The 54,253-nt window shown below is 60.5% G+C and carries 58 protein-coding genes (2 of these 58 only partly in view); 35 read left to right on the top strand and 23 right to left on the bottom strand.

Going from position 1 to position 54,253, the window contains the following annotated elements:
• On the bottom strand, nt 1–256 hold the start of the coding sequence (locus ACTRWK_RS02685) for an AzlC family ABC transporter permease (protein ID WP_005849629.1). Its footprint begins 479 nt before the window's first position; the window shows 256 of its 735 coding nt (coding positions 1–256); it begins with the start codon at nt 254–256; its stop codon lies beyond the left edge, outside the window.
• A gap of 48 nt (nt 257–304) precedes the next feature.
• Here ACTRWK_RS02685 and ACTRWK_RS02680 point away from each other — a divergent pair, with 48 nt between their 5' ends.
• From ACTRWK_RS02680 to ACTRWK_RS02665, 4 genes are read left to right on the top strand one after another with little or no spacing between them, the layout of a single operon-like run.
• The gene (locus tag ACTRWK_RS02680; protein ID WP_289081730.1) at nt 305–1,192 is read left to right on the top strand and encodes a formate dehydrogenase accessory sulfurtransferase FdhD; all 888 of its coding nucleotides are present in this window, start codon (nt 305–307) and stop codon (nt 1,190–1,192) included.
• Nucleotides 1,189–1,791, top strand: a complete 603-nt coding sequence (mobA, locus tag ACTRWK_RS02675) for a molybdenum cofactor guanylyltransferase MobA (protein WP_005849625.1) — start codon at nt 1,189–1,191, stop codon at nt 1,789–1,791. Before ACTRWK_RS02680 ends, mobA begins: the two co-directional genes overlap by 4 nt.
• Nucleotides 1,788–2,279 (top strand): molybdopterin-guanine dinucleotide biosynthesis protein B, encoded by a 492-nt coding sequence (gene mobB, locus ACTRWK_RS02670; RefSeq protein WP_037944792.1) that lies wholly within the window; start codon nt 1,788–1,790, stop codon nt 2,277–2,279. Before mobA ends, mobB begins: the two co-directional genes overlap by 4 nt.
• Entirely contained in the window at nt 2,276–4,351 is a 2,076-nt protein-coding gene (locus tag ACTRWK_RS02665) for a molybdopterin-binding protein (RefSeq protein WP_037944791.1), read from the top strand. The genes mobB and ACTRWK_RS02665 overlap by 4 nt, the downstream gene beginning before the upstream one ends.
• A 3-nt stretch (nt 4,352–4,354) precedes the next feature.
• Here the strand turns inward: ACTRWK_RS02665 and ACTRWK_RS02660 are convergent, their stop codons facing one another.
• The 3 genes from ACTRWK_RS02660 to ACTRWK_RS02650 form a co-directional block, all read right to left on the bottom strand.
• Complete coding sequence (locus ACTRWK_RS02660) at nt 4,355–5,389, bottom strand: hypothetical protein (protein WP_037944790.1); 1,035 nt, start codon at nt 5,387–5,389, stop codon at nt 4,355–4,357.
• 15 nt (nt 5,390–5,404) lie between these two features.
• The gene (gene greA, locus ACTRWK_RS02655; RefSeq protein WP_005849618.1) at nt 5,405–5,875 is read right to left on the bottom strand and encodes a transcription elongation factor GreA; all 471 of its coding nucleotides are present in this window, start codon (nt 5,873–5,875) and stop codon (nt 5,405–5,407) included.
• A gap of 138 nt (nt 5,876–6,013) precedes the next feature.
• Nucleotides 6,014–6,397, bottom strand: a complete 384-nt coding sequence (locus ACTRWK_RS02650; protein WP_340244263.1) for a VOC family protein — start codon at nt 6,395–6,397, stop codon at nt 6,014–6,016.
• Between the two features lie 93 nt (nt 6,398–6,490).
• Here ACTRWK_RS02650 and soxR point away from each other — a divergent pair, with 93 nt between their 5' ends.
• The 4 genes from soxR (at nt 6,491) to ACTRWK_RS02630 (ending at nt 11,535) form a co-directional block, all read left to right on the top strand.
• Nucleotides 6,491–6,943 (top strand): redox-sensitive transcriptional activator SoxR, encoded by a 453-nt coding sequence (gene soxR, locus ACTRWK_RS02645; protein WP_237279978.1) that lies wholly within the window; start codon nt 6,491–6,493, stop codon nt 6,941–6,943.
• Between the two features lie 152 nt (nt 6,944–7,095).
• Nucleotides 7,096–8,745: an electron transfer flavoprotein-ubiquinone oxidoreductase gene (locus ACTRWK_RS02640; RefSeq protein ID WP_005849615.1), complete on the top strand. Its 1,650-nt coding sequence runs from the start codon at nt 7,096–7,098 to the stop codon at nt 8,743–8,745.
• A gap of 217 nt (nt 8,746–8,962) precedes the next feature.
• Nucleotides 8,963–10,681, top strand: coding sequence for a tetratricopeptide repeat protein (locus ACTRWK_RS02635; RefSeq protein ID WP_037944784.1), 1,719 nt, complete (start codon nt 8,963–8,965; stop codon nt 10,679–10,681).
• Nucleotides 10,678–11,535 carry a 4-(cytidine 5'-diphospho)-2-C-methyl-D-erythritol kinase gene (locus tag ACTRWK_RS02630; protein ID WP_289081732.1) on the top strand — a complete coding sequence of 286 codons (858 nt, stop codon included), beginning with the start codon at nt 10,678–10,680 and terminating at the stop codon, nt 11,533–11,535. The genes ACTRWK_RS02635 and ACTRWK_RS02630 overlap by 4 nt, the downstream gene beginning before the upstream one ends.
• Before the next feature lie 26 nt (nt 11,536–11,561).
• Here ACTRWK_RS02630 and ACTRWK_RS02625 read toward each other — a convergent pair whose 3' ends face one another.
• On the bottom strand, nt 11,562–12,560 hold the full coding sequence (locus ACTRWK_RS02625; RefSeq protein ID WP_286698376.1) for a polyprenyl synthetase family protein: 999 nt from the start codon (nt 12,558–12,560) through the stop codon (nt 11,562–11,564).
• 59 nt (nt 12,561–12,619) lie between these two features.
• Between ACTRWK_RS02625 and ACTRWK_RS02620 the strand changes: the two genes are divergently transcribed.
• From ACTRWK_RS02620 to ACTRWK_RS02610, 3 genes are all read left to right on the top strand, one after another.
• Nucleotides 12,620–12,841 (top strand): putative signal transducing protein, encoded by a 222-nt coding sequence (locus tag ACTRWK_RS02620; protein WP_037944781.1) that lies wholly within the window; start codon nt 12,620–12,622, stop codon nt 12,839–12,841.
• Between the two features lie 5 nt (nt 12,842–12,846).
• Nucleotides 12,847–13,596, top strand: a complete 750-nt coding sequence (locus tag ACTRWK_RS02615; protein ID WP_037944780.1) for a tRNA1(Val) (adenine(37)-N6)-methyltransferase — start codon at nt 12,847–12,849, stop codon at nt 13,594–13,596.
• A gap of 112 nt (nt 13,597–13,708) precedes the next feature.
• Nucleotides 13,709–13,873, top strand: a complete 165-nt coding sequence (locus ACTRWK_RS02610; RefSeq protein ID WP_005849604.1) for a YdcH family protein — start codon at nt 13,709–13,711, stop codon at nt 13,871–13,873.
• An 89-nt stretch (nt 13,874–13,962) separates the two neighbouring features.
• Here the strand turns inward: ACTRWK_RS02610 and phbB are convergent, their stop codons facing one another.
• The 3 genes from phbB to ACTRWK_RS02595 all read right to left on the bottom strand — a co-directional run bounded on the left by phbB (nt 13,963) and on the right by ACTRWK_RS02595 (nt 17,008).
• Nucleotides 13,963–14,685, bottom strand: coding sequence for an acetoacetyl-CoA reductase (gene phbB, locus ACTRWK_RS02605; RefSeq protein ID WP_037944779.1), 723 nt, complete (start codon nt 14,683–14,685; stop codon nt 13,963–13,965).
• 183 nt (nt 14,686–14,868) lie between these two features.
• Nucleotides 14,869–16,044 (bottom strand): acetyl-CoA C-acetyltransferase, encoded by a 1,176-nt coding sequence (locus ACTRWK_RS02600; protein WP_037944778.1) that lies wholly within the window; start codon nt 16,042–16,044, stop codon nt 14,869–14,871.
• Between the two features lie 121 nt (nt 16,045–16,165).
• The gene (locus tag ACTRWK_RS02595) at nt 16,166–17,008 is read right to left on the bottom strand and encodes an EAL domain-containing protein (RefSeq protein ID WP_037944777.1); all 843 of its coding nucleotides are present in this window, start codon (nt 17,006–17,008) and stop codon (nt 16,166–16,168) included.
• Nucleotides 17,009–17,134: 126 nt separating this feature from the next.
• Here ACTRWK_RS02595 and ACTRWK_RS02590 point away from each other — a divergent pair, with 126 nt between their 5' ends.
• The gene (locus ACTRWK_RS02590) at nt 17,135–17,722 is read left to right on the top strand and encodes a DNA-3-methyladenine glycosylase I (protein ID WP_289081733.1); all 588 of its coding nucleotides are present in this window, start codon (nt 17,135–17,137) and stop codon (nt 17,720–17,722) included.
• A gap of 15 nt (nt 17,723–17,737) precedes the next feature.
• On the opposite strand, the gene ACTRWK_RS02585 is transcribed toward ACTRWK_RS02590, so the two are convergent.
• On the bottom strand, nt 17,738–18,661 hold the full coding sequence (locus tag ACTRWK_RS02585; RefSeq protein WP_180828035.1) for a response regulator: 924 nt from the start codon (nt 18,659–18,661) through the stop codon (nt 17,738–17,740).
• A gap of 486 nt (nt 18,662–19,147) precedes the next feature.
• Between ACTRWK_RS02585 and rpsD the strand changes: the two genes are divergently transcribed.
• The 4 genes from rpsD to ACTRWK_RS02565 all read left to right on the top strand — a co-directional run bounded on the left by rpsD (nt 19,148) and on the right by ACTRWK_RS02565 (nt 22,710).
• The gene (rpsD, locus tag ACTRWK_RS02580) at nt 19,148–19,768 is read left to right on the top strand and encodes a 30S ribosomal protein S4 (RefSeq protein WP_005849596.1); all 621 of its coding nucleotides are present in this window, start codon (nt 19,148–19,150) and stop codon (nt 19,766–19,768) included.
• A 167-nt stretch (nt 19,769–19,935) separates the two neighbouring features.
• Nucleotides 19,936–21,018, top strand: a complete 1,083-nt coding sequence (hisC, locus tag ACTRWK_RS02575) for a histidinol-phosphate transaminase (RefSeq protein ID WP_005849595.1) — start codon at nt 19,936–19,938, stop codon at nt 21,016–21,018.
• A gap of 1 nt (nt 21,019) precedes the next feature.
• The gene (locus tag ACTRWK_RS02570) at nt 21,020–21,940 is read left to right on the top strand and encodes a prephenate/arogenate dehydrogenase family protein (protein ID WP_005849593.1); all 921 of its coding nucleotides are present in this window, start codon (nt 21,020–21,022) and stop codon (nt 21,938–21,940) included.
• A complete protein-coding gene (locus tag ACTRWK_RS02565) occupies nt 21,937–22,710 on the top strand; it encodes an extensin-like domain-containing protein (protein ID WP_289081734.1) in 774 nt (257 codons plus the stop codon). The genes ACTRWK_RS02570 and ACTRWK_RS02565 overlap by 4 nt, the downstream gene beginning before the upstream one ends.
• Nucleotides 22,711–22,721: 11 nt before the next feature.
• Here the strand turns inward: ACTRWK_RS02565 and ACTRWK_RS02560 are convergent, their stop codons facing one another.
• Nucleotides 22,722–23,744: a DUF2125 domain-containing protein gene (locus tag ACTRWK_RS02560; RefSeq protein WP_289081735.1), complete on the bottom strand. Its 1,023-nt coding sequence runs from the start codon at nt 23,742–23,744 to the stop codon at nt 22,722–22,724.
• A 70-nt stretch (nt 23,745–23,814) separates the two neighbouring features.
• Between ACTRWK_RS02560 and ACTRWK_RS02555 the strand changes: the two genes are divergently transcribed.
• From ACTRWK_RS02555 to ACTRWK_RS02545, 3 genes are all read left to right on the top strand, one after another.
• On the top strand, nt 23,815–24,345 hold the full coding sequence (locus ACTRWK_RS02555) for a gamma-glutamylcyclotransferase (protein ID WP_462843782.1): 531 nt from the start codon (nt 23,815–23,817) through the stop codon (nt 24,343–24,345).
• A 74-nt stretch (nt 24,346–24,419) separates the two neighbouring features.
• Complete coding sequence (locus tag ACTRWK_RS02550) at nt 24,420–25,622, top strand: hypothetical protein (RefSeq protein ID WP_037966088.1); 1,203 nt, start codon at nt 24,420–24,422, stop codon at nt 25,620–25,622.
• A 2-nt stretch (nt 25,623–25,624) separates the two neighbouring features.
• Entirely contained in the window at nt 25,625–27,373 is a 1,749-nt protein-coding gene (locus ACTRWK_RS02545; RefSeq protein WP_289081737.1) for a peptidoglycan -binding protein, read from the top strand.
• A 2-nt stretch (nt 27,374–27,375) separates the two neighbouring features.
• On the opposite strand, the gene ACTRWK_RS02540 is transcribed toward ACTRWK_RS02545, so the two are convergent.
• The 3 genes from ACTRWK_RS02540 to gloB all read right to left on the bottom strand — a co-directional run bounded on the left by ACTRWK_RS02540 (nt 27,376) and on the right by gloB (nt 31,603).
• Nucleotides 27,376–28,344, bottom strand: coding sequence for a M23 family metallopeptidase (locus ACTRWK_RS02540; RefSeq protein WP_289081738.1), 969 nt, complete (start codon nt 28,342–28,344; stop codon nt 27,376–27,378).
• Nucleotides 28,341–30,662, bottom strand: a complete 2,322-nt coding sequence (clpA, locus tag ACTRWK_RS02535; protein ID WP_289081739.1) for an ATP-dependent Clp protease ATP-binding subunit ClpA — start codon at nt 30,660–30,662, stop codon at nt 28,341–28,343. Before clpA ends, ACTRWK_RS02540 begins: the two co-directional genes overlap by 4 nt.
• 173 nt (nt 30,663–30,835) lie before the next feature.
• Nucleotides 30,836–31,603 carry a hydroxyacylglutathione hydrolase gene (gloB, locus tag ACTRWK_RS02530; protein WP_037944769.1) on the bottom strand — a complete coding sequence of 256 codons (768 nt, stop codon included), beginning with the start codon at nt 31,601–31,603 and terminating at the stop codon, nt 30,836–30,838.
• Nucleotides 31,604–31,754: 151 nt separating this feature from the next.
• On the opposite strand from gloB, the gene ACTRWK_RS02525 reads away from it, so the two are divergent.
• The 7 genes from ACTRWK_RS02525 to ACTRWK_RS02495 all read left to right on the top strand — a co-directional run bounded on the left by ACTRWK_RS02525 (nt 31,755) and on the right by ACTRWK_RS02495 (nt 38,156).
• On the top strand, nt 31,755–32,525 hold the full coding sequence (locus ACTRWK_RS02525; RefSeq protein ID WP_005849577.1) for a methyltransferase domain-containing protein: 771 nt from the start codon (nt 31,755–31,757) through the stop codon (nt 32,523–32,525).
• A 278-nt stretch (nt 32,526–32,803) separates the two neighbouring features.
• Nucleotides 32,804–33,364, top strand: coding sequence for a F0F1 ATP synthase subunit delta (locus ACTRWK_RS02520; RefSeq protein ID WP_174226613.1), 561 nt, complete (start codon nt 32,804–32,806; stop codon nt 33,362–33,364).
• Entirely contained in the window at nt 33,365–34,903 is a 1,539-nt protein-coding gene (atpA, locus tag ACTRWK_RS02515; RefSeq protein ID WP_005849573.1) for a F0F1 ATP synthase subunit alpha, read from the top strand.
• A 14-nt stretch (nt 34,904–34,917) separates the two neighbouring features.
• Nucleotides 34,918–35,796: a F0F1 ATP synthase subunit gamma gene (locus ACTRWK_RS02510; protein WP_009825207.1), complete on the top strand. Its 879-nt coding sequence runs from the start codon at nt 34,918–34,920 to the stop codon at nt 35,794–35,796.
• A 19-nt stretch (nt 35,797–35,815) separates the two neighbouring features.
• Nucleotides 35,816–37,240, top strand: a complete 1,425-nt coding sequence (gene atpD / locus ACTRWK_RS02505; protein ID WP_005849570.1) for a F0F1 ATP synthase subunit beta — start codon at nt 35,816–35,818, stop codon at nt 37,238–37,240.
• A 12-nt stretch (nt 37,241–37,252) separates the two neighbouring features.
• Nucleotides 37,253–37,690, top strand: a complete 438-nt coding sequence (locus ACTRWK_RS02500; protein WP_005849569.1) for a F0F1 ATP synthase subunit epsilon — start codon at nt 37,253–37,255, stop codon at nt 37,688–37,690.
• A 127-nt stretch (nt 37,691–37,817) separates the two neighbouring features.
• Nucleotides 37,818–38,156 carry an H-type lectin domain-containing protein gene (locus ACTRWK_RS02495; RefSeq protein WP_081858800.1) on the top strand — a complete coding sequence of 113 codons (339 nt, stop codon included), beginning with the start codon at nt 37,818–37,820 and terminating at the stop codon, nt 38,154–38,156.
• 31 nt (nt 38,157–38,187) lie between these two features.
• Here ACTRWK_RS02495 and ACTRWK_RS02490 read toward each other — a convergent pair whose 3' ends face one another.
• Entirely contained in the window at nt 38,188–39,207 is a 1,020-nt protein-coding gene (locus ACTRWK_RS02490; RefSeq protein WP_005849565.1) for a ribose-phosphate pyrophosphokinase, read from the bottom strand.
• Nucleotides 39,208–39,315: 108 nt separating this feature from the next.
• On the opposite strand from ACTRWK_RS02490, the gene ACTRWK_RS02485 reads away from it, so the two are divergent.
• Both ACTRWK_RS02485 and ACTRWK_RS02480 read left to right on the top strand, forming a co-directional pair.
• Nucleotides 39,316–39,912, top strand: a complete 597-nt coding sequence (locus tag ACTRWK_RS02485; protein ID WP_289081740.1) for a 2-hydroxychromene-2-carboxylate isomerase — start codon at nt 39,316–39,318, stop codon at nt 39,910–39,912.
• Nucleotides 39,909–40,697 carry an alpha/beta fold hydrolase gene (locus ACTRWK_RS02480; protein ID WP_462843781.1) on the top strand — a complete coding sequence of 263 codons (789 nt, stop codon included), beginning with the start codon at nt 39,909–39,911 and terminating at the stop codon, nt 40,695–40,697. The genes ACTRWK_RS02485 and ACTRWK_RS02480 overlap by 4 nt, the downstream gene beginning before the upstream one ends.
• 3 nt (nt 40,698–40,700) lie before the next feature.
• Here the strand turns inward: ACTRWK_RS02480 and ACTRWK_RS02475 are convergent, their stop codons facing one another.
• From ACTRWK_RS02475 to ACTRWK_RS02450, 6 genes are all read right to left on the bottom strand, one after another.
• Nucleotides 40,701–41,738, bottom strand: coding sequence for a threonine aldolase family protein (locus tag ACTRWK_RS02475; protein ID WP_289081742.1), 1,038 nt, complete (start codon nt 41,736–41,738; stop codon nt 40,701–40,703).
• The gene (locus ACTRWK_RS02470) at nt 41,738–42,208 is read right to left on the bottom strand and encodes a YcgN family cysteine cluster protein (RefSeq protein ID WP_037944761.1); all 471 of its coding nucleotides are present in this window, start codon (nt 42,206–42,208) and stop codon (nt 41,738–41,740) included. The genes ACTRWK_RS02475 and ACTRWK_RS02470 overlap by 1 nt, the downstream gene beginning before the upstream one ends.
• Nucleotides 42,205–43,137, bottom strand: a complete 933-nt coding sequence (locus ACTRWK_RS02465) for a bifunctional riboflavin kinase/FAD synthetase (protein ID WP_289081743.1) — start codon at nt 43,135–43,137, stop codon at nt 42,205–42,207. The genes ACTRWK_RS02470 and ACTRWK_RS02465 overlap by 4 nt, the downstream gene beginning before the upstream one ends.
• 105 nt (nt 43,138–43,242) lie before the next feature.
• A complete protein-coding gene (locus tag ACTRWK_RS02460; RefSeq protein WP_005849555.1) occupies nt 43,243–43,686 on the bottom strand; it encodes a MaoC family dehydratase in 444 nt (147 codons plus the stop codon).
• A gap of 90 nt (nt 43,687–43,776) precedes the next feature.
• A complete protein-coding gene (locus ACTRWK_RS02455; RefSeq protein WP_009825198.1) occupies nt 43,777–44,649 on the bottom strand; it encodes a TIGR01459 family HAD-type hydrolase in 873 nt (290 codons plus the stop codon).
• Nucleotides 44,650–44,747: 98 nt separating this feature from the next.
• Nucleotides 44,748–45,320, bottom strand: a complete 573-nt coding sequence (locus tag ACTRWK_RS02450; protein WP_289080221.1) for a TetR/AcrR family transcriptional regulator — start codon at nt 45,318–45,320, stop codon at nt 44,748–44,750.
• Between the two features lie 99 nt (nt 45,321–45,419).
• Here ACTRWK_RS02450 and ACTRWK_RS02445 point away from each other — a divergent pair, with 99 nt between their 5' ends.
• Nucleotides 45,420–45,986 carry a carboxymuconolactone decarboxylase family protein gene (locus ACTRWK_RS02445; RefSeq protein ID WP_005849548.1) on the top strand — a complete coding sequence of 189 codons (567 nt, stop codon included), beginning with the start codon at nt 45,420–45,422 and terminating at the stop codon, nt 45,984–45,986.
• A gap of 104 nt (nt 45,987–46,090) precedes the next feature.
• Here the strand turns inward: ACTRWK_RS02445 and ACTRWK_RS02440 are convergent, their stop codons facing one another.
• Complete coding sequence (locus ACTRWK_RS02440) at nt 46,091–47,011, bottom strand: manganese-dependent inorganic pyrophosphatase (protein ID WP_289081744.1); 921 nt, start codon at nt 47,009–47,011, stop codon at nt 46,091–46,093.
• 132 nt (nt 47,012–47,143) lie between these two features.
• Here ACTRWK_RS02440 and ACTRWK_RS02435 point away from each other — a divergent pair, with 132 nt between their 5' ends.
• The 4 genes from ACTRWK_RS02435 to ACTRWK_RS02420 all read left to right on the top strand — a co-directional run bounded on the left by ACTRWK_RS02435 (nt 47,144) and on the right by ACTRWK_RS02420 (nt 50,972).
• Nucleotides 47,144–47,824: a DUF2161 domain-containing phosphodiesterase gene (locus ACTRWK_RS02435; RefSeq protein ID WP_074634703.1), complete on the top strand. Its 681-nt coding sequence runs from the start codon at nt 47,144–47,146 to the stop codon at nt 47,822–47,824.
• A gap of 178 nt (nt 47,825–48,002) precedes the next feature.
• The gene (locus ACTRWK_RS02430) at nt 48,003–48,290 is read left to right on the top strand and encodes a co-chaperone GroES (RefSeq protein WP_005849542.1); all 288 of its coding nucleotides are present in this window, start codon (nt 48,003–48,005) and stop codon (nt 48,288–48,290) included.
• 73 nt (nt 48,291–48,363) lie between these two features.
• Nucleotides 48,364–50,013: a chaperonin GroEL gene (groL, locus tag ACTRWK_RS02425; RefSeq protein WP_005849541.1), complete on the top strand. Its 1,650-nt coding sequence runs from the start codon at nt 48,364–48,366 to the stop codon at nt 50,011–50,013.
• A gap of 110 nt (nt 50,014–50,123) precedes the next feature.
• Nucleotides 50,124–50,972, top strand: a complete 849-nt coding sequence (locus ACTRWK_RS02420; protein ID WP_168592965.1) for a DMT family transporter — start codon at nt 50,124–50,126, stop codon at nt 50,970–50,972.
• Here ACTRWK_RS02420 and ACTRWK_RS02415 read toward each other — a convergent pair.
• Entirely contained in the window at nt 50,938–51,414 is a 477-nt protein-coding gene (locus ACTRWK_RS02415; protein WP_289081745.1) for an NUDIX domain-containing protein, read from the bottom strand. The genes ACTRWK_RS02420 and ACTRWK_RS02415 overlap by 35 nt on opposite strands.
• A 49-nt stretch (nt 51,415–51,463) precedes the next feature.
• On the opposite strand from ACTRWK_RS02415, the gene ACTRWK_RS02410 reads away from it, so the two are divergent.
• Entirely contained in the window at nt 51,464–52,273 is an 810-nt protein-coding gene (locus ACTRWK_RS02410) for an esterase/lipase family protein (protein WP_289081746.1), read from the top strand.
• Complete coding sequence (locus ACTRWK_RS02405; RefSeq protein WP_289081747.1) at nt 52,260–53,402, top strand: alpha-D-ribose 1-methylphosphonate 5-triphosphate diphosphatase; 1,143 nt, start codon at nt 52,260–52,262, stop codon at nt 53,400–53,402. Before ACTRWK_RS02410 ends, ACTRWK_RS02405 begins: the two co-directional genes overlap by 14 nt.
• An 18-nt stretch (nt 53,403–53,420) precedes the next feature.
• Here ACTRWK_RS02405 and ACTRWK_RS02400 read toward each other — a convergent pair whose 3' ends face one another.
• Nucleotides 53,421–54,253, bottom strand: the 3' portion of a protein-coding gene (locus ACTRWK_RS02400) for a 5-(carboxyamino)imidazole ribonucleotide synthase (RefSeq protein WP_009825189.1). 241 nt of this gene lie beyond the right edge of the window; the window shows 833 of its 1,074 coding nt (coding positions 242–1,074); its start codon lies beyond the right edge, outside the window; its stop codon occupies nt 53,421–53,423.

Here is a 54,253-nt window from a genome sequence, read left to right as displayed (position 1 = left end):
CCATCCGCAGGTTCACCGCCAGCGCAGAGGCCAGCACGATCGCCGTCGGGGCATGTTCCTGCATCAGTTGCAGCGCGGTGAACTGCGCTGCCCCCGCAATGACCACAACCGAAAAGGCGAGCGTTTCGAATACGTTCAATCCTGCCTCGGTGGCGAGGATGCCAAACAGGGACGCAAAGGGGATGATCACCAGAACAAAGGGTGCGGCGTCGGCAAGACCTTTTCGAAAGGCCGATTTCGTGGTGGTGATGGCCATGCGTTCCCCCTAGATTGCCGGGACATGCTTAACTGCCGCTTTGGGGGGATGCAATTGTCCGTCAAGACAGACACCGATGCTTATTTGATCGCACCGCAACCGGGGTTGGCGCGGCTGACCCGTGCTGTGACCGGGCGCGACCAAACAGGGGCGGAAACAACGATCAATGTGGTCGAGGAACGCCCGCTGACGATATATCTGAACGCGCAGGAAATCGTCACCGCGATGACGATCGGCGATTACCCTGAATACCTCGCGCTTGGGTTCTTGCGCAATCAGGGCATGCTGCGCGACGGTGAGGATATCACCGGCGTCGACTACGACGAAGAGCTGGAGGTCGTCGTGGTCCGCACCGCCCGCAAAACCGATTACGAAGACAAGATGCGCAAAAAGACCCGGACCTCCGGCTGTGCGGTCGGTACGGTTTTCGGCGATATGATGGAGGGGCTGGAGGGCGTGATCCTGCCCACGACCCCGCTGCGGACCTCGTGGCTGTATGACCTTAGCGCGCAGATCAACCGCACGCCGAGCCTGTACCTGGAAGCCGGAGCGATTCACGGCACGGTGCTATGTCAGGGCAATCGCCCGCTGGTCTATATGGAAGACGTGGGTCGTCACAACGCGGTCGACAAGATCGCGGGCTGGATGCTTTCTGAGAAAGTCTCGGCCGAGGATAAGATCCTCTATACCACGGGGCGGTTAACCTCCGAGATGGTGATCAAGACCGCGATGATGGGCATCCCCGCGCTGGTCTCGCGCTCCGGCTTTACCGCCTGGGGGGTAGAGATCGCGCAGCAGCTCGGGCTGACGCTGATCGGCCGGATGAAGGGCAAACGCTTTATGTGTCTGGCGGGCGAGGACCGGTTGATCCGTGACGCGGACCCCGACGGAATCGCGGATGAACCGAAACGATCTGGGCGAAAGGGCAGCGCATGAAACAGCCACTTGGGGTGATCCTTGCCGGTGGGCAGGCGACGCGGATGGGCGGCGGCGACAAGGGACTGTTGCAGCTTGGCGGTCAAAGCGTGCTGGGTCATGTGATTGAACGGCTGACCCCGCAGGTGGATCGCGTCGCGTTGAATGCCAATGGTGATGCCGCGCGGTTTGCGGGGCTGAAGCTGCCGGTGTTGCCCGATAGTATCGACGGATTCGCCGGTCCCCTTGCGGGCGTGCTGGCCGGGCTGGATTGGGCCGCTGAACAGGGCGCGGATACCATCGTCACGGCGGCGGCAGACACGCCGTTCTTCCCCGGTGATCTGGTGCCGCAGCTGTTGCTGGCAAGCGAGGGGATGACCCATCCGCTGGTGCTTGCCGCGACGCCGGATGCCAAACGCGGCACCGCGCGGCATCCGACCTTTGGCCTCTGGCCCGTGGCGCTGCGTGACGATCTGCGCGCCGCCTTGCAAGGGGGGCTGCGCAAGGTCGTAATGTGGACCCAAACGCATGAGGGGCGCGAAGCACTGTTCCCCCATGAGGACGCGTTCTTTAATATCAACACCCCCCAAGATCTGGCCCGCGCACAGGAGATGCTATGAGAGTTTACGGCGTTGTCGGCTGGAAAAACGCAGGCAAAACGGGGCTGATGGAACGCCTCGTGACCGAAATCACGGGCCGCGGGTTTTCAGTGTCTACCGTGAAACATGCGCACCACAGTTTTGACGTGGATCACCCGGGCAAGGACAGCCACCGCCACCGTGTCGCTGGCGCGCGCGAGGTGCTGTTGGCCTCGCGCAACCGCTTTGCCTTGATGCATGAGCTGCATGGCGAGGATGAACCGACGCTCGACGCGCTGCTGGCCAAGCTTGCGCCCGTCGATCTGGTGCTGGTCGAAGGCTACAAACGCGACGGTCACGCCAAGGTCGAAGCGCATCGGGCCGAAACCGGCAACGCGCTGATCGCGCCGGAGGATACGACGATCAAAGCGATTGCCAGCGACACCCCCATGACGTTGGATCGCCCCGTATTCGATCTGAATGACACCAGCACCATCGCCGATTTCATTCTGGCCGAGGTGGGCTTGTGAGCCATTTCGACACGTTTGTTGTGGTCGATTGGTCCGGCGGTAATGACACCGGACCAACCCCGCGCAAAGATGCGATTTGGGCGGGGGTGTCGCGCGGGGGCATCTCGGACCCGCCTGTCTATCTGCGCAACCGGTCCGAGGCAGAGGCGTGGATCGCCGCGTTGATCGAAGCAGAGCTGGCGCAGGATCGCCGCCTGTTCATCGGCTTCGATTTCCCCTTTGCCTACCCCAGCGGTTTTGCCGAGGCCCTGACGGGTAGCGACGATCCCTTCGCCCTGTGGGAGTGGTTCGAGGCGCGGGTCGAAGACGCGCCAGGCCGTAACAACCGTTTCGATCTGGTGGCAGAGATCAATCTGGGTCTGGGCGATGGCAGCGGCCCTTTCTGGGCCAACGGGCTGCCCAACCGCGATATCGCAGGGCTGCCGCGCACCAAGGCGGGCTACGCCAACCCGTTTCCCGACAAGCGCGCGGCGGAACAGCGTGCCAAGGGCAGTTTCACCTGCTGGCAAATGGCGGGGGCAGGGGCTGTCGGGTCGCAGGTGGTCATGGGGCTGCCTGTGCTGTCACGCCTGCGTGCTCGCTTTGCCGATCATGTCGCGGTCTGGCCGTTTGAAAAGCCGGATGCGCAGGTGGTCTTTGCCGAGATATGGCCGTCGCTTACCGTGGGGCCCGCCCCTGACAACAGGGTCAAGGATGCGTGGCAGGTGCAGGAGCTTGCACGGCAGCTGGCCGCCGTCACCGCCGCCGATCTGGCGCAGATGCTGGATGTCGAGGCAGCGGAAGAGGGTTGGATCTTCGGTCTGGGGTTCGAACATCTGCTCAAGGCCCCGCCCCCCCTGCGCAACGACTGTTTTGCCCTGCCGCCGGGCGTGCATTGGACGCCGGTGGACGAAGCGCTGGCGCAGCTGCGGGCACGGCTGCATCCGGTGACCCCTGTCGAAGACGTGGCTTTGGCTGCCACCTTGGGGCGCATCGCCGCGGCGGATGTGCTGGCACGCCGCGCCAATCCGCCGCTGCCAAATACGGCTGTTGATGGCTATGGCTTTGCGGGCGGGCGCGAGGCCGGGGCCCATGCGATGCCGCTGGCCGAGGGACGCGCTGCGGCAGGCGACGCGCCGGGGGCGCTTGCCGAAGGGCAGGCGCTCCGTGTGCTGACAGGGGCCGCGCTGCCCGAAGGCGTCGATACCGTGGTGCTGCAAGAAGACGTGACCATCGACGGGCGCACCCTGCGGTTTAACGGTCCGGTGAAACAGGGTGCCAATACCCGCAAAGCGGGGGAGGATGTGACGGCGGGTGCCGTAACCCTGCGTGCGGGACGACGGATCACAGCGGCGGATATCGCCTTGCTCGCGGCCACGGGCACGGCGTCTGTGTCGACCCATCGGCCGTTGCGCGTTGGCGTGCTATCGACAGGGGACGAGATCGTCGAGGCCGGTCAAACCGCGGCCGACGGGCAGATATTCGATGCGAACCGCCCGATGTTGCTGGGGTTGGTATCGCAGTTCGGCCATCAGGGCGTGGATCTGGGGCATGTGGGTGACGATCGCGCTGCTTTGCGCAGGCGGCTGGATGAGACGCAGGGCCGTGTCGATGCGATCCTGACCAGCGGTGGCGCGTCGGCGGGGGATGAAGACCACGTGTCGGCCCTTTTGTCCGAGGCGGGGGCGCTTGACCTGTGGCGCATTGCGGTCAAACCGGGGCGGCCCTTAGCGCTTGGCATGTGGCAAGGCGCGCCGGTTTTTGGTCTGCCGGGCAACCCCGTGGCGGCTATGGTCTGCACCCTGATTTTCGCGCGCCCCGCGTTGGCGCGGCTGGCGGGGCAGGACTGGCCTGAACCGCAGGGGTTCGACGTGCCCGCAGATTTCAGCAAGCGCAAGAAACCTGGGCGGCGCGAGTATCTGCGCGCGCGGATGCGCGACGGGCGGGTGCAGGTCTTTGCCTCTGAAGGGTCGGGGCGGATCAGCGGGCTGGCTTGGGCCGAAGGATTGGTGGAACTCCCGGACGCCGCGGCCGACATCCAGCCGGGCGATCTGGTGCGCTATATTCCCTATGGGTCTTTCGGGATCACCTGACCGCTAGTCGAACGTCCCCGCAACGCGGCCCAGCAACATGAAGGCCCGCACGGTGCGCGTGTCGGTCAGTGCCGAGATGTCGGCGTCAGAGGCCTCGGCTTCAAAGGCGGCAAAGGCGCGGTCGAAACGGCGCAGGAAGTGATGCGCGGCATCGCGGAAGATCGGGTCTTGCTTCATGCGGGCACTGGTCAGCGCCAGCGAGGACCGGTCACGGATGCCGCCCAAAGCTGCGATCGGACGGCCTCGGGCCCCTTGGGCGAATTGACGCCAGATTTCGGGGCGTGCACGGTCGGGGCGCAGGTCATCCATATAGATGCCGTCCTGACTGAGCAGTGTCAGCACGTCCTGCGACGCCTGCACCAGCTGCGATGCATTGCGGTCTTTCAACGCCTTGCGCAGCGCCGAAAAGCCTTCGGTATCCTCTGCCGTTTCGGGGAAATTCAGCGCGCGAATGAAATCTTCATGTGACAGCGGCGGGGTCATATCCGCGGCCGAGGTGCCAAGCGCCAGCGCGGGCTGGTCATCGACCACCGCAGGCTTGAGAGGCGCAAGGCGGGTGCTGGCGTCGCGGCGGCTTTGGAAGGTGGCCAGCGTGCTTTCGGTCTTGCGGGCGGCGGCGGCGATTTCATCCAGCTTGCGCGCGACGGTCGCGTCTGCGCCAAGGCTCTGCCCTTGCTGTTGCGCGATATACGCCTGCCGGATCGCGTCGATCGCGGCCTGCAAGCGTTTGCTTTCCTCGCGCATGACACGGCTGGCGCGGGCCGCTGTGGCGGCGACCCAGATCATGCCTACGGGCATGAAGATCGCCAGCATCGTCATCAGGAACCGCAAGCCGGCGCCGCCCGTATCAGGTTGCTGATCCGACGGCAGCATCAAGAAAAAGATCGCGGACCCCAGCAACCAAACAGCGCTTAGCGCTGCGGCGATGAGTTCAATGTTCGAGATCCCGCCGTCGTTCGGGCGCGAATAGACGCCAAAGGGGGTCGACCGCGCGGATTGGCGCGGCGCGTTCGGTGTCAGCTGCGGTTTGTCGGTCATCTCTTTGTCCCCGGCTTATGCGTAGACGATTTTGAGAACCTCATAGGATTTGTCCCCCCCGGGTGTCCGCACCTCGACGCTGTCGCCTTCTTCCTTGCCGATCAGGGCGCGGGCGATAGGGGATTTGATGTTCAGCAGACCTTTTTCGATGTTGGCCTCGTATTCACCAACAATCTGGTAGGTCTTCTCTTCGTCGGTGTCCTCGTCCACGAGGGTCACGGTCGCGCCGAACTTGATCGCGCCGGACATCTTGGCCGGATCGATCACATCCGCAAGGGAGATCACGCCTTCGAGCTCTTTGATGCGGCCTTCGATGAAAGACTGCTTTTCCTTGGCGGAATGGTATTCGGCGTTCTCGGACAGGTCACCGTGTTCGCGGGCTTCGGCGATGGCTTTGATGATGGCAGGGCGTTCAACCGACTTCAGATGCTTGAGTTCGGTTTCCAAAGCCGTGTGACCGGCGCGGGTCATGGGGATTTTTTCCATCAGGGGGCGTCCACGCAATGAGGGTCACAGCCCCCGAACTGTCGTCCGAGGGTGCAACCGATTTGAATTGATCCTTACCTGACCCAAACTGCCCCGCGATTGCAAGAGCAGAGTCAGCCCGTCCGCGGCAATCCGCGCTTAGCCATCGTATTGGACCAGCTCGTATTCAACACCGTCGTGATCGCGAAAATAGAAGCGCCGCCCGGGTTCGTAATCGGCGTGGTTCACCGGCGTGAACCCCTGCGCTTTGACCAAGGTTTCGGCGGCGTCCAGATCATCGACGGTCACCCCGATATGGTTCAGCGCGCCGGTGGTGTCATAGCTGCTGGTGCCCGTGGCCGGCGTCTTTTCCGGTGTGTAAAGTGCCACGTATGAGCTGTCGGTTCCGATGTGGATAGTATTTCCGCCCGCTATGGCATCGCCTTGCCAGCGGATACGCCAGCCAAAGATCTGCGCCATCCAGGCGGCGGTGGCTTGCGGGTCGGTTACGGTGATGTTGGCATGTTCCAATTGTGCTGGCATTGTCGGGTCTTCCTTCCGTGTTTGTGACGTTGACCCTATGGTGTGTAATTTCTAAACCTAACTTTAGGTCAAGGATTATTTCGGGGAATGTCTATGGCGGTGAATGATGGGTTGTCGATTGGCGCTTTGGCGCGGCGCACAGGCTTGGCGGTGTCCGCCATCCGCTATTACGAGGCGCAAGGGTTGATCAAACCGTGGCGCAACAGCGGCGGGCAGCGGCGGTTCGAGCGTGCCGATCTGAGGCGGCTGAGCTTTGTGATGATCGCGCAGCAATTCGGCTTTACCTTGCCGCAGATCAAGCAAGAGCTGGATCGCCTGCCGGATGGGCGCACACCCACCAAACAGGACTGGGCGCGTATCAGCCAGGCGTTTCGTACAACGCTGGACGACCGGATCGCGACGTTGACCCGCCTGCGTGACGACCTAGATGGATGTATCGGATGCGGCTGCCTGAGCCTGCAGGCCTGTGCGCTTTATAACCCCCAAGACCGCGCGGGGGAGAAAGGGCAGGGGCCGCGCTATCTAATGGGAGATCCGCGCAGCTAGCATTTTGCGATGCGAAACAATATTGCTGCACCTGCAACATTTAAGATGCAAACTGTCGTGGGTGCGCTAATTTACGCTGTGTTGCGATTGCAATAGCGACCGTGCTGGTTTAGCGAAATCCAAACCGTTTTCTGCCCGAAGAGGAGCCCCAAATGGCCGAAGTTGAACGCGAAGCAATGGAATATGACGTCGTTATCGTCGGTGCGGGCCCTGCCGGTCTGTCCGCCGCGATCCGTCTGAAACAACTCGACGCTGACTGCAATGTGGTCGTGCTGGAAAAGGGCTCTGAGGTGGGGGCGCATATCCTGTCGGGTGCGGTTCTGGACCCGATCGGTCTGGACGCCCTGATGCCCGACTGGAAGGAAAAAGGCGCGCCGATCAAGACCAAGGTCGAGGAAGACAACTTTTACATGCTGGGCGAGGCGGGTAAAATCCGGGTGCCGAACTTCCCCATGCCACCGCTGATGAACAACCACGGGAACTACATCGTTTCCATGGCCAATGTCTGCCGCTGGATGGCAGAACAGGCCGAAGAGCTGGGGGTCGAGATTTTCCCGGGTATGGCGTGCTCAGAGCTTGTCTATGGCGACAATGGCGAGATCAAAGGCGTTGTGGCCGGTGAATTCGGCATCAGCGCCGATGGCACCAAGGGCGACGGCTATGAGCCCGGTATGGAACTGCACGGTAAATACGTCTTCCTGTCCGAAGGCGTGCGCGGCAGCCTGTCCAAGCAGGTGATTGCGAAATACGATCTGGACGCCGGAAAAGAGCCGCAGAAATACGGCCTTGGCATGAAAGAAATCTGGGAGATCGACCCCGCCAAGCACAAAGAGGGCACCGTGACCCACACGATGGGCTGGCCTTTGAACAGCAACGCGGGTGGCGGGTCGTTCATCTATCACATCGAAAACAACCAGGTGTACGTCGGTTTCGTTGTCCACCTTGGCTACAAGAACCCGCATGTCTTCCCCTACATGGAATTCCAGCGCTTCAAGCACCACCCGATGGTTGCCGAGCTGCTGAAAGGCGGCAAGCGCGTGGCCTACGGCGCGCGCGCCATCACCGAAGGCGGCTACCAGTCGATGCCCAAGATGGTCGCACCCGGTGTGGCGTTGCTGGGCTGTTCGGTGGGCATGGTCAACGTGCCGCGCATCAAGGGCAACCACAACGCGATGCTGTCGGGTAAAGCTGCCGCCGAAGCGGCCTATGACGCGATCCAGGCGGGCCGCGCCGGTGACGAGCTGACCGCCTATGAGGAAGATGTCCGCAGCGGCGAGATCGGCAAAGACCTGAAAAAAGTGCGCAACGTCAAACCGTTGTGGAGCAAATACGGCCTTGTGACCTCGCTCGCCGTGGGTGGGTTCGACATGTGGACCAATACTTTCGGCTTCTCGCTGCTGGGGACGCTGGGGCATGGTAAATCCGATGCTGAAGCGACCGAAAAGGCCGACAAGCACAAGAAGATCGACTACCCCAAGCCCGATGGCAAGCTCAGCTTTGACCGTCTGACCAACGTGGCGTTTTCATTCACTAACCACGACGAAAGCCAGCCCGCGCATTTGACGCTGAAGGATCCGTCGGTGCCGGTGAACATCAATCTGCCGGAATACGCTGGCCCCTCGGCGCGGTATTGCCCTGCCGGCGTGTATGAATTCGTCGAGGAAGACGGCAAGGACCCGCGCTTTGTCATCAACTTCCAGAACTGCGTGCACTGCAAGACCTGCGACATCAAGGACCCGACGCAGAATATCGTCTGGACCACGCCGCAGGGTGGGGATGGCCCGAACTATCCTAATATGTAAGCGTCGCTTACGGGCCTAATATGTAAGCGTCGCTTGCGGGCCTGACGTGTAAGCATCACTTACTGGATGAAATCGATCAAAGGCGTGCTGCGGCGCGCCTTTTTTCATGCAAGGTTCCGCCGATAGAGGATAAGCGGGATGTCCCTTTGGATAGGCGGCATTGCGCTTGGTCGTGAACCTGTTAGCCTTGCGCCAAATACAAATGAGGCGTGCCAGTATGATCCGTAACCTTCTGTTGACCGCAAGCGTTTTGGCGCTGACCGGAGCCGTTGCAATGCCCGTACAGGCGCAATCGGCGGCGGGGGCCTATCTTGCCGGTCGGCATGCTGCGGTGCGCAGTGATTTTGCGGAATCCGCCAAGTATTATGGCGAGGCGCTGGCGCTTGATCCCAAGAACCCCGAATTCCTTGAAAGCACGGTTCTGGCGCTGCTCTCTCTGGGGGATATCGACCGCGCCCTGCCTTTGGCGCGCATCATGGCCGCGTCGGACCAGCCCGGGCAGATCGCCTATCTGGTGACAACCGCTGGCATGGCGCAGGAAGAAAACTATGCGGGTCTGATCGAACAATCCGCAGACGAGGGCGGGATCGGCCCTTGGGTGGACGGTTTGGTCAAGGCCTGGGCGCATGTGGGCGTGGGCGACATGACCGCCGCCATCACTCAGTTCGACGATCTGAGCAAAGAAGCCGGCATGCAGGGGTTCGTGCTGTATCACAAGGCTTTGGCATTGGCGTCCGTCGGAGACTACGAAGGGGCGGAGGCAATCTTTGCTTCGAACCAAGCGGGATCGGCAGGGCAAACACGGCGCGGTGTGATCGCGCGGGCGGAAATCCTTGGCCAGCTCGGGCGAAATGAACAGGCGCTTGCGCTGCTGACCGATAGTTTCGGGGCCAGCAGCGACCCCGAACTTGACGGCTTGGTCGCCGCCTTGCAGGGGGAGGGGCAGGTCGCCTTTACCCAGATCCCCGATGCCAAGGCAGGCATTGCCGAAGTCTTCTTTACCTTCGCCGCCGTGCTGCGCAATGAAAGTGCCGGTGACTACTATGTGCTGCTTTATTCGCGCATCGCGCGTTACCTGCGCCCCGATCATATCGACGACCTGTTGCTGACCGCGGATCTGCTGGAAAACATCGGCCAGTACGAGCTTGCGATCGAGGAACTGCAGGACGTACCCGCCGACAACCCCGCCTATCACGCAGCCGAACTCGGGCGTGCGGCGGCGCTGCGACGGTCGAACAAACCGGAACAGGCGATCGAGGTTCTGCAACAGCTGACCCGCAGCCACGGCACATTGCCGTCGGTCCATTCCGCCTTGGGCGATGCGTTGCGGGCGCAGGACAACTTCAAGGCCGCAATCAAATCCTATGACCGCGCGATAGAGCTGACACCCGACAGCAATCCGCAACGCTGGGTGCTGTATTACGCCCGCGGCATTGCCGAAGAACGCTCTGGCAATGGCGAGGCATCCGAACGCGATTTTCGCGCCGCTCTCAAGATCAACCCCGATCAGCCTCAGGTGCTGAACTACCTCGGCTATTCGCTGGTGGAACAGGGGCGCAATCTGGACGAAGCGTTGAACATGATCGAACGCGCCGTCGCGGCGAGCCCTGAATCAGGCTATATCGTCGATTCACTGGGCTGGGTCTTGTACCGTTTGGGTCGCTACGAAGAGGCCGTCGACCAGATGGAAAGGGCCGTTGAACTGGTCGCCGTTGATCCGGTGGTCAACGACCACTTGGGCGACGTTTACTGGTCCGTTGGCCGTCAACGCGAGGCTGAATTCCAATGGCGTCGGGCGCTATCGTTTGTGGATCCCGAAGATAAAGACAGCGAGGCCGATCCCGACCGCATGCGCCGCAAGCTCGAGGTGGGGCTGGACGCGGTATTGGCCGAAGAAGGGGCCGAACCGCTCAGCAAAGCCTCTGCCGAGAAATGACGACCCAAGCCGCTGCCCTCGGGGTTGCCAACGCGGGTTTCGCCTGGGCCAAGGTGAACCTGACCCTGCATGTCACTGGGCAGCGCAGCGATGGCTACCATCTGCTGGATAGTCTTGTGGTGCGCGCGGGCGTGGGCGACCGGATCGCGGTATCTCCCTCTGACCAGCTTGAGCTGTTTCTCGATGGTCCCTATGGCGGTGCCGCCCCCCATGATGACCGCAACCTCGTGGTGCGTGCGGCAAGGCTGCTGGACGCGGGCGCGGGCAGGGGGGCGCGGTTGCATCTGACGAAAAACCTCCCCGCCGCGGCAGGGATCGGCGGAGGGTCGGCAGATGCAGCCACGGCGCTGCGCTTGCTCTCGGCGCATTGGGGGCTGCCGGTGCCCGAGGATGTGGCGCGACTGGGTGCCGATGTGCCGGTTTGCCTGCGTGACACCCCCCAGCGGATGGAGGGGATCGGCGAGCGATTGACGCCCGCGCCCAAGCTGCCGCCCTGCTGGCTGGTGCTGATCAACCCGAATAAATCCGCCGCCACGCCCGAGGTCTTCTCAAGGCTCGAGTCCCGCGCCAACGCGCCCATGCCCAAAGAGCTGCCCGCATTCACCAGCGCGCCTGCGTTCGCCGCCTGGCTGGCCACACAGCGCAACGATCTGGAGACACCGGCGATCGAGGTGGTGCCAGAGGTGGCAGATTGTCTGGGCAGTCTACAGGACGCGCTGCTGGCGCGTATGTCGGGCTCTGGTGCGACCTGCTTTGGCCTTTACGAGACCGAGGCACTGGCGCAGCGTGCCGTCATGCGTATTGCCGCGGCACAGCCCGGTTGGTGGGTCACCGCCGCACCGATGCTGGGGTAGCTTCGACGCGCCCCAATGGGGGGCGATTAGCTAATACGCGCAACGACGTAATCGGCCAGATCGCGCAGCATCTGCGTCAGTTCGTGATCAGGCAGGGTGTTCAGCGCAGTCTTGGCCTGTTCCGCCCATGCCAGCGCCTCTGCCTTGGTTTCATCCAGAGTGCCATGTGCATTCAGCAGCGACAGAGCGTGTTCAAGATCGCCGTCTTCCTGCTTGCCCTTCTCGATGGTGCGGGTCCAGAAGGCACGTTCGGTCGCGTCGCCTTTGGCGATCGCCTTGATCACGGGCAGGGTCAGCTTACGCTCACGGAAGTCATCGCCGATGTTTTTGCCGGTGGCATTCGGGTCGCCTTGGTAGTCAAGCAGATCGTCGACAATCTGGAACGCGATCCCCAAGGCATCACCATAGTCAAACAGGGCCTGAACCTGTGCGTCAGGGGCCGTGGCAATCACCCCGCCCACCTGCGTCGCCGCCGAAAACAGCGCCGCTGTCTTCCCGCGCACGACCTGTAGGTAGATGCCTTCATCCGTGGCCAGATTCTGCGCGGCGGTCAGTTGCAGTACCTCGCCCTCGGCAATCGTGGCGGAGGCATTGGCAAGGATCGCCAGCACGCGCATGTTATTCGTCTCGGTCATCAGCTGGAAGCTGCGCGCGAAAAGGTAGTCGCCCACCAGCACCGAGGATTTGTTATCCCACAGCAAGTTGGCCGTCGGTCGCCCGCGACGCTGCGCGCTTTCATCGACCACATCGTCGTGCAGCAGGGTCGCGGTGTGAATGAACTCTACCGTGGCGGCAAGGTGCACGTGGTAGGGGCCGTCATAGCCACACAGACGCGCCGCAGCGAGGGTCAGCATCGGGCGCAGCCGCTTGCCGCCTGCCTCTACCAGATGGGCCGTGACCTCGGGGATGCGCGGCGCATGTTCTGACGCCATGCGGTCGCGGATCAGATCGTTCACCGCGGTCATATCCGCGTTGAGATAGGCCGCCATCCGGTCATGTGGTTTCTGGGTGTTTTCGCTCGTCATTTACACGACCTTAATTGGAAGGCTCGACAATCAACGTCGATTGCCCTTACATCTCTGTTATGAAGGAACTTTTGCGCACAACCGATCCGACAATAATCGCCTTTGCCAGCGCCCTTCTTCAGGGCGAGGATATAGACTGCTTTCCGCTGGACGTAAACATGAGCGTGCTTGAAGGCGGGATCGGCATTTTCCCCCGCCGCTTGATGGTGCACGACGACGATCACACCGCCGCAACGCGGGTGTTGCGCGACAATGACATCCCCACCGGGTTGCCCAAGTAACCGCTGTGGACGTCTATGACCCCGACGCGCTCACGCGGGATGCGTTTCTGGGCGGCAAGCTGCATTTGTGGCAGCCGCGTAAAGGCTACCGTGCGGGCGTCGACCCTGTTTTATTGGCTGCAACGGTGCCGGCGCAGGCCGGTCAGCGCGTACTAGAGCTGGGCTGCGGGGTAGGGGCGGCGTCGCTTTGTCTGGGCGCGCGGGTGCCGGGCTTGCAGCTGACGGGGGTCGAGATCCAGTCTGCCTATGCCGCGCTTGCACGGCGCAATAATCCAGCATTTGAAGTGGTCGAGGCCGACATTGATGCTATGCCGCTGGCCCTGCGGCAGCGACAATTTGACCACGTTCTTGCCAACCCGCCGTATTTCGATCGCCACGCCTCTGTCGCTGCGACGAACAGCGGTCGTGAAACCGCCTTGGGTGAAGCGACCCCCTTGGAAACCTGGGTCAAGATCGCGGCCAAACGCCTTGCCCCGAAAGGGCAGGCGCATTTTATCCATCGGGCGGAACGCCTGCCCGATCTGATCCGCGCGCTACCCCATGATATGGGCAGCATAGAGGTGCTGCCGATCGCACCGCGCATTGGTCGCATGGCTGAACTGGTCATCCTGCGTGCGCGCAAAAGCGGGCGGGGGGCGTTTCGCTTGAACGCGCCCCTTATCATGCACGAAGGCGCACAACATTTAAGCGACGGCGACAGCTATGTGCCCGAAATACGAGCGGTCCTGCGCGAGGGCGCAGCGCTGCCATTCTAAGCAGCCTCTCGCCGATATCTCAACTTGTCGATAGTTTTGCTGCGCTGCCGCGTGACAGGTGGAATATTTCGTGCTTCAATCATTCTACGCAACATAACCTAAGGAGAGTTACATGGCTTTTGACGCACATCTGGATGCTCTGAAACGGAAGCATTTGGCAATGAGTGACGCTGTAGAACAGGCCCAACGATCGCCGAGTATGGACGGGCTAAAGGTTGCGAATATGAAAAAGGAAAAGCTGCGTTTGAAAGAGGAAATTACCCGGCTTTCCGCCTGATAGATTTCAATTCCGTTGGCGTGCCCATTGGGCCGCCGACAAAAAGGCCAGCGCGAAATGCGCTGGCCTTTTGCGTTCAGGTAGGCCGTTTAGACCAGATGCTGTGCACCATTCGCGGTGATCGTGGACCCGTTGATAAAGCCCGCGTCATCACTGACTAGGAATACAACCGCGCGGGCGATTTCTTCGGGTTCACCTAGGCGGCCGGACGGGATTTGCGCCACGATAGAGTCGCGCACCTTCTCGGGCACCGCCATCACCATATCCGTCGCGATATAGCCGGGGCAGATCGCATTCGCGGTAATATTGGCGCGCGCGCCTTCCTGCGCGAGTGACTTCACAATGCCCAGATCGCCTGCTTTGGTCGCGGCATAATTCACCTGGGCGAACTGACCTTTCTGCCCGTTGATCGAGCTGATGACGACGATGCGACCGAATTTTCGTTCGCGCATGCCAGGCCAAACCGGGTGGATCGTATTGAAAACACCCGTCAAATTGGTGCCAACCACTTCGTTCCACTGGTCGGGCGTCATCTTGTGGAAAGGCGCGTCGCGGGTGATGCCTGCGTTTGCTACGACCACGTCGATCGGGCCTAAATCTTCTTCGACTTTGGCAATCCCGGCTTTGGAGTCGTCATAGTCGGCGACGTTCCACTTGTAGGTTTTGATGCCCGTGGTTTCTGTAAACTGCGCGGCTGCCTCGTCGTTCCCGGCATATGTTGCCGCGACGGTGTATCCGGCGTCTTTCAAAGCTGTGGAAATAGCCGCCCCGATCCCGCGGCTTCCCCCTGTTACAAGTGCAACACGTGACATAAATCTCTCCCCTTAAGGCAATGTTGTTTCGTTTGCCTTGTTAATTTCGTAATTTAATTACGTGGGGAATTTGTAGTCAGGCTTGAAATTCATTGCAACAGTTTACGCAGGGAAAAAGCAGATGTTTTTCGCGTGGCGCGCGTTCTTGCCGAACACGCGCCACGCTTGATCGATTATCCAGCGTTATGGGCGCTCAAGACACATGGCCACGCCCATACCACCGCCGATGCACAGGGTCGCGAGGCCTTTTTTCGCGCCGCGTCGCTGCATCTCGAACAAAAGCGTGTTCAGGATGCGGGCGCCGGAGGCACCGATGGGGTGGCCGATTGCGATGGCACCGCCGTTTACGTTCACGATCGATGGATCCCACCCCATGTCCTTGTTGACCGCGCAGGCCTGCGCCGCGAACGCTTCGTTGGCTTCGACAAGGTCTAGATCCTCGGCCTGCCAACCCGCTTTCTCAAGCGCTTTGCGCGATGCATAGATCGGGCCAGCACCCATGATCGTCGGGTCCAGGCCAACGGTCGCATAGGACGCGATGCGCGCCAAAGGTGTGATGCCGCGCTTTTCGGCGTTGTCCGCGGACATCAGCAATGCGCCAGCGGCGCCGTCGTTCAGGCCGGACGCATTGGCTGCGGTGACGGAGCCGTCTTTGGTGAAGGCGGGGCGCAGTTTCTGCATCGCTTCCATCGTGGCACCGTGGCGGATGTATTCATCTTGATCGACAACCACCTCGCCCTTGCGGGTTTTGACGGTGAAAGGCACGATTTCGTCCTGGAATTTACCGGCCTTCTGGGCGGCTTCGGCTTTGTTCTGCGAGGCCACCGCGAATGCGTCTTGGGCGTCGCGGCTGATGTCCCATTTCGCGGCAACGTTTTCAGCTGTTTGGCCCATATGGTAACCGTGAAACGCATCCCACAGACCGTCGCGGATCATCGTATCGATAAGTTGCATGTCGCCCATTTTCTGGCCCGGACGCAGATTTTGTGCGTGGGGGCTCATCGACATGTTTTCCTGACCACCGGCTGCCACAATATCGGCGTCGCCCAATTGGATGTGCTGTGCTGCCAAAGCGACCGCGCGCAGACCAGAGCCGCAGACCTGGTTGATCGACCATGCCGCACTTTCGATGGGCAGACCCGCATTCACATGTGCCTGACGGGCAGGGTTTTGCCCCTGAGCGGCGGTCAGAACCTGACCCAGAATTGTTTCATTGACCTCGGAAGGGTCGATGCCTGCGCGGGCGACGATCTCTTTCAGTACCGCGGCGCCCAGATCGTGCGCGGGTGTATTTGCAAAGGATCCGCTGAAGCTGCCGACAGGCGTGCGCGCTGCGGATGCGATGACAACGTTGGTCATATGTGTTCTTCCCCTGAACTACTGACGTGGGGTAATATAATACGGCGTTTCCCCGTTCCCCCGTCTTCTATGGTTTGGACATATCCCATTGCTGCACATGCGGCAATCGCGCCATGTTCGCTTACGCATTTTTGCGCTCTTCCGGCGTGCTCTCCCAGTAGGGTTGGGTGGTTGGTGCGCCATACAGAAAGCCCTGTTGGCAATCGACCCCAAGCGCGAGAAGCAGGGATGCATCGTCTTGATTTTCCACCTGTTCAGCGACGGTTATCATGTCGAAGTTGCGCGCGATCGACACCATGATCGACACGATTGCACGATTGTCGGGGTGGTCGCTTACGCCGCGGGCGAACTGCCCGTCGATCTTCAGAATGTCAAAGAACATCTCTTTCAAATAGCGGATGGCGATGTAGTCAGAGCCAAAGTTATCCAATGCAAAGCAAACGCCCCGTGTCTGGAGCTGGTCCATAAAGCTGGCGACGAGTTCGGGCATTTGCATCGCCGATTTTTCGCTAATTTCCAGGATGAGACGTTCGCCAATGGTGCCGTCGCGCGACAGCCACCGGTTCAAAAGGGTCGTCCATCCCGCATACCCGATAGAGCGCGCGGACATGTTGATTGAAAGGCGTAACCCTTTGTTGTCGCTCAGCGCGGCAAGCCCCGCATTGAGCGACAGCACATCAATCTCGCGGCCAAGCTGGGTCTTCTCGACCACGGGCATGAATTCGCGGGCGGGGATGACGCGACCGGTGGGATCCAGAATGCGAATGAAACCTTCGTAAAAGGCGATTTTGGGGTCGTCCGCGTCCCGCATGACGGGCTGGTATGCCATCAATGTCTGATTATGCGCGACAGCAGCCCTGACCATGGCCAATGTGCTGCCGTCGCGTTGGGTCAGCGCGTAGTCGAGCGGGTTTTTCGTTCCCTCGGGCAGATCGGCGAGCGGGTGTGGTGATATATCTTCCAAAGTGGCGCTTCCATTTATCGCTGTACTCATGTCACCTTGGCGCGGAAACTTGTAACGCCGGGTTAACGCGGCAATGCAGTACAAATTTTAGCCATCCGGCCAGATCCGTCGGAGAAGGGGATGCGGATGCAGCGGTGTGACTGGGCTGGGCCAGAGCAAATTTATCTGGATTATCATGATACTGACTGGGGTGTGCCGGAGTATGACAGCCGCGCGCTTTGGGAAAAACTGATCCTTGATGGCTTTCAGGCAGGGCTGAGTTGGATCACGATACTTAAAAAGCGAGAGAAATTCCGCGAGGCTTTTGCCGGTTTTGACCCTAATGTCATCGCCACATGGGGGGAAGCCGAGGTTGAACGCTTGCTCGCCAATCCCGGCATTATCCGCCACCGCGGAAAGATAGAGGCGGCGATCACAAATGCACGCATTTGGCAAGAGATTGAAAAGAAGGAGGGATTTGATCGGTACTTATGGAAATACGTGGGATTCGAGCCACTGCAAAACCGGTTTGAGCGTCAGTCGGATGTTCCCGCATGGACGCCGCTTTCAAAGCAGATATCGGCTGACTTGAAAAAACGGGGGTTTAAGTTCTGCGGCCCGACAATCGTCTATGCGTTTATGGAGGCTGTGGGCATGGTGAATGACCATTTGACGTGCTGTCCCCGTCATCAGGCTGTGGCGCAAAGGCCCAAACATGACTGGGACGCCGGCTAGGTCACTTTGACCGTGTTAGGCGGTAACGGTACTTAGGCGCTTTGCGAGTTGGTCAAGCATCACAATCGTGTCGCCGCTGGTCGAGAATGCCTTGGTGCGGCAGTAGTCGACGTTGACCACGATATCGCGATGACATCCTGCCTCTGGCGAGGTCTGGACCGCGTTCTTTACCACGTCAGCGATGTTGAGCGTGGATTGCGTTTTTAGCGCGGGCGAGAGCGCGGCGAAGGTGCCGTTTGATCGATATGTCACGATCAGGTTCAGGCTGCTGAGCGCATCGGTCAATCTGCGTGCCAATCCGACGGAAAACTCGACGCGCTGGTCTTGCGGAACCTGCGAAAGCACATCCGCAAAGTTCTGCAGCACGATCACAGCGATCTGCATGCCGCCACCAAACTCGGATTGCATGCGCATAATGCAGTTTTCAAAGGCGTCCTGCGGGACAAGGCCGCTCTCGGAAAGCTCGGAGGGCGACATCGGACGGTCGAGCGCGAGCTCTTTCAGAACGTCGAAATTCTCTTGGTTGGGGGATTCATGCGGGCGTTTCAGGTGCCGAACAAATTCGGCGTTGCGCATTTCTGCACCATGAATGCGTGCCTCGAGGTCGAAGAACTCGAACGGTTTGATGATATAGTCCCACGCGCCTGCCACGAAGGATTTCGCGATGCTTTCGCTGTTCTTCACGCCAGTGAGCATGATGATGGGCACGAACTCGTACCCGTCGATTTGTCGGATGTGGGGGATCAGCTCTACGCCGGACATTTCCGGCATCTGGATGTCGAGCAGTAGGCAGTCGAAAATAACCGGCGCGCTATGGATGATTTCAAGCGCTTCCTTGCCGGAGGCGGCCGTGCGGACATATTCGTGATCTTGCGTCCGAAGATATTCTTCTAACAAATTGCGCAGATCTTGATTGTCCTCGACGGCCAAGATTCTCATGCGCGTGGTCTTTCGACGCTATGCACCACAACTGCATTACGAGTTCCGATGAAGTGCATTGGATGCCAACGGTATCCGCTGCGATAGCCCATGTTATGCGTCACACTAGCCCCCTCAAACCGTTCAACACCCTGATGCTGCGTGACAATCGTTAACTTTTCAACTTAATAGTGCTCGCTTTAACCTTTTGTTAACGATTTTGGCGATTTTAAGGCAGCGTTCGGCGGGTCACATGACGTAGGGCGGCGGAGCGTTCATCGAAATGCGCATTTTCACGGACTTCCCGGCCGCTACTGCCTAATAAGCTATAATTTGAGGCTAATTGGGCCAAGTTCGTGCATTGACTCCATCCCGCAGCACCGTATAAGCGCCGCTTGATTGGTGTTGGTGGACCCCGCAAGGGGAACCCTGTCAGGCTTCGGCCAGAGGACAACGCCCTTTACCGCCCGTCGCAATCCTGCGGGGGCCTCAAAAAGGAGAACAGCCGTGACTAAGCGTACAGCTGCCAAGCACAAAATTGACCGCCGTATGGGCGAAAACATCTGGGGCCGTCCTAAGTCCCCAGTGAACCGTCGTGAATACGGCCCCGGCCAGCACGGTCAGCGCCGCAAGGGCAAAATGTCCGACTTCGGCATTCAGCTGCGCGCCAAGCAGAAGCTGAAAGGCTACTACGGCGATCTGACCGAAAAGCAATTCCGCCGCATCTACGGTGAAGCCGAGCGTGTAAAAGGCGACACAGGTGAAAACCTGATCGGTCTGCTGGAGCGTCGTCTGGACGCCGTTGTATACCGCGCCAAATTCGTCGCGACCGTTTTCGCTGCGCGCCAGTTCGTGAACCACGGGCACGTCAAAGTGAACGGCAAGAAGGTTAACATTCCTTCCTACCGCGTCAAAGAAGGCGACGTGATCGAAGTGCGTGACCGTTCCAAGCAAATGGTTGCCCTGCTCGAAGCGACGCAACTGGCAGAGCGTGACGTGCCTGACTACATCGAGGCGGATCACTCCAAGATGACAGCGACATTCGTGCGCACCCCCGCTTTGGGCGACGTGCCATACCCTGTCATGATGGAACCGAACCTCGTGGTCGAATTCTACGCGAAGAACTAAGGTTCCTCGCATATCAATGCCGAAGGGGCCACGCTGGAAAGACCGGCGTGGCCCTTTTTGCGTTTGGTGACGCGCCTTTAGCGCGGGGCCATATGACGCTGGGACAAGATCGTAGTGGCGCTGGCGACGGCGCGCGTTTATGGTCCGCCCGACAGGAGACATGACAGATGACAACCGCTATTCGCCCGCAACCCGGCATTATGGACATCGCGCTGTATCAAGGCGGGGCGTCCCATGTGGCGGGGCTTGATAATGTGATCAAGCTCAGCTCGAACGAGAACCCGCTTGGCCCGTCCGACGCGGCCGTCAAAGCGTTCCGCGATGCGTCCTATGATCTGCATCGCTATCCGTCCTCTGATCATACCGCGCTGCGTCAGGCGATCGCGCAGGTGCACGGGCTGGACGCTGACCGCATTATTTGCGGGGCCGGGTCGGACGAGATCATCGCCTTTTTGTGCCAAGCGTTCTCGGGCGAGGGGACAGAGGTGCTGCACACGGTGCACGGCTTTGGCATGTACCGGATCTCCGCGCTGGCCAACGGCGCGACCCCGGTCGAGGTGCCCGAAAACGAACGGGTCACGGATGTGGACGCGCTGCTCGCGGGGTGCACCGACAAAACGCGGCTGGTGTTCATTGCGAACCCGAACAACCCCACCGGCACCATGATCGGGCTGAGCGAGATTGAACGTCTTGCCGCCGGTATCCCCAAACAGGCAATTCTGGTGCTCGACGGGGCCTATGCCGAATATGTCGAAGGCTATGACGGCGGCGCGGCTTTGGTCGATAGCCACGATAATATCGTGATGACGCGGACGTTCTCGAAGCTTTACGGTCTGGGCGGGCTGCGGATCGGTTGGGGCTATGCACCGGCGCATATTATCGATGTGCTGAATCGTGTGCGCGGCCCGTTCAACCTGTCGCAAGCCGCGCTGAATGCGGCGACGGCGGCGATCAAGGATACCGGCTACGCCGCCCATTGCCGGAGCGAGAACGCCAAATGGCGCAGTTGGATGGCTGATGCGCTGGCAGAGATCGGCGTGCCGTCTGATGTGTCTTGCGCGAACTTCATCCTCGCACGGTTCAAGTCGCAGGACGAGGCCGAGGCCTGTGATGAATACCTCAAGACCCAAGGGTTGATCGTGCGGCGCGTGGCGGGCTACCAGCTGCCGACCTGCTTGCGGATCACCGTGGGCGATGAAAGCGCATGCCGCCGCGTGGTGCATGCGATCCGACAGTTTAAAGGCGACTGATATGCCCGTAATTTATGAGAAAGTCGCGCTGATCGGCCTGGGGCTGATCGCCTCTTCGATGTTCTGGGCGATGAAGCGCGGCGGGCTTGCGGGCCATGTGTCGGGCTTTGCACGCAGCGCCGAAACCCGCGACACCGCCCGCGAGATTGGCCTGTGCGACGAGGTCTGCGATTCCATCGCCAAGACGGTGAAAGACGCGGATCTGGTGGTGCTTTGTGTGCCCGTCGGCGTCATGGGGTCGGTCGCAGCCGAGATGGCCGGGCATCTCAAACCCGGCTGCACGGTGACGGATGTGGGGTCGGTCAAGGCGGATGTGATCGCGCAAGTGGGCCCACTGCTGCCCGACGGCGTGCATTTCATCCCCGCACACCCTTTGGCGGGGACCGAACACTCCGGCCCACGCAGCGGCTTTGCAGAGCTTTTTGACAACCGCTGGTGCCTGCTGGTGCCTGTGCCCGACACCAACGCCAATGCGATCTCGCGGTTGCGGAACCTTTGGGATGGTATGGGTGCCAATGTCGAGGAAATGGATGCGGAGCATCACGATTTGGTGCTTGCGGTGACCAGCCACGCGCCGCACTTGATCGCGTATACGATGGTGGGCGTGGCCGATGATCTGCGCCGTGTGACCGATAGCGAAGTGATCAAATATTCTGCTGCGGGTTTTCGCGACTTTACCCGCATCGCGGCAAGCGATCCGACCATGTGGCGCGATGTGTTCCTGACCAACAAGGAGGCCACGCTCGAGATTCTGGGCCGCTTTACGGAAGAGCTTTTCGCCTTGCAGCGCGCGATCCGTATGGGGGATGGCGATCATCTGCATGATTACTTCACCCGTACCCGCGCGATCCGTCGCGGGATTATCGAAGCGGGGCAGGACACGGACGCGCCGAACTTTGGTCGCCAACCCGGCAATAAATGATCCGGGCGGCGCTGATATACGCGCTGCTTTCCGGTGCCGCACTGGCCGGACCCGATACCTCTTTGCGCCCGCCCGCTTTGGCCGGGGGTGCTGCGCTGACGCCCCAAGGGTCGATTGCCACGCCGCCGCGCAATGCGGGGGCCAAACGCGCGATAGCGGCCACGGGCGGGATCGCCTCCTCGCTACGGCCCAGCCTGCGCAGCCGTAAGGCAGAGCAGGCCGCCAAGGCCAAACGCCGCCTGCTGGCCAAGGGCGCGATATGCGGGGATATTTCCATTCAGGGCAAAGCGATCGGGCGCGTGCAACCCAAGCTCAAGGGCTGCGGCGTCAGCGATGCGGTGCAGATCCAGTCGGTGTCGGGCGTACGGTTGAGCCAGGCGGCGGTGATGGATTGCAAGACTGCCAAGGCATTGAAAACATGGATTGATCAATCGGCAAAGCCCGCTTTTGCCGGTCAGGGTGGCCTGCGCGGGCTGCGTGTCGCCGCCCATTACGCCTGCCGGACGCGCAACAACCAGCCGGGTGGCAAGATATCAGAGCACGGGCGCGGGCGGGCGATCGATATCTCGGGTTTTCAGATGCACAGCGGTGCTGAGGTCAGTGTGTTGAAGGGCTGGAATGCCCCCGCCAGCCGTAAGGCCATGCGTCGGGTGCACAAGGGGGCCTGCGGGCCGTTTGGCACCGTGCTTGGCCCGAAAGCGAACCGCTTCCATCTGGATCACTTTCATTTCGACACGGCGCGGTATCGCAAGGGGACCTATTGCCGTTGATTTAACGCAATTCAGCGCAGGATAATCTTGGGGGCTCGGCCCAAGGGGATGAACCCCATAGACATTTTTCCATCCTTCACGGTGATGTCCAGATCCAGCGCATCGGTGTTCCCCGACATTTGCGCCAACCCCTTCAGCATTTGTTCCGCTTGGGGGCGGAAGTTAGGGGGGATGTATCCCGCGCTCTCAACCATGGTCAGCATCGTCGGCCAGTCTTGTGCCGCGACCGACAGCGTCCCTGTTGCCAGACCGTCTTCGGCGACCGCAATTGTGCCGCTCAGGGACAGGGCAATGTCGCCCCAGGCAAGCTCGGCATGACGTAGGTCGATCACGCGGGGCTGGGGGCGGGTCCGGCCAAGGGCCTTACGATCCCACAGCCGGTCAAAGGTGATGGTCGCTTTGGCGGTGACGGTGTCAAACGCCTCTGCCCAATCGTCGGGCAGGCCGAACAGGCCGCGCAGTGCAGCACTGGGGGTGACGTTCTGCGCGTCCAGCGCCAGTTCATAGATCGGCTGGCCGACGGTCTGTTGCACAGCGCTCACGTTCAACCCGCGCCCCTCGACAGGGCCGGTGACGGGTAGGTCAAGCACCCAGGCCCCGCCGTCCAGCGTCAACCGGTCAAGCTGGCCGGAAACACTGGGGCGTAGGCGCAGATCGGTGGTCACGTCCTCGGCCGACAACATGGCGCGCAAGTTGGGGCCGGACAGGCCAAGTTCGATATAGGGCGAGGCAACGGTGACATATCCGGGCCAGTATGCGGGGGTAGAGATGTCGATGCGCTTTGCCGCGACGGCACTGGCGATCCCGCGCCCGGCACTTTGGGCCGGCGGAGTCAGGGTCACATCGGTCAGACGGGTTTGCAACCGTGTGGGGAAGCCCTGCTTTTTCATTTCGCCCACGTCTGCCTGCCACCCGGCTGCGCGGCGCGTTTCGATCAGTTTCGCGATGCCCCGCTGCAATCCGGACGAGGCAGCGACCCACCATCCGCACCAAACCGCCGCCAGAACGACAATAACCAACACGACCTTGCCCATTTTACCCAACACCTTATTAACGCCTGCGATAGCGCAGCTTTAAACAAGCCAATGATAAAGGACCAGAGACATGGCAATGTGGGTGTTCGGTTACGGCAGCTTATTGTGGAAACCGGGGTTTGACGTCGCGGAAAGCGTGATCGGGCGGTTGCCCGGGTATGCGCGGTCTTTCTGCATGCGCTCCATCCACCACCGTGGCTCGGTCGAACGTCCGGGGCTTGTGCTGGCGCTGGATGCGGATACCGGCACGGCCTGCGATGGCATCGCGCTGCGCGTGGCACCGGGCACCGAAGAAGCGACGCTGGCCTATTTGCGCGAACGCGAGCTTGTGTCGTCGGCTTATGTAGAGAAAACCCTGGATGTGCAGCTAGAGGACGGGCGCACGGTTGCGGCTTTGGTCTATGTGATTGACGCAGAACATGACCAATACTGCGGCGGCTTGCCGCTGGAAGAGCAGGCGCAGATCATCTTGGGCGCGGTTGGCGGCATGGGGCCGAATACCGAATATCTATTCAACACCGCAGCGCATCTGACGCAGATCGGGCTGCATGATCCGTCGCTGGCGTGGCTGCACGACCGTGTAAAGACTTTATGCGCATAAACCCGTGGCATAACCGTCGGGATTAAGTGTAGGCTGCGGCAACAGAAGCACAAAAGTGTCAGGAGCCACGAGGCATGGCGCAGTCAGATCGCGAATCCAAACCACAGTTTTCCCAGCCGGTGCGGCAGATCACGCTGATGCTGATCGCCCTCGGGCTGACCTGCATCGGGGCTTTTCTGGCGCTGCCAAGCGTTTTGCCTATTTTTGCAGCGAACCCCTATTTGAACGGGGTCATTATTGTCGTCTTCTTCATCGGTGTGATCGCCTGCTTTTATCAGGTGGTGCAACTGATCGGGTCTGTGCGCTGGATCGAGAATTTTGCCTCTGACGCGCCCAATGCCGATGCCGTCGCCCCGCAACTGCTGGCACCGCTGGCATCGCTGCTGCGCACACGCGGCGCGCGGATGCAGGTGAACGCGACCTCTACCCGATCTATCCTGGATTCCGTCGCCACCCGCATCGACGAAGCGCGCGAGATCACGCGATATATCGTCAACATGCTGATCTTCCTCGGGCTTCTGGGCACGTTCTACGGCTTGGCGACGACCGTACCGGCGGTGGTTGAAACCATCCGCAGCCTCGCCCCGCAAGAAGGGGACGGTAGCACCGATATGTTCGCGCGCCTGATGACAGGGCTGGAATCGCAGCTTGGCGGTATGGGGGTGGCGTTCGGGTCGTCCCTTTTGGGGCTGGCGGGGTCGCTGGTGGTTGGCTTGCTTGAACTCTTTGCCGGTCACGGGCAGAACCGCTTTTATCAAGAGCTTGAAGATTGGCTCAGCTCGATCACCCGCGTTGGTTTTTCCTCGGGCGAGGACGGGGCGTCGGATCAAAACGCGGTGGCTGGTGTGCTGGATCACATGGCCGAACAGATGGACAGCCTGCGTCAGCTGATCGGACAATCGGCGGAAAGCCAGACCGCGCTGAACAGCAAGATTGGTGCGCTGGCCGCCACGATGGAAGAACTGTCAGCGCGGGCCGCACAGACCGATACGCCGGCTGAAAGCCTTGACCGGATCGCCAAAGGGCAGGAGCGCATGTTGGCCGTGCTTGAAGGGCAGGGTGAACACGAACGCGCGGATGCGGAAAGCCGGATGCGCCTGCGGTCGATCGACGTGCAGATGCTGCGTATTCTCGAAGAGATTTCAGCCGGACGGCAGGAGACGATGGCCGAGTTGCGCAAGGATATATCCTTGCTGGCCAAGGCGCTTTCAGCCCCGCGTGGCGCTGAGCCGCGCCGCTTGCGCACCCCTGACCGTACCGACACCGAGGGCAGCTGATCATGGCGCTTTCCCGACGCACTGGGGCACGGTTTCAGGGCTCGATCTGGCCGGGATTCGTGGATGCGATGACGGGCCTTTTGCTGGTGCTGATGTTCGTGTTGACCATCTTTATGGTGCTGCAAGCCGTACAGACCCAGCGGATCAACGGCCAAGAGAACGAACTGAATTCACTGTCGGGTGAAGTCGCGGCGCTGGCGCAAGCGCTTGGGATGGAACGGCAAACCACGGCCGAGCTTGAGGCAGAACTGGGGACGCTGAACACATCCCTCACCGCTGCACGCGATCAGGCGGCAGAGCAGGCGGCGATGATCGCCTCCTTGACCGCGACGCGCGATGCGCAGGCCGCACAGCTTGACGCGGCAGAGGCCAAGATCACCGGTTTCGAGGCGCAGGTGGCAAGTCTGTTGTCCCAGCGGGATGCGGCGGTCGCCCGTGGAGAAGCGCTTGAGACACGACAAGAAGAACTGCTGAGCGCGCAAGAGGCGTTGAACCTTGCCTTGGCGCAGGCGCGGTCAGAGACGGACGCCCAGGCCGAAGCCGCCCGCCTTGCCGCCGCCCGCCGTGATGCGCTGACAGCGCTGGTGGATGATCTGCGGGCGCAAAATCAGGATGCGCAGGCCGCTTTGGAAACCGCCGCCGCGCAGAATGCCGCCGCGCTGTCAGAGGCCGAAGCCGCCCGTCTGGCCGAAGCCGCCGCCGCCGAACGCTTGCGCGAAAAGCTGGAAAATGCCGATGCAGAGCTGACCGCAATGACGCTGGCGCTAGAGAAGCAGCGCAAAGAGGCCGAGGATACGCTGACCCTGCTGGCCGCCGCCCGCGCTGCCAAGGAAACGCTGGATGCAGAACTTGCCGCTGCGCTGGCGGAAACCGAAACTCTTGAAGCAACTCAGGCCGATCGGGCAGAGCTGCGCGCCAAACTGGCGGATGCGCTTGCGGCAAAGCTTGCCGCTGAGAACCGCGCCGAGGCAGAGCTGTCGGATGCAGAGAAACAGGCCGCTTTGCTGGATGCCGCCCGGTCCGAGCTGGCGCAGGAAGAAGCGGCGACTGCCGCGGCACAACGCCAGACAGAGTTGTTGAACCAGCAGGTTGCCGCCCTGCGCGGCCAGTTGGGGGAACTGCAATCCCTGCTGGATGATGCCGTCGCACGCGATGCCGCGAAAGAGGTGCAGTTGCAATCGTTGGGGTCAGATCTGAACACCGCCCTCGCACGGGTCGCCGCCGAAGAACGCCGCCGCGCCGAGCTTGAAGCGGCTGAACGTGCGCGGCTTGAGGCCGAGACGAAGAACCTCGAACAATACCGGTCCGAGTTCTTTGGTCGCTTGCGCGCGCTTTTGGGCAATCAGGAGGGTGTGCGCATCGAGGGGGACCGTTTCGTCTTTTCTTCCGAGGTGTTGTTCCCCCCGGGGGCCGCCACGCTGTCCGCCGATGGTCGCGGAGAGATCGCCAAGGTCGCCGGTATCCTACGCAACATCGCAGCCGATATCCCGCCTGAAATCGACTGGGTCATTCGTGTAGACGGGCATACCGACAACCAGCCGCTGTCGGGGTTGGGCGAATTTGCGGATAACTGGGAGCTTAGCCAGGCGCGCGCCCTTTCGGTGGTCAAATATATGATCAACTTCCTCGGGATCGCACCGGAACGGCTGGCCGCGAACGGCTTTGGTCAATATCAGCCCGTTGCCAGTGGGAATACCGAAGCCGCGCGCGCGCAAAACCGCCGGATCGAGCTGAAGCTGACCGAGAGGTAGCGTTATTTGACCTCGATTTCCGTGCTGCGTTGGCTGATGATCTGCAGGCCGCGGATCATCGTCACCGTGCCGGTATAGGTGCCCGCGGGCCAGTCCACGCGGCCACGTTTGCCGATGGCGCGAAAGGCTTGGGCCTGGGTTTTGGTCAACGTCACATCATCCGCGATCACCATGCCGTCAGGGCCGGTGATAGACAGGTTCACGATGTCATCCGCCCGCGTGCCAAACATGTAGCCCCAGATCACCAGCGCATCTGCATCCACGGGCAGGGACGCCGCCGCTGCCTCGCCTTGTTTGATGGCGTCATAGGCGGGGACCGCATCGGCAAAACCAACGCTGATCAGCCCACCGGCGCGGTAGTCGGGCCGTTCAGCCCAAAGGTTGCTATCACCGGGCGCGTCGCAGCTGGTGGTCCCATCGGGATCGAAGGGATCAACGACGGCCCCGTCTTTGCGCACCGACAGATGCACATGGGGGAAGGCGGCCTTTCCCGACTGCCCGACAAAGCCGATGGTGTCGCCCAAAGCGACCTCTTGCCCCGTGGTAACGCTGACGGAGCCTTGTTTGAGGTGGCAGTACTGGGTTTCCCAACCGTTCCCGTGGTCAAGCACGACGCCGTTGCCACATTCCTTACCGTCGATATCGGCAGCGTTTTCGCTGGTATAGCCGCTGTCAGTCATGCCGTCGCGCATACCGGTGACACGGCCTGCGGCGCTGGCAAGGACGGGGATGTTGTCGGCGATACGGGCCCGGCTGGGCAGTGCGAAATCCGTGCCTTTGTGCCCGTCATAGCTTAACGCGGCACAGGTGAAATCCATCGCATCAGACGACGGATCGCTATCGACATACTGCTGGATGAAGCAGTCTGTGCCAAGGTCGCAGTCAAGGGGCGGGGAGATAAGAAAACCCTCTGCCAGCACGGGGCTGGCAAAGGGCAAGGCAAGCGCAAATACGGCGCTGCGTTGTATCATTCAGCTGTCAGCAACGGTGGCTTGTTGCCCGTCAGCTTGGGGTTTTCCGACCCGAGGATCGTCAGGTCCAGCTCGCCCTTCTTGACGTTGACCTTAACCACACCACCTTTCGCCAGCTTGCCGAACAGCAGCTCTTCGGCGAGGGGCTTTTTGATGTGCTCTTGGATGACGCGTCCAAGGGGGCGCGCACCCATTCGTGCATCATAGCCTTTGTCGCCCAGCCATTCGGCGGCTTTTGTGGACAGTTCAATCGTCACGTTGCGGTCCATCAGCTGAGCTTCAAGCTGCAGCACGAATTTTTCGACCACCCGCAAGATCACGTCTTTCGGAAGCGGCGCAAAGCTGATCACCGCGTCCAGACGGTTGCGGAACTCGGGCGTGAAGGTCCGTTCGATCGCGGCGGTATCCTCGCCGGTGCGACGGTCACGGCCAAAGCCGATCGCTTCTTTCGCCTGCTCGGTCGCGCCTGCGTTCGACGTCATGATCAGCACGACATTACGGAAATCCACTGTCCGGCCGTTATGGTCCGTCAGCTTGCCGTGATCCATCACCTGCAACAGGATGTTGTAGACGTCCGGGTGGGCTTTCTCCATCTCGTCGAGCAGCAGAACGCAGTGCGGGTGCTGGTCAACGCCATCGGTCAACATGCCGCCCTGATCAAACCCGACATAGCCGGGAGGGGCACCGATCAGGCGGGAAACGGCGTGTTTCTCCATGTATTCAGACATGTCGAAACGCAGCAGTTCCACACCAAGCGTGTCGGCCAGCTGTTTCGCCACCTCGGTCTTACCCACACCTGTCGGCCCTGCGAACAGGTAGTTGCCGATGGGTTTTTCGGGCTCGCGCAGGCCAGCGCGGGCCAGTTTGATCGCGGAAGACAGGGCTTCGATCGCCTTGTCCTGACCGAAGACAACGCGTTTCAGCGATGCCTCAAGATCCTTGAGCACAATCACATCATCCTTGGATACGTTCTTGGGCGGGATGCGCGCGATCTTGGCCACCACGGCTTCGACCTCTTTGGTGCCGATGGTCTTGCGCCGTTTCGAGGCCGCCAGCAGATGCTGCGCCGCGCCCGCTTCGTCGATCACATCGATGGCGGAGTCAGGCAGTTTGCGGTCGTTGATATAGCGGTGCGCCAGTTCAACCGAGGTCCGGATCGCGTCAGAGGTATATTTGACCGAGTGGTGATCCTCGAAATAGGGTTTGATGCCCCGCAGGATTTTCACCGCATCCTCGACCGAAGGCTCGTTCACATCGATCTTTTGGAAACGACGCGCAAGGGCACGGTCTTTTTCGAAATGCTGGCGGAATTCCTTGTAGGTGGTCGACCCCATGGTGCGCAGCTTGCCGCCCGCAAGCGCGGGTTTCAGCAGGTTGGAGGCATCCATCGCGCCGCCGGATGTGGCACCGGCACCGATAACGGTGTGGATCTCGTCGATGAACAGGACGGCGTTGTCATGTTCTTCCAGCTCGGTCACGACGGCTTTCAGACGTTCTTCGAAATCACCGCGGTAGCGGGTGCCGGCCAGCAACGCGCCCATGTCGAGCGAATAGATCGTGGTTTCGGCCAAGACCTCGGGCGTTTCACCGGCAACGATCTTGCGCGCCAGCCCTTCGGCGATGGCGGTTTTCCCGACGCCGGGGTCGCCCACCAGCAGCGGGTTGTTCTTGCGGCGGCGGCACAGCACCTGAATGCAGCGTTCCACCTCGTCCGACCGGCCGATCAGCGGATCAACGTCGCCTTCGCGGGATTTTGCGTTCAGATCAACGGTGTATTTCGCCAGCGCGGATTCTTTCTTGTCGCCATCGGTGACGCCTTGGGCTTCTTCCTCGTGATCCGGCGCACCGGACACGGGGCGTGGTTCACCGAAAGCCGGATCTTTGGCGACGCCATGCGCGATGTAATTGACCGCATCATAGCGCGTCATATCCTGTTCTTGCAGGAAGTAGGCGGCGTTGCTTTCGCGTTCGGCAAAGATCGCGACCAGCACGTTCGCGCCGGTCACTTCGGTCCGGCCAGAGGATTGCACATGGATCGCCGCGCGCTGGATCACCCGCTGGAACGCTGCCGTTGGCACCGCTTCGGAGCCGTCAACATCGGTGACCAGATTGTTCAGGTCTTCATCGACAAATTCGACCAGCGTTTCGCGCAGTTCGGTCATATCGACAGAACAGGCTTTCATCACCTGCACGGCGTCGGGTTCGTCGATCAGGGCCAAAAGGAGATGTTCAAGCGTAGCGAATTCATGTTTGCGCGCATTGGCAAGGGCCAGCGCCGCGTGAATGGCTTGTTCTAGGGTAGACGAGAATGAAGGCACAGGCGTGCTCCTTTTCGATCTGTGTCGGAGGGGGCGTCAGAAACAGGACGCGCCGCCCGATAAGGGCCTCATAGTATTAGAGTTTGGTTGATCACGGCGCAGCTTCAAGGTTTTTCTGCAATATCGCTGTCACATTTATCGTGAACGTCGATTTTAGACCATGATTGCGGCGGTCAGAAACGGTCTTTGCGCGCGCGAATTTCGGCAAACACATCGGTGTCGGTGGCGTTGACCATCCCCAGTTGCGCACGGATGCCCGGATCGGACGGGCGCAGGAAGGGGTTGGTTTCAAGTTCCGTTGAAAGCGTCGAGGGAACTGTCGGCTCGCCATCAGCACGGGCCTGATCGATCTCTCTTGCACGAGATATAAGTGCCGCGTTTTCCGGATCAACCGTCAGGGCGAATTTTGCGTTCGACTGCGTGTATTCGTGACCCGAACATACGGTGGTATCGGCGGGCAGGCGCATCAGCTTTTGCAGGCTGTCCCACATCTGCGCGGGCGTGCCTTCGAACAGGCGACCACAACCAAGCGCCATCAGGCTGTCGGCGGTAAAGACGCATTTGGCCGCGGGGACGTGAAAGGCGATATGCCCGACGGTATGGCCCGACACATCGATCACATCGACCGTATGCGCGCCGAAGGTGAAGGATTGCCCGTCGTCATAGGCCGCGTCCAGCGGGGGCAGGCGTTCGGCATCAGCCTTGGCACCGATCACGCGGGCAGGGTGGTCGGCAATCAGCGCGGGCACGCCCTGAATGTGGTCGGGGTGGTGATGGGTCAGCCAGATTTCTGTCAGCGTCCAGCCTAGCTCGTCCAGCTTGGCAGCGATCGGCGCGGCCTCGGGCACGTCGATCAAGGCGACCTTGCCGCTGGTCTGGTCGCGTAGCAGGAAGGCGTAGTTGTCGGACAGGCAGGGGATGGTCACAAGATCAAAGGACATGGCAGCGGCTCCGGTCGGGGTTTCGGGGTGCGGATCACCACGCTAGCGCGGGCGGGGCGGTGCTGCAAACGGGTTTCGCGCAGTACGCTCTTTTGCGGCGCGTGGCTTTGGTCTAGGGTCGGGGCGATCCACCCAACAAGGCCCTTTGCCCATGCACCTTGATGTCCAAGACCTGCGCAACTTTTACTATCGCAGTGCCCTTGGCCGCGCGGCGCAGCATTCCTTGCGTACCCGCATGCTTGAGCTTTGGCCCGAGGCCAAGGGGCAGACCGTTGTGGGCTTTGGTTTCGCGGCCCCCTTGCTGCGCCCCTATCTGGCGGATGCGCGGCGGGTGATGACGCTGATGCCGGGGCCGCAGGGGGTCATGCCTTGGCCCGCGGGCATGCCCAATACTTCTGTGCTGACCGAAGAAACGCTCTGGCCGATCGAAACCGGACATGTCGACCGGCTGGTTCTGATGCACGGGCTTGAAACGTCTGACCGGCAGGGCGACCTGCTAGAGGAATGCTGGCGCGTTTTGGGGCCGGGGGGCAGGGCGCTGTTCATCGTGCCCAACCGTGCAGGGTTCTGGGCGCGTAGCGATATTACGCCCTTCGGATACGGGCGGCCCTATTCGTTGGGGCAGCTCGAAACGCAACTGCGCAAACACCAGTTCCTGCCCGAGCGCCAGTTGGGTGCGCTGTATCTGATGCCCTCGACCAGACGGACGTTCCGGCGCGCGGGGCCGCTGTTTGAAAAAGTCGGGCGGCACATGCCGACGATCATGGCGGGCGGGGCGTTTATGGTCGAGGTGACCAAGCTGGTGTACCCGCCCAAGGGCAAGGTTGCACGCACGCCAGCGCGCCGGTCGATCCGCGTTTTGGAAGGGGTCGGCGCGGTGACGCCTTCGGCAGTTCAGGCGGTCCTGCCACAGCCTATGTGACCCCCGCGCCACGGTGGCAAGAATCGCTGCCACACCCGAAATTGCCGGATGTCTATTGATTTTTAGGCAGGTTGATCAGGTCAAAGCGTCGCAGGGGTGCATTGCGCTAAGAATAAGGGGCGCTTTCCTGTGGCAACCTCACTATACTGTGTTGCGGGATGCGGGTCCGTCTGCTACATCCGCCCTGATTTAGACGTCTTGGGTAATTTCAAGTCGCGCCAACACCCCGGTGACGCGATGTATTCGCTTATCCGGCCCTGACGTATGAGAGGATGGACGTGTCCGAAACAGCATCAATCTCTACAGGTATCGCACAACGCTATGCGACCGCCGTGTACGAGTTGGCCCAAGAGGCCAAAGCCCTTCCCCAGATCGAGAAAGATCTTGATGCGCTGCAAGCCGCATTGGCCGAAAGCGAAGATTTCCGCGATCTGATCAATTCGCCGATCTACACGCGCGAACAGCAAGCCGCGTCGATCAGTGCCATCGCCAAAAAGATGGACCTGTCCCAGACGCTCGCCAGCACGCTGGAACTGATGGCCAACAAGCGCCGTCTGTTCGTCCTGCCGCAGCTGGTCCAGAACCTGCGTGACATCATCGCCGTTGAAAAAGGCGAAGTGACTGCTGATGTGATTTCGGCCAAGGCGCTGACCAAAGCGCAGTCCGAAAAACTGTCCAAGTCGCTCGCCGCGACCACAGGCAAAAAAGTAACGTTGAATGCGACCGTTGATGACTCCCTCATTGGCGGTCTTATCGTAAAAGTGGGCTCTAAGATGATCGACACGTCGATCCGCGCAAAGCTCAATTCCCTCCAGAATGTAATGAAAGAGGTCGGATAAATGGGTATCCAAGCTGCAGAGATTTCTGCGATCCTGAAGGACCAGATCAAGAACTTTGGTCAAGAAGCAGAAGTTGCCGAAGTTGGCCGCGTTCTGTCCGTTGGTGATGGTATCGCTCGCGTGTATGGTCTGGACAACGTCCAGGCTGGCGAGATGGTCGAATTCCCCGGCGGCATCATGGGCATGGCCCTGAACCTCGAGACAGACAACGTCGGTGTTGTTATCTTCGGTTCCGACCGCGACATCAAAGAAGGCGACACCGTCAAGCGCACCAACTCCATCGTGGACGTGCCAATCGGCAACGGTCTGCTGGGTCGTGTTGTTGACGGTCTGGGTAACCCTATCGACGGCAAAGGCCCCATCGAATCCACCGAGCGTGGCCTCGCGGACGTTAAAGCCCCCGGCATTATCCCACGGAAATCGGTACACGAGCCAATGGCGACTGGCCTGAAATCCGTTGACGCGATGATCCCCGTTGGCCGTGGCCAGCGTGAGCTGATCATTGGTGACCGTCAGACCGGTAAAACTGCCGTTGCTCTGGACGCGATCCTGAACCAACAGCAGATCAACGACGCCGCAGGCGACGACGAGAGCAAGAAAATGTACTGCGTGTACGTTGCGATCGGTCAAAAACGTTCGACTGTTGCCCAGCTGGTTAAAAAGCTCGAGGAAACAGGCGCGATTGATTATTCCATCGTTGTTGCCGCCACCGCGTCCGAGCCTGCACCAATGCAGTACCTCGCACCATACTCCGCAACAGCTATGGCGGAATTCTTCCGCGACAACGGCCGTCACGCGCTGATCATCTATGATGACCTTTCCAAGCAAGCCGTGTCCTACCGCCAGATGTCCCTGCTGCTGCGTCGTCCGCCCGGGCGTGAAGCTTACCCAGGTGACGTTTTCTATCTCCACTCCCGTCTGCTCGAGCGTTCGGCGAAACTGGGTGATGACGCAGGCAACGGCTCTTTGACAGCTCTGCCGATCATCGAAACCCAAGGTGGTGACGTTTCCGCGTTTATTCCAACCAACGTGATCTCGATCACCGACGGTCAGATCTTCCTGGAAACCGAATTGTTCTACCAAGGTATCCGTCCTGCTGTGAACACCGGTCTGTCGGTTTCGCGCGTTGGGTCCTCGGCTCAGACCAAAGCGATGTCTTCTGTTGCTGGTCCGGTTAAGCTGTCCTTGGCTCAGTACCGCGAAATGGCGGCCTTTGCTCAGTTCGGTTCCGACCTTGATGCCTCCACTCAGCAGCTGCTGAACCGTGGTGCGCGCCTGACAGAACTGATGAAGCAGCCTCAGTACTCCCCCCTGACCAACGCGGAAATCGTCTGCGTGATCTACGCGGGTACAAACGGCTACCTCGACAAGATCGACGTCAAAGAAGTCGGCCGCTTCGAAGCGGGCCTGCTGGCGCATCTGCGCAGCAAGCACGCCGACCTGATGGCTGACATCACCAACAACGACCGCAAGGTGAAGGGTGAGCTGGAAGACAAGATCAAAGCTGCCATCGATTCTTTCGCCGCTGACTTCGCTTAAGGGAGGGAGGGCACATGCCAAACCTCAAGGACCTAAAAAACCGGATCGCGTCGGTCAAATCGACCCGCAAGATCACGAAAGCCATGCAAATGGTTGCCGCGGCGAAGCTTCGCCGCGCGCAGGAAGCTGCCGAGCAGTCCCGCCCCTACACAGAGCGTTTTAACGCTGTGATGTCGCGGTTGGCTGCATCGGTAGGTGGGTCTGACACCGCCCCCAAGCTGCTGAGCGGCACGGGGTCGGATCAGGTTCACCTGTTGGTTGTCATGACCGCTGAACGTGGCCTGTGCGGTGGCTTTAACGCCAACATCGCCAAGCTTGCCAAAGCCCATGCCCGTGGCCTTATCGCCAAGGGTAAGGAGGTCAAGATTTTGACCGTTGGCAAGAAAGGCCGCGACAGCATCCGTCGTGACTTTGGCGACCTTTTGGTCGGTCACGTTGACCTCAGCGACGTCAAGCGCCTTGGCTATGCCGATGCGCAGGGGATCGCCAAGGACGTACTTGGCCGTTTTGACGCGGGTGAATATGACATCGCCACGATCTTCTATTCGAAGTTCGTGAACGTCGTCAGCCAGATCCCGACGGCACAGCAGATCATCCCGGCGACCTTCGAAGAGACCGAAGGCGCGGACGAGGCGACGACACTGTTCGACTACGAGCCCAGCGAAGAGGCCATCCTGGCCGACCTGCTGCCGCGCGGCGTTGCAACGGCGATCTTCTCGGCTCTGCTGGAAAACGCGGCCTCTGAACAGGGTGCCCGGATGTCGGCAATGGACAACGCGACACGGAACGCCGGTGACATGATCGAAGATCTGACCATCGAGTATAACCGTTCGCGTCAGGCCGTCATCACCAACGAGCTGATCGAAATCATTTCCGGCGCGGAAGCGCTGTAGGACAAATCGGAGAAACGACATGGCAAATGCAGTCGGCAAAATCACACAAGTCATCGGCGCCGTCGTCGATGTGCAGTTCGAGGATCACCTGCCAGAGATCCTCAACGCTGTTGTAACTGAAAACCACGGCAAGAAACTGATCCTCGAAGTGGCTCAGCACCTTGGCGAAAACACCGTGCGTACCATCGCGATGGACGCGACCGAAGGTCTGGTTCGCGGCCAGCGCGTCGAAGACACAGGCGCGCCAATCTCGATCCCAGTGGGCAACGCCACATTGGGCCGCATCATGAACGTTGTTGGCGAAGCCATCGACGAAAAAGGCGACATCCAATCGGCCGAGCGTCGCTCGATCCACGCGGACGCGCCCGAATTCGCGGAACAGTCGACCACTTCCGAAGTGCTGGAAACAGGTATCAAGGTTATCGACCTTTTGGCACCTTACGCCAAGGGTGGTAAAATCGGTCTGTTCGGTGGTGCCGGTGTTGGTAAAACCGTTCTGATCATGGAACTGATCAACAACATCGCCAAAGTGCACTCCGGTTATTCGGTTTTCGCGGGCGTTGGTGAACGTACCCGTGAAGGGAACGACCTGTACCACGAGATGATCGAATCCAACGTTATTAACCCCGATGATCTGGAAAAATCACAGGTTGCGCTGGTGTACGGCCAGATGAACGAGCCTCCCGGAGCGCGTATGCGTGTTGCTCTGACCGGTCTGACACTGGCCGAACAGTTCCGCGACCAATCCGGTACCGACGTTCTGTTCTTCGTCGACAACATCTTCCGCTTTACCCAAGCCGGTTCCGAGGTTTCGGCTCTGCTGGGTCGTATTCCTTCGGCCGTGGGCTACCAGCCAACACTGGCGACCGACATGGGTGCGATGCAAGAACGTATTACATCGACCAAATCCGGTTCGATTACATCGGTTCAGGCCGTTTACGTTCCTGCGGATGACCTTACCGACCCTGCGCCCGCGACATCCTTTGCGCACCTTGACGCGACAACCGTTCTGGACCGTTCGATCTCGGAAAAGGGTATCTACCCTGCTGTTGATCCGCTCGGCTCCACATCGCGTCTGATGGACCCATCCATCGTTGGCGAAGAGCACTACAACGTGGCACGTGACGTTCAGGGTATCCTGCAACGCTACAAGTCGCTGCAGGACATCATCGCGATTCTCGGCATGGACGAACTGTCGGAAGACGACAAACTGACCGTTGCCCGTGCGCGTAAGATCGAACGCTTCCTGAGCCAGCCTTTCGACGTTGCGAAAGTGTTCACCGGCTCCGACGGTAAGCAGGTTCCACTGGAAGAGACAATCACCTCCTTCAAGGCGGTTGTTGCCGGTGAATACGATCACCTGCCCGAAGGTGCCTTCTACATGGTTGGCGGCATCGAAGAAGTGAAAGCGAAAGCTGAAAAAATGGCGGCAGACGCCGCTTAAGGAGCGCTGAAAATGGCAGACACAATGCAATTCGACCTCGTTTCGCCCGAGCGGCGGCTGGCCTCGATGCAGGTGACGGCCGTTCAGATTCCGGGTGCGGACGGGGACATGACAGCAATGCCTGATCATGCCCCCACCATCACCACGCTGCGCCCCGGTGTGCTGCGTGTTGAAGGCCCGGAAGGCACTGCTGAGTATGTGGTAACCGGCGGCTTTGCCGAGATTTCTTCCGAAGGCGTATCGGTTCTGGCCGAACGCGCGGTGTCCAAGGGTGATATGACCCAAGAGCATCTGGACGAAATGATCGCCGAAGCCAAAGCCATGTACACGACGGCAAAAGAGGGTTTCGTGAATGAACCTGGCCCCGTAGACGACGCAGCCAAGCTGCTGTCCGACATGGTCGCCATGGGGGACGAAATCGGCTTGTCGAGCAAGCAACCCAGCCTCTGACGTTTCCTTGCCCGTTTTGATGAAAAGGCCCTGCATCCGCGGGGCCTTTTCTATTTGTTAACCTTAACTTATGGTTGTCGGATTGTAGGGGTAGGACAGGTTGGGGCAGGCCATCACCATGAAAAGAATGAACGCAAGCAGCGTTGGTATCGATAGCGGAGAAACGGTGTTGTTCTCCGATTTTCAGGATGGTGGCGAGATGTGGACGGGGAAGGGCCAGCGCGAGCGGCGCAACCATATCACCTTCTCCACGCCGTACCGCGATATCCCCACGGTACACGCCTCGCTTGCGCTGTGGGACGTGGATAACGCCACGGTCATGCGCGCGGATTTGCGATCAGAGAATGTTACGAAAGAGGGATTTGAACTGGTGTTCCGCACCTGGGGCGATACGCGTATCGCGCGCGTCAGGGCGTCTTGGATGGCCATCGGGCCGTTGCCGCAGCAAGACGACTGGGAGCTTTAAGCAGCGCCCCCAGCCGTTGTTTCAGGGGCGCTTAGCCGGGTTTGTACATGCCGTCGTAGATCGGCTCTAGCGTGTCGGCGTCGAACAGGGACGAGACCGAGGTGCCGTTCCAGATGTTCAGGATCGCCTGCGCAAAGATCGGCGCTGTGGGCACGATCCGGATGTTTGTAGCTTGCTTGACGGCGGGCGTCGGCGCGATGCTGTCCGTGATGACCAGCGATTTCATCACCGAATTGCTAACGCGTTCGACCGCAGGGCCGGACATAACGCCGTGGCTGATGTAGGAGTGGACTTCCTTCGCGCCGTTTTCCATCAGCACTTCGGCCGCTTTGCACAGGGTGCCGGCGGTGTCACAGATGTCGTCCACGATCAGGCAGACTTTGTCGGTCACATCGCCGATCACGGTCATCTCTGCAATCTCGCCGGGCTTTTCGCGGCGCTTGTCCACGATGGCGAGGGGGGAGTTGATGCGCTTGGCCAGTTCGCGTGCGCGGGCCACGCCGCCCACATCCGGAGAGATGACCATCAGCTCGTCCATGCGGCCCTTGAATTCGTTCTGGATGTCCAGCGCAAAAACGGGGGAGGCATAGAGGTTGTCGACAGGGATATCGAAGAAACCCTGGATCTGTGCGGCGTGCAGGTCCATCGTCAGGATACGCTCAATGCCGCTGCCGACCATCATATTCGCGACCATCTTGGCGGTGATTGGCGTGCGTGCCTTGGTGCGGCGGTCCTGACGGGCATAGCCGAAATAGGGCAGAACAGCCGTGACACGCGCCGCAGAGGACCGGCGCAGCGCGTCGGCCATGACCAGCAGTTCCATCAGGTTGTCATTGGCGGGGTTCGACGTTGGCTGGATGATGAACATATCCTCGCCGCGGACGTTCTCGTAAACCTCCACAAAGATTTCGCCGTCATTGAACCGTTCGACCCGTGCGTCGACCAGCCCTACGTTGACCCCCCGATGCAGCGACATCCGCCGTGCGATGGCTTTGGCCAACGGCATGTTCGCGTTACCTGAGATCAGTTTGGGTTCGGTGGTTTGAGCCATGTGCAAAGGGTCCCTGGATGCAGAACATGTGACAGAATCGTGACGTTGACACCGCTTAGCATGGCCTTACGGTCTGGCAAAGCTGCACAGCCCTGATCGGAGACCCAAATGCCCCATATCGACTATTTTTTTGCGACACTTTCACCATATGCCTATCTGGCGGGAAACCGGCTTGAGGAAATCGCCGCCAAACACGGGGCGACGATCACCTATAAACCTTTCGATCTGATTACCGCTTTCGGGCGCACGGGCGGGCAGCCTCCAAAAGATAGACATCCGTCGCGGCAAGAGTATCGCGCGATTGAACTGCCGCGTCAGGCCAAGAAGCTGGGGATGCCGTTCAACCTCAAACCCGCGCATTGGCCCACCAACGGCGCGCCGTCTTCTTACGCCATAATCGCAGCGCAGAACGAAAGTGGCGACGTAGGCAAGCTGTGCCAGCTGATCATGAAAGCCGTCTGGGCCGAGGAACGCGATATTGCCGAAGATGCGGTCGTGCGCGACTGTCTTGAAAAAGCGGGTTTTGATCCCGCGCTGGCCGACAATGGCTTGCTGCAGGGGGCTGATACCTACGCGCGCAATCTGGAAGAGGCGGTCGAAAAGGGCGTCTTTGGCGCGCCATTCTATATTCTGGACGACGCCCACAAGTTCTGGGGCCAGGACCGGCTTGAAGACCTTGACCTCGTGATGGCAGGTAAATTGTGAGTTCAGGTTTATATACACGGCAATTCGGGCATGGTCCGCGGCAGGCACTGGCTGTTCACTGCACGCTTGCCCATTCCGGCGCGTGGCGCGGCGTGGGCGAGGCGTTGGCGGATGAACTGACGCTGCTGTGCCCCGATCTGCCCTCCCACGGGAAATCCGCCGATTGGGACGGGCAGGGGGACCTTCATGCCTACTCGACCGATCTGGTGCGGGAACTGGTGACCGAACCGATTGATATTATCGGCCATTCTTTTGGCGCGACGATCGGCTTGCGGATTGCCATCGAGACCCCCGAACTGGTGCGCAGCCTGACGATGATCGAACCGGTCTATTTCGCGGCGGCTCTGGCTGACGATCCGGCACGGGTGGCGGCCGCGGATCGCAACTCCGGCGGGTTCGATGCGGCTTTTGACGCGGGCGACCGGATGGAGGCCGCGCGCATCTTCAACACCGGCTGGGGCGATGGCAGCGGATGGGAACAGACGCCGGAAAAGCTGCGCCAGTATATGGCTGACCGTATCCATTATGTGCCCGCCAGCCAGCCGTTTTTGCGGGACGACAATGCCGGATTGCTAGAACCGGGCAAGTTTGCCCGCGCCGCGATGCCGGTGCTGTTGATGGACGGGGGCACATCGGCGGATATGGTAGATGCGATCAGCACGTCCATCGCCCGCCGTTTGCCGAACGTGACACGCAAGGCGATCGAGGGGGCGGGGCACATGGCTCCGATCACGCACCCGCAGGCCGTCGCCGCTGAAATCCGCAGCTTTCTCGAAACGGTATAGCGGTCAGAAATACGATAGGAACTGGTCGATTGCCTCTGTGCCGATCGACCAGTCACAGACCAGCCGCGCGGATAAAGGCTCATTCGGGTCGTCGCCCTCTAATGGGCCGTCCATGACATAGTATTTCGCCCCCGCATCATGCAGCTTCTGGTGGATGCGGCGGGGCCATTTGGCAAAGATCATATTGGCGTCGGGTTTATGCAGCAGCGTTGCCCCTGCGGCGCGCAAACCCTCGGCCAGATGGCGCGCGTTGTCATTGGCCAAGGCGGCGGTTGTCTTCCACAAATCATCCTGCATATAGCCCGCCATCTGCGCAGACAGGAACCGGTGCTTGGAAAACAGATGCGCCCCGCGTTTGCGCCGCAGCTCGAACTCCCAAGCCTTGGCGGGGTCGAAGAAGATCACCGCCTCGACACCCATGCAGCCGTTCTTGGTGCCGCCAAAGCTGACGACATCGACACCCACTTTCCACGTCATCTCTGCCGGGGTGCAGCCCAAGGCAACCAGCGCATTGGCAAAGCGCGCCCCGTCCAGATGCACCGGCAGGTCATAGCTTTTGGCAACAGCGGTGAGGGCGTTCAGCTCTTCCAGCGTGTGGACCGAGCCCCGTTCGGTCACCTGCGTGATCGACACCGGCCCGCGCTGCGCGCCATGTACATTGCCATCGGGGTGTTTCTCGATCGCCTTTGTCAGCGCTTCGGGCGTCATCTTGTCGTCGGTTTCAACCACAGTCAGCTTGGCGGCACCGGCATAGAACTCGGGCGCGTTACATTCGTCTTCGTGGATATGCGAGGTGACGGAGCAAAAGATCGTCTGCCACGGCTGGGTGTAGCACGCCAGCGCGAGCGCATTGGCCGCGGTGCCGGTTGCGACCAGATAGACCGCGGCCTCTGGTGCCTCGAACGCGGTGCGGATCGCGTCGCGGACTTCTTCCATGATGGGATCGTTGCCATAGGGCATCGCGTGTCCGGTGTTTGCCTGAGCAAGACGGTTCATGATCTGGGGGTGAACAGGGCCCGCGTTGTCAGAGGCAAAAAACATCAGGTTGGCTCCTCGATAATGTGGTCTTCCCATTCCTCGAACGGGGTGTCGAATTCCGAGACGGTATTATGCTGCACCGAGATTCCCGCGCGATGCACGCTATCAGGGTCACCGCTTATCAGCGGGTGCCAGTCATACAGCGGCTTGCCCTGCCACAGCAGCCGATAGGCGCAGGTGAGCGGCATCCAATAGGCGTGGGTATCCAGATTGTCGGGCTTCAGAACGATGCAGTCGGGCACAAACTGGTGCCGGTTCTCGTAGTGGCTGCACCGGCAGGTCGCATCATCCAGCAGGCGGCAGGCCACGCGGGTCAGGGCGACTTCTTCGGTGTCTTCGTCTTCAAGCTTGTTCAGGCAGCATTTTCCGCAGCCGTCACACAGCGCTTCCCATTCGTCTTGCGACATCTTGGTGAGCGGCTTCTTTTCCCAGAACCGTTTGGCAAGACCTTTGGCGGCAATCGGATCGGTCATAGCGCGGCCAGAATGCTGCGGGCCTGTGCGCTGTCCGCATCCATCTGGGTGATCAGGGCGTCAAGACTGTCGAATTTTTCCTCGCCGCGCAGGTGGTCGACCAGCGCGACCGAGACATGCTTGCCGTAGAGATCGCCTTTGAAGTCGAAGATGAATGTCTCGAGGTTGGCCGTGTTCTCGCCGAACATCGGGCGCACGCCAAGGCTGGCAACGCCGTGGTAGCGCCCTGCCTGCGGCCCTTCAAGCACATCGACAAGCACCGCATAGACACCAAAGGCCGGCGGGTGCAGCCCGTCGATTGACATATTCGCCGTCGGGTAGCCCAGTTCGCGCCCGCGCTTTTCACCGTGCAGGATCGGGCCTTCAACGCGGTGCCAATGGCCCAGCATCGCGGCGGCGTCGCGGGGGCGTGCCTCTGTCAGCGCGTTGCGGATCGCGGTCGAAGACACGGTATCGGGCCCCTTCGCCATCAGTGGCGCGATGGTCACGCCGAACCCCATCTCGGCACCGAAGGCCTGCAGCTGTTCAGAGGTGCCCGCGCGCGCCTTGCCAAAGCTGAAGTCCGCACCCACGACCACATGGCGCAGGCCCAGCCCATCAACGATCACCTCCTGCGCAAAGGCGCGGGGGCTGAGGCCGGAAAGGGCGGCATCGAACCCCAGCTCATACAGCTTGTCGACGCCGATCTTTTGCAACTGGTGCGCGCGCGCCTCTGCGCCCATCAGACGGAAGGGCGGGGCGTCGGGGGCGAAATATTCGCGGGGGTGTGGCTCGAATGTGACCACGCCCAAGGGCGCGTCGGGCAGGGCGGCACGGGCCATATCGATGACCGACCGATGCCCCAGATGCACCCCGTCGAAATTGCCAATAGCGGCGGTTGCCCCCTGATCGGAAGCGGATACAAATTGATAGTCGCGAATGATTTCCATGCGCTTGGTGGTAGCCCCCTCTGCCGGTGCTGACAAGCAGCGGGGCGGGTCACGGTGCCGAAAAACCGCAGCGTCCCGGGACGGGCGCTGGCGGGAGGGCTATCGTCAGTCGAACTTGCGCGACGGGGCCAGAACGGTTGCTTCGCCAATCAGGACCTTTTTGCCGTCAATCGCACAGTGGCAATCCAGTTTCACACGGCGCTTGTCGAATTCGATATTGGTAACCTTCACCTCGGCATAGACCAGATCGCCGGGGCGCACGGGGGCCAGGAACTTGAGCGACTGCGCCATGTAGACGGTGCCATGCCCCGGCAACTGCTCTCCGATCACGGCTGAGATCAGGCCCGCAGTCAGCATGCCGTGGGCGATCCGTCCCTCAAAGATCGTGTCCTGTGCATAGGCGTCGTCCAGATGTACCGGATTGCGATCAGTGGACACTTGCGCGAACATCTCGATGTCTTCGTCGGTGATGACCTTGCGCAGATAGCGCGTCATGCCGATTTCGATATCTTCAATACAGATCGTTCCACGGGGCAGATTGTCCAACATGCCAGCCCTTTCAGTAATAAAGTGACGCCAGTTTTATCTAGTGTGAAACTTAATTACTTTGCAGGCGCAGAAACGCAAGGAAAAAGTAGGTCAGCGTAGGTGCCCAATTGTGTAGGTCGGAGCCGATGTTTCCTTTTCCAAATAACGGATTAGCGCCTCGGGATCGGGCTGGGTCTGCGTTTCGGTTTCCCGCGCGGCCAGACCGCCAGAGATGAAAAGCGAATCGATATCCTCGCCCATGGCCCCTTTGACATCGGTATGGATGCCGTCACCGATGGCGAGAATGCCATTGTCGGTGATGTCCTTGTCCAATGCGTAGAGCTTGCGGCGGGCCAGGTCATAAATCGGCGGGTGCGGCTTGCCGAAATACAGGCTTTCCCCGCCCATCTCGGTATAAAGCGCCGCGACAGCACCGGCGCACCATTCGCGCACATCGCCACGGTCCACCACGATATCAGGGTTCGCGCAAAGCAGCTTGAGCCCCTTTTGCTTGGCATAAAGCAGTTGCGGGCGCAGCACGGAGGGGTCTTCGGACGGATCGAAAGGGCCGGTGCAAACGATGCCTTCGGCGTCTTCCAGATCAACGCGCTGGATATCGACAGGATCATCAAGCACGTCGCTGGGATCAAAGAAGTGCTTGTCCGTGGGCGGGCCAAGGTGCCAGACCTGCGTGCCCACCATGCCGCGATACATCGCCGTACGCGCAGAATCGCCCGAGGTGGCAATATCGTCCCACGCATCATCCGGTACCCCGAAATGTGCCAGCTGTTTGATCACGCCGTCGCGGGGGCGGGGGGAGTTTGTGACAAGCACGACCTTGCCGCCGCCGTTGCGATAGGCTTGCAGCGCGGTGACCGCATCCGGCAGCGCCTTGACCCCGTCGTGAACGCAGCCCCAAAGGTCGACGAACAAGGCGTCATAGCGGTCAGAGATTTCGAAAAGGTTATTGATAATCTGGGTCATGGGCCGCTTTCCAATCTGCAAGAGCTTTGCACCGCAGAAAGCACACATCCCCCCGCGGGGCAACTGGGCAGCGCAACAGGCCCGCGCCCTGATGCGTGTCAGAGCCGCGCCAACCCCTCCGCGATTTCGCCCGCGATGGCGGCGGCATCCACCCCCTCACGTTCCGCAGAGACGCGCAGCCCCAGCACATCGGACTGGTAGCGCCGCGCCAGACTGCGCGGATCGTGATCAGTGCTGATATCACCGGCGGCTTGGGCTTGGGAAAACAGCTCTGCGAACATCTGCTCCATCTTCAGCAGATGGGCGTTTGCCTTTTGCGCCAGCGGATGACGGTGGGCTTGCAGTTCAAGCAGGGTTTTCGAGAGCATGCAGGCTTTGGCCGGTGCGGTGTCATTCGAAATCACCATGCGGGGAAATTTTTGTAGCGCGGGCAGGGGGCCTTCGTTACGGGCAAGCGTCTTCATCCGCTCTGACCCGTCAGCAGCGTAGCGATCAAGCGCCAGTTCGAACAGCGCATCCTTTGACCCGAACGCTGCATAGAAGCTGCCCGGCTTCATCTTGAGGCTCGCCTCCAGGTCCTTCAGCGACGTGCCCGCCCAACCGCGTTGCCAGAACAGATCGCGGGCGCGTTCGATCAGATCTTCACGGTCATAGCTGGGTTTGCGGGGCATGGGATCACCTTTTCTTGAATGATTGCTCAATTATATACTTGAGTGATCGCTCAATAAACCCTAAATGTACTTTAGCGAAACATTTACAGGAGCTTTTCCATGTCCTTCCCCTCTCACGATCTTGATACCGCACCCGAAGCCTCCAAGCCGCTGCTTGAGCAGTCGCAAAAGGCCTTTGGCCGTCTGCCCGGTTTGCACAAGGTTCTGGCCGAAAGCCCACAGGCTTACGAAGGCTATCAGGTGCTGCACAAGCTGTTCACCGAAACCGATTTTGATGCGGAAGAGCTGACAGTGGTCTGGCAGGCGATCAACGTCGAGAACGAATGCCACTACTGCGTCCCCGCGCACACAGGTATCGCCAAGATGATGAAGGTATCGGACGAAATCTCCGACGCGCTACGCAACGAAACCGCGCTGCCGACACCCAAGCTGGAAGCGCTGCGCACCTTTACCGTCCAGATGTTCCGCCAGCGCGGCAACGTGTCTGACGATCAGATGAAAGCGTTCTTTGACGCGGGCTATGGCCACCGTGCGGTGCTGGATGTGATCCTTGGGATGGCGCAGAAAACCATCTCCAACTACGTGAACCACGTCGCGCAGACACCCGTCGACGACGTGTTCAAGCCGCTGGCATGGGAACGCGGCGATACCCCATTGAAGGTATAAGCCCCTCGCGCTTCGGCGCGGCGCTGAAACGACAAAAGCCCCCCTGATCTCAGGGGGGCTTTTGCGTTTGTGCCCCCGCCAAGCAGGGAGCCGGATAGGTCCGTTTAGACTTTGATGTTCGGGATGATCTGCTTCTTACGGCTCATCACACCGGGCAGGACAACGCTGTCACCGGTGACGGTCGCGCCAAAGCTTTTCTCAGCCACAGACTTGGTAAAGTCGTTGGGGATCAGCATGGTGGCTTCTTCGTTCAGGATGTCGACTACGAAAAGCAATACCTGATCGGCCCCGTCTTCTGTGGCAACGCCGGGCATTGCGGCCATCAGCGCGTCTTTACGGTTCAGCACGGCTGCGGGCGATGTGGTTTCCAGAACGGAGACGCGGAATTTCTTGCCGTCGACTTCGTATTCTTTCGAATCCATGCGCAGCAGCTCTGCCTCGGTGAAGGACGAGACGTCGGACTTCGCCGCAAACATCTGCGCCGCATATTCAGCGATGTCGACACCCAGATCCTTGGCCAGCGCGTGGGCGATGGCGGTGTCTTCTTGCGTTGTGGTCGGGCTGCGGAATTCCAGCGTGTCGGACAGGATGCAGGTCAGCATCGCGCCTTTGATATTGGTGGGCATCTGCGCCATGTCATCACCGATCATCTTGTACATGATCGTCGCGGTGCAGGCGAGCGTCTCCATCACGATGTTGACGGGGCCTTTGGTTTCAAGCCCGCCCACCAGACGGTGGTGGTCGATGATAGCGGTGATGTCCGCGTCATTGATGCTGGCGGGCAGCTCGGCAGGGTTGTTGGTGTCAACGATCACAACGGGCTGGTCGGCCTGCACGTCGTCGATGATCTGTGGCTTGTCCAGCTTCCAGTGGTCCAGCATGAACAGCGCTTCGGTGTTGGGCTCGCCCAGCAGGGCGGGGGCGGCGTCGACGCCTTTGATTTCATTCAGGTACCATGCCCAGATGATCGGGCTGCCGGTGCTGTCTGTGTCGGGGGATTTATGGCCAAAAACAAGCGTTGTCATAGGAATGTCCTGCAGTGGGAGAGTGTTGATTTGCGCGCCTTATATGGTTGGTTGGCGCAGTTGTCACCACCTGCCTGATAGCCGCGGCTTTGGGGTTCTCAGCAGCGGGGCAAAGCTGGTAGCACTGCACCCATGACAAACCCGCGCGAAACCGACCTTTACCCGCCGATCAAATCCTTTCTCGAGGATCAGGGCTATGTCGTGAAGTCAGAGGTGGGGGCTGCCGATGTCGTGGCCGTTCGCGGGGCAGAGCCGCCGGTGGTGGTAGAGCTGAAGCTGGGCTTTAGCCTCGCGCTGTTTCATCAATGTATCGCGCGTCTGTCGGTCAGCGATGATGTCTACCTGGCGGTCGCCCGTCAGCCGGGCAAACGTTTTGCCAAGGCGGTCAAGGATAACACGGCACTGGCGCGGCGTTTGGGGTTGGGGTTGATCACCGTGCGGCTGCAGGATGGTCTGGTCGAGGTGCATTGCGACCCGGGCCCCTATGCGCCGCGCAAAAGCGCCAAGCGGCAGGCGCGGCTGCTGCGTGAATTCGCACGGCGTCAGGGTGACCCGAATGACGGCGGGCAGACGCGGGCAGGGCTGGTCACCGCCTATCGGCAGGATGCGCTGAAGCTCGCGATGTACCTGTTCGAGGCAGGGGCCAGCAAAGGTGCCCATGTCGCGCGCGAAACCCAGGTTCAGCGGGCAACCGCCATGATGCGCGACAATCACTACGGATGGTTTGAAAAGATCGAGACAGGCATATACGGCCTGACCCCGACAGGTGCCGAAGCCGTTTCCGCCGCGGGGCGGGTGCTTGGGTCGGACTAGCCTGCTCGGGCCACGGGGCAAGTTGGCTAAAATTTTTCAAATTACCGTGGTTGACTAGGGCCGTGCACATCCTTAGCTATCCCTCGTTAGCACTCGGCAGGGCTGAGTGCTAATGGCTGCACCCCTCGACCGGAGGGGCGGCTTGGGAGAATAACTTTGAGCCTTAAGGAGCTGAAAGATGGCATTTAAACCGCTGCATGACCGTGTGCTGGTGCGCCGCACCGAAAGCGAAGAAAAAACCAAGGGTGGCTTGATCATCCCTGATTCCGCAAAAGAAAAACCCTCCGAGGGTGAAGTTGTTTCTTGTGGCGAAGGCGCGCGCAAGGACAGCGGTGAGCTGATCGCAATGGCTGTAAAAGCCGGCGACAAGGTTCTGTTCGGCAAATGGTCCGGCACAGAAGTCACCCTGGACGGCGAAGAACTGCTGATGATGAAAGAAAGCGACATCATGGGGATCCTGTCCTGAGCTCAGGCAGACCGGGGCCTAGCGCCTCACCCAAGATACGCTGACATCAACCCAAGATTTTAGGAGAGACACTATGTCTGCTAAGGACGTAAAATTCGGGACCGACGCCCGTAACAAGATGCTTAAGGGTGTGAACATCCTTGCCGATGCCGTCAAAGTCACACTGGGCCCCAAAGGCCGTAACGTTGTGCTGGACAAATCCTTTGGCGCGCCTCGCATCACCAAAGACGGTGTATCCGTAGCGAAAGAAATCGAACTGGAAGACAAGTTCGAAAACATGGGCGCACAGATGGTCAAGGAAGTTGCTTCCCGGACCAACGACGAAGCGGGTGACGGTACAACAACCGCAACCGTTCTGGCTCAAGCCATCGTTAAAGAAGGCATGAAATCGGTTGCCGCTGGCATGAACCCGATGGACCTGAAGCGCGGCATCGACATGGCGACCACCACTGTCGTCGAAGCGATCAAAGCAGCAGCGCGCCCTGTCAACGACAGCGACGAAGTTGCCCAAGTCGGCACCATCTCTGCAAACGGCGAGAAAGAAATCGGCCGTCAGATCGCGGACGCGATGCAGAAAGTCGGCAACGAAGGTGTGATCACCGTCGAAGAGAACAAAGGTCTGGAAACAGAGACCGATGTTGTTGAAGGCATGCAGTTTGACCGCGGTTACCTGTCCCCTTACTTCGTCACCAACTCCGACAAGATGACTGTCGAGCTGGAAGACGCGATCATCCTGCTGCACGAGAAAAAACTGTCCTCGCTGCAGCCAATGGTTCCCCTGCTTGAGCAAGTGATCCAGTCGCAAAAACCACTGCTGATCATCTCCGAAGATGTTGAAGGCGAAGCGCTGGCAACTCTGGTTGTCAACAAACTGCGCGGCGGCCTGAAAATCGCAGCGGTCAAAGCACCTGGTTTCGGCGATCGCCGCAAAGCCATGCTGCAAGACCTTGCGATCCTGACAGGTGGTCAAGTGATCTCCGAAGATCTGGGCATGAAGCTCGAGTCCGTTACAATGGACATGCTGGGTTCGGCAAAGAAAGTCACCATCACCAAAGACGAAACAACAATCGTTGACGGCGCTGGCGAGAAGGCAGAGATCGAAGCACGCGTTGCTCAGATCCGTAACCAGATCGAAGAAACCACATCCGACTACGACAAAGAAAAGCTGCAAGAACGCGTTGCCAAACTGGCAGGCGGTGTTGCCGTGATCCGCGTTGGCGGCATGTCCGAAGTTGAAGTCAAAGAGCGCAAAGACCGCGTTGATGATGCCCTGAACGCGACACGTGCCGCTGTTCAAGAAGGTATCGTTGTTGGTGGTGGTGTTGCACTGGTCCAAGCGGGCAAAAAGCTCGAAGGGCTGACAGGCGACAACGCAGACCAGAACGTTGGTATCGGCATCGTCCGCAAAGCGCTCGAAGCGCCTCTGCGTCAGATCGCTGAAAACGCTGGTGTTGACGGTTCCGTAGTGGCCGGCAAAATCCGCGAAAGCGACGACCTGAAGTTCGGCTTCAACGCTCAGACCGAAGAATATGGCGACATGTTCAAATTCGGTGTTATCGACCCTGCCAAAGTTGTGCGTACAGCGCTGCAAGACGCGGCATCCGTTGCTGGTCTGCTGATCACAACCGAAGCCATGGTTGCCGACAAACCGTCGAAAGACGGCGGCGCAGCCGGCGGCATGCCCGACATGGGCGGCATGGGCGGCATGGGCGGCATGATGTAAATCACGCCGCGGGGGCGATCACGCCCTTGTGCTGACAGAATGAAGGGGCGCATCACCAGATGCGCCCCTTTTTCGTGGTACGTCGCGCGTCGGTAGCCTAAGCAGTCGCCATGCGTATCTTCTTGCTCACCGCCCTTGTGATGGTCGCCTTCGCGGCCAACTCTGTCCTGACCCGCTTTGCCATCGCGGGCGGGCATATTGACCCCACCGGATTTGCCGTTGTGCGGGTGTTGTCAGGGGCGGTGCTCTTGGCGCTGCTGGTCGTGCTGCGCGGCGGGCGGGTGCCCTTGCTGCGACGTCAACAGGGGCTGGGGGCGGTCACGCTGGCCGTCTATATCGTAGGTTTCTCGCTCGCCTATCTCACGCTGGACGCAGGCTTGGGCGCGCTGATCCTGTTCGGTGTGGTTCAGATCGCCATGTTCGCCCATGGTGCGCTGTTCGGCGTGACACCGACACCGCGCAAGCTATTGGGGGCGGGGGTGGCCTTTGCCGGATTGGTGCTGGTGCTCTGGCCGTCGCAAGGCGTGGCGGTTGACCCATTGGGCGCCGTGTTGATGATCGCCGCAGGGCTCGGCTGGGCCGCCTATACGATCATTGGCCGAGGTGCGTCTGACCCGCTGGCAGGCAGCGCGGGGAACTTTGTGATCTGCACGCCCTTGGTCGCTATGCTGCTGCTGGTGCAGCCGACATTCTATACCCCCACGGGCATTGCTCTTGGCGTGGTCTGCGGGGCCGTCACCTCGGGCCTCGGATACGCGCTGTGGTATGCGGTGCTGCCAAGGCTTGCGCAGGCGACGGCGGCGGTGGTGCAACTGTCGGTGCCGGTCATCGCGATCCTTGCCGGTGCGCTTTTGCTGGCAGAGCCTTTGGGCGCAAAGGTGGTCATTGCCACCGCGTTGGTGCTTGGCGGAATCGGGCTGGCGGTCAGCGCACGGTCGGCTCCAGCGGGTCGTAGCTGATCGGGTCGTTGCCAAAGGCGACCTGCGCCAGACTGTCCGGCTTGACCCGCAGACCGCGCATCTCGTCGGGGGTGACCCAGCGGCGGTCGGTCACGATCCTTTCGGCGTCCTGCCACGCGGGGTCCACATCGGCAGAGCCGGTCACCGTGCAGCGAAAGTAGATATCCACCTGATGGAAATCCCCCTCGGGGTCGTGGAATTCATTTACCAGACAGGGTACCCCCACGGCGATCTGCAGGCCGGTTTCCTCAAACACCTCGCGGATCAGATTGTCGGGCAGGGCGCTGCCGCGTTCTACCCCGCCACCGGGCGCGCACATCAGGTCGCTTTTGCCATCGGGATAGGCGTTGACCAGCAGCAAGCGGCCTTCATGGACCAACACGGCACGAACCGCCAAACGCGGGCTATTTTCCGCCATCTTACCCTCAATCTCGCGGCGCATGCGTCAAAGCATTTCACATGCGGCGTTTTCAGTCTATTTGACCCTAGCTATGAAAACACTGGTCACAATCATTTTCTCGCTTGGCGTGCTGTCGGGCATGGCACAGGCGCAAGCGTCGCTTTCCACAGCCGGAGAGGGGCGCTGCGTGGTGCTGTTGCACGGGCTCGCCCGGACAGAGACCTCCTTTGCCGTGATGGAGGCCGCGCTCGAGACCGAGGGCTACACCGTGGTGCGCCCCGGTTACCCGTCAACCACCGCCCCCGTCGAAGAGCTGACCCGCCGCACCTTGCCCGACGCAGTCGCGGCATGCGGGACGCAAAAGGTGGATTTTGTGACCCATTCCATGGGCGGTATCCTTCTGCGGCAATGGGTTGCCGAAACGGGCGATGCGCGTATCGGCCGCGTCGTCATGCTGGCCCCGCCCAATCACGGCAGCGAGGTCGTGGACACGCTGGGTGATCTTGCCGCCTTTGATTGGATGAATGGTCCCGCAGGGGCGCAGATGGGGACGGGTGAAAACTCCCTTCCGCTGCGGTTGCCTCCGGTTACCTTTGATCTGGGCGTGATCGCGGGCACGCAATCGCTGAACCCCTATTTCTCGTCGCTGCTGCCGGGGCGCGATGATGGCAAAGTGTCCGTCCAATCCGCGCGGGTCGACGGGATGCGCGATTTTCTGATGCTGCCGGTGACGCATACGTTCATGATGTTGAACCCGACGGTGATTGCGCAGACGATGACCTATCTGGACACAGGGAAATTCGACCGGTCGCTGGGGTTCGTGGACGCGGTGCTGGATTCAATCGGCTGCCCCGATGGGGCCTGCTTGCCGGGACAAAAGGCTAACGATGCTGAACGTTGAATTTACGGGGGCGCACGTCCTGGGCGCGGATGTGCTTGAGCCCCGCCCGCTGGCGGTTGCGCAGGGGCTGATTACCGATGTGGCGCAAACCACGCGCGTTGATCTTGACGGTTACATGATCGTGCCGGGGATCGTCGATGTGCATGGGGACGGGTTCGAACGGCACCTCGCCCCCCGTCGCGGTGCGATGAAAACCATGCAAGAGGGTCTGGTCGCCGCCGAGGCAGAGCTGGCCGCCAATGGCATCACCACCGCCGTGCTGGCGCAGTTCATCAGTTGGGAAGGCGGCTTGCGCGGCTATGAATTTGCCGAACAGGTCTTTGGCGCGATCCAGCAGGTGTCGGATACGTTGGTTACGGACCTGCGCGGACAGCTCCGGCTCGAGACGCATCTGCTGGACCTTTACGCCGATCTGCCGCAGCGCATGCAGGACTGGGGGCTGTCCTATGTCGTGTTCAACGACCATCTGCCGCACGACCGGCTGGCGAAAGGGCAGGTGCCCAAACGCATGGTAGGGCAAGCGCTGAAGGCAGGGCGCAATCCGGACGACCATCTGCGGATGATGCAAGACCTGCACGCCCAAAGCGCGGATGTCCCCGGCGCGCTGGACTGGCTGTGCAAGGTGCTGGCGGCGCGGGGCATCCAGATGGGCAGCCATGATGACACCACCGCCGAAGGGCGCGCCCTATGGCGCAAGCGTGGCGTGCGCGTCGCCGAGTTCCCCGAGACGCAGGAGGCAGCCGAAGCCGCAGCGGCGGCGGGGGATTATGTGGTGCTGGGGTCGCCGAATGTGGTGCGCGGCGGGTCGCACAACGGCAATGTTTCCGCGCTTGACCTGATTTCGATGGGGATCGGCGGGGCGCTTGCCTCTGACTACCATTACCCGTCGCCACGACGCGCGGCCTTCATGCTGGCGGATCGTGGCGTATTGCCCTTGGCGCAGGCGTGGCACTTGGTATCGGCAGGGCCCGCGGCGGTGCTGGGGTTGTCGGATCGGGGCGTGATCGCCACCGGAAAGCGGGCTGATCTGCTGGTGCTCGACGCGCAGACGCGCCGTGTGGCCCTGACGATGTCGGGCGGGCGCGTCAGCTATATGTCCGGTGATATTGCCGCGCGGTTCCTAGGCTAGGCCCGCGCGGATAGTGCCCTAGCTGGGCCGTTTGACGATGTTCACATGGCCCATCTTACGGCCCGGTTTGACGTCGGCCTTGCCGTACAGATGCAGCGCCGTGTCGCGCTGTTTCGCCAGCTCGGGCACGCGGTCCATATCGTCGCCGATCAAGTTCTCCATCACCACATCTGCATAGCGGCTGCCGTCGCCCAAGGGCCATCCCGCCACGGCACGGATGTGCTGTTCGAACTGGTCCACCGCACAGCCGTTCTGCGTCCAATGACCCGAGTTATGCACCCGTGGCGCGATCTCGTTCACGATGAAACCTTGCGGCGTGACGAAGAGCTCGACCCCCAGCACGCCGACATAATCCAGTGCATTCAGGATCTTGGCGGCCAGCAGGACCGCATCCATGCGCTGTGCGGCGCTTAGCCGGGCAGGGACGGTGGTGGTGTGCAGGATACCATCGCGGTGCACATTCTCGCCCGGATCGAAACAGGCAACCTCGCCCGAGGGGCTGCGCGCGGCGATCACGGACACTTCGGCGGTGAAGTTCACAAAGCCTTCCAGCACCGCAGGATTGCCAGCCATATCTGCCAAGGCCCCCGCCGCATCATCCGCGCTGCGCAGGCGCGACTGCCCCTTTCCGTCATAGCCGAAGCGACGGGTTTTCAGGATCGACGGCGCGCCGATGGTCGTCATCGCGGCCTCCAGATCGGCGGCATTGGCGATATCGGCAAAGGGGGCGACAGTCAGGCCCAAACCTTCGAGGAACTGTTTCTCCACCAGACGGTCCTGACTGGTGCGCAGCGCCTCGCGGTTGGGACGGATGGGGGTGATGTTTTCGATCACATCCAGCGCATCTGTCG

Source organism: Sulfitobacter sp. G5_S2_6_S6, from assembly GCF_054968505.1.
The sequence above is the reverse complement of the archived record's forward strand: the minus strand, read 5'-3'. Positions and strand labels throughout refer to the sequence as shown.

What these genes read in the sequence shown, in the direction of transcription:
- hisC (WP_005849595.1), top strand. Translation starts at nt 19,936, where the DNA reads ATGACAACCGCTATTCGCCCGCAACCCGGCATTATGGACATCGCGCTG.
- ACTRWK_RS02560 (WP_289081735.1), bottom strand. Translation starts at nt 23,744, where the DNA reads ATGGGCAAGGTCGTGTTGGTTATTGTCGTTCTGGCGGCGGTTTGGTGC.
- ACTRWK_RS02415 (WP_289081745.1), bottom strand. Translation starts at nt 51,414, where the DNA reads ATGCGCCGCGAGATTGAGGGTAAGATGGCGGAAAATAGCCCGCGTTTG.
- ACTRWK_RS02525 (WP_005849577.1), top strand. Translation starts at nt 31,755, where the DNA reads ATGCACCTTGATGTCCAAGACCTGCGCAACTTTTACTATCGCAGTGCC.
- ACTRWK_RS02440 (WP_289081744.1), bottom strand. Translation starts at nt 47,011, where the DNA reads ATGACAACGCTTGTTTTTGGCCATAAATCCCCCGACACAGACAGCACC.
- ACTRWK_RS02635 (WP_037944784.1), top strand. Translation starts at nt 8,963, where the DNA reads ATGATCCGTAACCTTCTGTTGACCGCAAGCGTTTTGGCGCTGACCGGA.
- ACTRWK_RS02510 (WP_009825207.1), top strand. Translation starts at nt 34,918, where the DNA reads ATGCCAAACCTCAAGGACCTAAAAAACCGGATCGCGTCGGTCAAATCG.
- ACTRWK_RS02610 (WP_005849604.1), top strand. Translation starts at nt 13,709, where the DNA reads ATGGCTTTTGACGCACATCTGGATGCTCTGAAACGGAAGCATTTGGCA.
- ACTRWK_RS02650 (WP_340244263.1), bottom strand. Translation starts at nt 6,397, where the DNA reads ATGCCAGCACAATTGGAACATGCCAACATCACCGTAACCGACCCGCAA.
- ACTRWK_RS02660 (WP_037944790.1), bottom strand. Translation starts at nt 5,389, where the DNA reads ATGACCGACAAACCGCAGCTGACACCGAACGCGCCGCGCCAATCCGCG.
- soxR (WP_237279978.1), top strand. Translation starts at nt 6,491, where the DNA reads ATGGCGGTGAATGATGGGTTGTCGATTGGCGCTTTGGCGCGGCGCACA.
- ACTRWK_RS02475 (WP_289081742.1), bottom strand. Translation starts at nt 41,738, where the DNA reads ATGTTTTTTGCCTCTGACAACGCGGGCCCTGTTCACCCCCAGATCATG.
- gloB (WP_037944769.1), bottom strand. Translation starts at nt 31,603, where the DNA reads ATGTCCTTTGATCTTGTGACCATCCCCTGCCTGTCCGACAACTACGCC.
- ACTRWK_RS02430 (WP_005849542.1), top strand. Translation starts at nt 48,003, where the DNA reads ATGGCATTTAAACCGCTGCATGACCGTGTGCTGGTGCGCCGCACCGAA.
- ACTRWK_RS02495 (WP_081858800.1), top strand. Translation starts at nt 37,818, where the DNA reads ATGAACGCAAGCAGCGTTGGTATCGATAGCGGAGAAACGGTGTTGTTC.
- ACTRWK_RS02565 (WP_289081734.1), top strand. Translation starts at nt 21,937, where the DNA reads ATGATCCGGGCGGCGCTGATATACGCGCTGCTTTCCGGTGCCGCACTG.
- ACTRWK_RS02465 (WP_289081743.1), bottom strand. Translation starts at nt 43,137, where the DNA reads ATGGAAATCATTCGCGACTATCAATTTGTATCCGCTTCCGATCAGGGG.
- ACTRWK_RS02570 (WP_005849593.1), top strand. Translation starts at nt 21,020, where the DNA reads ATGCCCGTAATTTATGAGAAAGTCGCGCTGATCGGCCTGGGGCTGATC.
- groL (WP_005849541.1), top strand. Translation starts at nt 48,364, where the DNA reads ATGTCTGCTAAGGACGTAAAATTCGGGACCGACGCCCGTAACAAGATG.
- greA (WP_005849618.1), bottom strand. Translation starts at nt 5,875, where the DNA reads ATGGAAAAAATCCCCATGACCCGCGCCGGTCACACGGCTTTGGAAACC.
- atpA (WP_005849573.1), top strand. Translation starts at nt 33,365, where the DNA reads ATGGGTATCCAAGCTGCAGAGATTTCTGCGATCCTGAAGGACCAGATC.
- atpD (WP_005849570.1), top strand. Translation starts at nt 35,816, where the DNA reads ATGGCAAATGCAGTCGGCAAAATCACACAAGTCATCGGCGCCGTCGTC.
- ACTRWK_RS02625 (WP_286698376.1), bottom strand. Translation starts at nt 12,560, where the DNA reads ATGACGAGCGAAAACACCCAGAAACCACATGACCGGATGGCGGCCTAT.
- ACTRWK_RS02490 (WP_005849565.1), bottom strand. Translation starts at nt 39,207, where the DNA reads ATGGCTCAAACCACCGAACCCAAACTGATCTCAGGTAACGCGAACATG.
- ACTRWK_RS02540 (WP_289081738.1), bottom strand. Translation starts at nt 28,344, where the DNA reads ATGATACAACGCAGCGCCGTATTTGCGCTTGCCTTGCCCTTTGCCAGC.
- ACTRWK_RS02460 (WP_005849555.1), bottom strand. Translation starts at nt 43,686, where the DNA reads ATGTTGGACAATCTGCCCCGTGGAACGATCTGTATTGAAGATATCGAA.
- ACTRWK_RS02455 (WP_009825198.1), bottom strand. Translation starts at nt 44,649, where the DNA reads ATGACCCAGATTATCAATAACCTTTTCGAAATCTCTGACCGCTATGAC.
- ACTRWK_RS02470 (WP_037944761.1), bottom strand. Translation starts at nt 42,208, where the DNA reads ATGACCGATCCGATTGCCGCCAAAGGTCTTGCCAAACGGTTCTGGGAA.
- ACTRWK_RS02640 (WP_005849615.1), top strand. Translation starts at nt 7,096, where the DNA reads ATGGCCGAAGTTGAACGCGAAGCAATGGAATATGACGTCGTTATCGTC.
- ACTRWK_RS02500 (WP_005849569.1), top strand. Translation starts at nt 37,253, where the DNA reads ATGGCAGACACAATGCAATTCGACCTCGTTTCGCCCGAGCGGCGGCTG.
- ACTRWK_RS02550 (WP_037966088.1), top strand. Translation starts at nt 24,420, where the DNA reads ATGGCGCAGTCAGATCGCGAATCCAAACCACAGTTTTCCCAGCCGGTG.
- ACTRWK_RS02630 (WP_289081732.1), top strand. Translation starts at nt 10,678, where the DNA reads ATGACGACCCAAGCCGCTGCCCTCGGGGTTGCCAACGCGGGTTTCGCC.
- ACTRWK_RS02405 (WP_289081747.1), top strand. Translation starts at nt 52,260, where the DNA reads ATGCTGAACGTTGAATTTACGGGGGCGCACGTCCTGGGCGCGGATGTG.
- ACTRWK_RS02445 (WP_005849548.1), top strand. Translation starts at nt 45,420, where the DNA reads ATGTCCTTCCCCTCTCACGATCTTGATACCGCACCCGAAGCCTCCAAG.
- ACTRWK_RS02555 (WP_462843782.1), top strand. Translation starts at nt 23,815, where the DNA reads ATGGCAATGTGGGTGTTCGGTTACGGCAGCTTATTGTGGAAACCGGGG.
- ACTRWK_RS02410 (WP_289081746.1), top strand. Translation starts at nt 51,464, where the DNA reads ATGAAAACACTGGTCACAATCATTTTCTCGCTTGGCGTGCTGTCGGGC.
- ACTRWK_RS02435 (WP_074634703.1), top strand. Translation starts at nt 47,144, where the DNA reads ATGACAAACCCGCGCGAAACCGACCTTTACCCGCCGATCAAATCCTTT.
- ACTRWK_RS02590 (WP_289081733.1), top strand. Translation starts at nt 17,135, where the DNA reads ATGCAGCGGTGTGACTGGGCTGGGCCAGAGCAAATTTATCTGGATTAT.
- phbB (WP_037944779.1), bottom strand. Translation starts at nt 14,685, where the DNA reads ATGTCACGTGTTGCACTTGTAACAGGGGGAAGCCGCGGGATCGGGGCG.
- ACTRWK_RS02545 (WP_289081737.1), top strand. Translation starts at nt 25,625, where the DNA reads ATGGCGCTTTCCCGACGCACTGGGGCACGGTTTCAGGGCTCGATCTGG.
- ACTRWK_RS02680 (WP_289081730.1), top strand. Translation starts at nt 305, where the DNA reads ATGCAATTGTCCGTCAAGACAGACACCGATGCTTATTTGATCGCACCG.
- ACTRWK_RS02600 (WP_037944778.1), bottom strand. Translation starts at nt 16,044, where the DNA reads ATGACCAACGTTGTCATCGCATCCGCAGCGCGCACGCCTGTCGGCAGC.
- ACTRWK_RS02450 (WP_289080221.1), bottom strand. Translation starts at nt 45,320, where the DNA reads ATGCCCCGCAAACCCAGCTATGACCGTGAAGATCTGATCGAACGCGCC.
- ACTRWK_RS02420 (WP_168592965.1), top strand. Translation starts at nt 50,124, where the DNA reads ATGCGTATCTTCTTGCTCACCGCCCTTGTGATGGTCGCCTTCGCGGCC.
- mobA (WP_005849625.1), top strand. Translation starts at nt 1,189, where the DNA reads ATGAAACAGCCACTTGGGGTGATCCTTGCCGGTGGGCAGGCGACGCGG.
- ACTRWK_RS02620 (WP_037944781.1), top strand. Translation starts at nt 12,620, where the DNA reads ATGAAGGAACTTTTGCGCACAACCGATCCGACAATAATCGCCTTTGCC.
- ACTRWK_RS02485 (WP_289081740.1), top strand. Translation starts at nt 39,316, where the DNA reads ATGCCCCATATCGACTATTTTTTTGCGACACTTTCACCATATGCCTAT.
- ACTRWK_RS02585 (WP_180828035.1), bottom strand. Translation starts at nt 18,661, where the DNA reads ATGAGAATCTTGGCCGTCGAGGACAATCAAGATCTGCGCAATTTGTTA.
- mobB (WP_037944792.1), top strand. Translation starts at nt 1,788, where the DNA reads ATGAGAGTTTACGGCGTTGTCGGCTGGAAAAACGCAGGCAAAACGGGG.